This window comes from Cupriavidus sp. 2SB, assembly GCF_005503625.1.
Taxonomy (GTDB): Bacteria; Pseudomonadota; Gammaproteobacteria; order Burkholderiales; family Burkholderiaceae; genus Cupriavidus.
The window spans coordinates 1-48,541 of the sequence record NZ_SCMX01000050.1 but is presented as its reverse complement, the minus strand read 5'-3'; the positions used below and the strand labels follow the sequence as shown (position 1 = coordinate 48,541).

The following is a 48,541-nucleotide window of genomic DNA, read 5'->3' as shown; positions in this document are numbered from 1 at the left end:
GTCCCGGCCACCGAGCCGAGCGTCCCGCTCAATGCGCTGGACGTGCTGCTGGTGGAAGACGATGCCGATGCCGCCGCTGCGCTGTCAGCCATCCTCGGCAACTACGGCGCACGCATCCGCACCGCACGCGACGCCGAGGAAGCCATCGGACAGATCGAGCAAAACACCCCGGACCTGATCATCAGCGACATCGGCCTGCCCGGCCGCGACGGCAACGACTTCATGCGCGAACTCCGCGTGCGCGAAGCGGTGGACTCGCTGCCTCGGACTCCCGCCGTGGCCCTGACCGCGTTCACCCGCCAGCAGGACCGCCGCGCGTCCATCGAGGCAGGGTTCGATGCGGTGTGCGGGAAACCGCTGCGCTTGCAGGAGTTGATGGATGCGATTGATGCGGCGCTGGCGCCGGGGGGTTGATTCCCGTCTCCCTACCTGTGTTACTCCCCTCTCCCGCAGCGCGGGAGAGGGGTTGGGGGAGAGGGCAACAAAGCTCTGCTTGCCGACGGCATCAAAATTTTCACCGCAGGCCCTCTCCCCCGCCCCTCTCCCGCCGTGCGGGAGAGGGGAGAAAATCAACGGCAAACCAAAACCAAACTCACCGCCCCAGCCCAAACGTCCGCTTCGCAATATTGATCTGATGAATCTGGCTCGTCCCCTCATACAGCCGGAACAGCCTGACATCGCGATAAAACCGCTCGATGCCGTAGTCCGCGATATACCCGTACCCCCCAAACAGCTGGACGCAACGGTCCGCCACGCGGCCGCACATCTCGGACGCAAAGTATTTGCAGATCGACGCCTCCATGGTCACGTCCTTGCCGTCATCGCGTTTGCGGGCCGTCTCCAGGATCAGTGCGCGGGCTGCGTGAATATCCGTCTGGCAGTCGGCAATCATGGCCTGCACCAACTGGAAATCCGCCAGCAACTGGCCGAACTGCTTGCGCTCGGTGACAAAGCGCACAGCATCGTCGAGCATCCGGATCGCCGGCCCCGTACACAGCGCGGCCAGGTGGATGCGCTGCTTGTTGAGCACCTTCATCGCCGTGCGGAACCCCTGCCCTTCCTCGCCGCCGATCAGGTTGGCGGCCGGCACGCGGCAGTTGTCGAAATGCACTTCTGACACTGGTGAGCCGGCCTGCCCCATCTTCTGGTACGGCTGCCCCGTGGTCAGCCCCGGCGTATTGCGCGGCACAATAAACGCCGAAATGCCGCTCGCACCCGGCTTGTCAGGATCTGTGCGCGCCATCACCGTGAACATCCCGGCGATGGGCGCATTGGTGATGAAGCATTTGGTCCCGTTGAGGATGTAGTGGTCCCCCTCGCGCCGCGCGGTGGTCTGCAGCGCCGTGGCATCGGAACCGGCGTCGGGTTCGGTCAGTGCGAAGGCGCCGGTTACCTCGCCCGTGGCCAGCAGCGGCAGGTAGCGCGCCTTCTGCTCGGGCGTGCCGTCTGCCACCAGGGCCTCGGAGCCGATACCCGTGTTGGTGCCGACCCGCGCCCGAAACGCCACCGAGCACTGCGACAGTTCCATCGCGGCCAGCACCAACTCCTCGGTGGTCATGCCCGCGCCGCCGTATTCCTCGGGGATCGAGTAGCCGAACATGCCCTGCGCGGCCATGGCGTCGACGAGGTCCTGGGGCACCTCGTCACGCGCGGCCACCTCGGCTTCGCGCGGGACCAGCCTCTCGCGCACAAACCGACGCAGCATCAACAGAAACGGATCAAATACTTCGGGATCTCTAATCATTGGTGTCTCCCCATTCTTGTTTTCCATCTTTAAGGAAAAGACTACGCCGGGTTTCGGAATAGTGGGATGACTGTTTCGCTATCTGGAACATCACGGGAACTTTCCGAAGCTGGGTCGGCTAAGATTCTTTCGCATGGCACCCTCTCGTCCGCACCACCCCGATCCCGAATTTGCGACCACCCTGGCGCATGGACTCTCGCTGCTGCAATGCTTCCGAGTCGGTGAACCGCTGCTCAGCAACAAAGAACTTTCCGAACGCACCGGCCTGTCCAAGGCCACCATTAGCCGGCTGACCTACACCCTGGCCGTACGCGGCCTGCTGTTCTACGACACGCGCCTGCGGCGATACCGGCTAGGCTCCACGTCGCTGGCGCTCGGCTACCCGCTGCTGGCCAGCCTGCGTGTGCGCCAGGTGGCCCGGCCACTGATGAAGGCGCTGGCCGACCGTGTGGGCGGCTCCGTCTCGCTAGGCTTGCGCGACAGGCTGCGCATGGTCTACGTCGAATCCAGCCGCGGCCATGACCCGATCGTTTTTCGTCCAGATATTGGCGCGTCGCTGCCGATATTGCCTTCGGCAATGGGTCGGGCGTGGCTGGCGCAGGCCCCGGAAACCGCACGGGCCGAGGTGCTTGAAGCCGTCCGCCTTACGGATCTGCCGCTCTGGCAGCGCCATGCCGACAGAGTGCAGGTGGCATGCGACGATCTGGCCCAGCGCGGCTACACGCGCTCGCCGGGCGACTGGCTCATCGATATCCACGCCGTGGCAGTACCGATGCATAGGCCCATCGAAGGTGAGATCCTGGTGTTCAATTGCGGCGTGCCCACCGCGCGCATGTCGGCTGACAAGCTCGATCGCGACATGGGGCCTGCGTTGATTGCGCTGGTCAACGAAGTCGAGGCACTGCTCGCATGAATCCGAATTCCCCTTATTCCCAGCCTGATCCGGTACACCCGGCCAATCCGCCCGATCCCAATAATGGCGGCAACAAGGATCGCCAGTTCGCCACCACGCTGGCCAACGGCATCGACATCCTGCTGGCCTTCCGCCCGGGCGAATCACTGCTCGGCAACAAGGATTTCGTGCAGCGCACCGGGTTGTCGAAGTCCACGGTGGCGCGGCTGACCCATACGCTGGTGGTGCTTGGCTACCTGCGGCACGATACGGCGCAAGCCAAGTACCGGCTGGGTGCGCCGGTGCTGGCACCAGGCTACCCGCTGCTTGCCAGCATGCAGATCCGGCAAGTGGCGCGGCCCCTGATGAAAGCGTTGTCCGACGAGGTGGGTGGATCGGTGTCCCTGGGAATCCGTGAGCGCACCGGGATCATCTATGTGGAAACGGCCCGCTCCATCGCCAACTCGCTGCTGCTGCCCGATATCGGCGCCACGCTGCCGATGCTGACCACGGCGGTGGGCAAGGCGTGGCTCTCGCGCGTACCCGCCGATCTCCGCGAGCCGGTGTTGAATCGGTTGCGGCTCCAGGACCCCGACCAGTTCACCCGCGCAGTGCCCCATCTGGCGCAGGCGCGACAAGATCTGGCAACGCTCGGGTTCTGCTCGAACCGGGCCGAATGGCGCCATGACGTGTTCGGCTTCGCCGTGCCACTCTGCAAGCCGGTGGACTCCCAGTGGTTCGTTGTGAACTGCGGGCTGGTGGCGCGACCTGACGCCTTCGCGGCGCTCCAGAAACAGGTGGAGCCACGGCTGGTGACGTTGGCCCAGACTCTCGAAGCGCTGCTCGGCCTGCGCTGAACCGGAGGCTCCGCCGGGAGGCGTTCAGACCAGTTCAGACCGGTTCAGGCGGATTCAAGGTTGTATCCATCAAGTCTCATCCACGTATCCTTTCCGTGACAAATCGGCGTAACGGCATGCGTTTCTCGCCGATTCCGACGCCTTCCTTCGCGTAAAAGCGACATTCCCCGACACTCCTGCGCGTTGTGCGCACCTTCACCTTGACGGCGTTACCCGGCTTACGCATTATTCGCGCTTGAACGTTAACAGGAATCATTCCTAGTAGCGTTCGCATTTCAAGTCCGGATAAGACACCATGACCCAGAGCCAAATCGCGGCCGCCACGAGCCGCAAAAACGCCGTCCCCTCAACCATCCGCCCGCTGGCAGCGTTTGCCCGCATGGCGGTATTGGCCGGCTTCCCGCTATGCACTGCCGCCGCGTTTGCGCAGTCCGCCGACGCACCCGAACAGGCGCTGCCGTCGGTCACCGTGAGTGCAAAGCAGGAAGTCGACATCGGCCCGCAGTTGCAGAAGAAAGCCTCCAGCGGTGCCCTGGGCAGCAAGTCGCAGCTCGATACGCCGTTCTCGACGACTGTCGTGTCCGGCGAAGACCTGGCCGAGCGCCAGGTCACCAAGATCGGCGACGTGTTTTTCAACGACGCGTCGGTCTCGGACAACAGCAACGCCAACAATGCCTGGGCGTCGTACACCACGGTCCGCGGCCTGCAGCTCGACTGGCGCAATGCGTACAAGATCAACGGCATGCCGTTCATCGCCTACGGCATCACCATGCCGTATGAACAGCTCGAACAGGTAGAACTGCTCAAGGGCGCGTCCGGCTTCATGTACGGCTTTGGCAACCCGGGCGGCACGGTCAACTACGTGACCAAGAAGCCGACAGACCAGTTCACGGCCAGCGTGGACCTGGGCTACCGCTCCTCGCACGTCTGGACCGAGCACGTGGATCTGGGCGGCCGCGCCGGCCCGAACAACATGTTCGGCTACCGCCTGAACGTGACCCACGAGGAAGGCAAGCCGTCCAACGCTGTCGGCATCAACCGCAACTCGGTATCGCTGGGCCTGGACGCACGCATCACGCGCGACCTGACGTGGACGTTCGACGGGATCTATCAGGACCGCAATACGTGGGGGGCGACGCCGTCGTTCTATGCGGGCGCGCTGTCGACCACCGGCGCCCAGCTTCCGGGCGTGGTGAGCGGCCGTGGCGGCCTTTACAGCGGCAATGACGCGCACTTCTACTCGAACCTGCAGGTCTACCAGACCGGCCTGCGCTACAACCTGAATTCGGACTGGACCGTCAGCTCGATCTACAGTTTCAGCAAGCAGTCGCGCAGCCGTAACGAGACCACGCTGAACCTGTCGAATTCGGCCGGCGACTACAGCGATTTCCGCTACGACGGCGCCGAAAGCCAGCAATTCAGCAACTGGACGACGATGGTCGAGGGCAAATTCCGCACCGGCCCGTTCCGCCACGAACTGGTGGCCGGCCTGAGCTGGCAGAAGCAGATCGACCGCTACAGCAACAACTTCGTCTACACCGCACTGGATAACGGCAACATCTACGCGCCGTACACGGGCGTGTATTACAGCCAGACCGCGTTCCAGAAGTACCGTGCCGGCGACACCGAACAGAAGGCCGCATTCGTCAGCGACACGATGCACCTGACCGACAAGTGGTCCATCCTGGGTGGCCTGCGCGTGACGAACTACGAGCAGAACAGCTACACCGGCACTGGCGTGGGCGATACGAACTACAGCAAGAATGGCCTGATCACGCCGACCGCTGCGATCATGTTCAAGCCGATGCCGAGCACGACGCTGTATGCCAGCTACGTGGAATCGTTCGACGGCGGCGGCGTGGTGGCAACCAACTACGCCAACGCCGGCCAGGGCCTGACTCCAGCCAAGAGCCGCCAGTACGAAGTGGGCGCCAAGACCGACCAGGGCATCTGGACGGGTACGGCCGCACTGTTCCGTATCGAGCGCCGCAGCGAGTTCGCGCGCAACAACGGCCTCGGCGCGCTGCCGACGTTCGTGCAGGATGGCGAATCGGTCTACCAGGGCCTGGAACTGGCCGGCTCGTCGCGCATCGGCTCGCAGTGGGAAGTGGGCGGCAGCGCGATGTTCCTGGACACCGAGTACACCAAGGGCGATACCAACATCGGCAACCGCGTGGCCGGCGCACCGAACTTCATGCTGACGGGCCGCGTGTCCTACCGCATCCCGTTCGTGCCGGGCCTCAAGGTGGGCGTGGATGGCAAGTACACCGGCCCGACCAAGATCGATGCAGCCAACAACGTGAACATCGGCGGCTACACGATCTTCAACGTTGGCGCCTCGTACAACACGCGCCTGTACGGCAAGGAACTGACGCTCCGCGCGGCGCTGACGAACCTGACCAACAAACGCTACTGGGCCTTCCAGTACGAAAACTACGTCCAGCCCGCCGATCCGCGCACCATCAGCCTGAGCGCGAAGATCGCGTATTGATGGTTGCAGTACCACTGCAGGACTCCCCTCTCCCCGTTCGCGGGAGAGGGGTTGGGGGAGAGGGCAACGAGGTTCTGCTTGCCGACTTGTCGAAATTTGCACGGCCGGCCCTCTCCCCCGCCCCTCTCCCGCTTGCGGGAGAGGGGAGAAAACAAGCGGCAGATTCCGGGGTCCCGCCTTGCTACAATCGCGTCTTTTCTTCCCTGCCGCGAGCCCCCGCCATGACCACCCTTGGAACCCCCCTCTCCCCGTCTGCCACCAAAGTGATGCTCCTGGGCTCCGGCGAGCTTGGCAAGGAAGTGCTGATCGCGCTGCAGCGCCTGGGCGTGGAAACCATTGCCGTGGACCGCTACGAGAACGCCCCGGGCCAGCAGGTGGCGCACCACTCGCGCACCATCACCATGAGCGATGGCGACCAGCTCAAGGCGCTGATCGAAGCCGAGCGTCCGCATCTGGTGGTGCCTGAGATCGAAGCCATCGCCACGCCGATGCTGGAATCGCTGGAAGCTGCCGGCGTTGTCCGCGTGATTCCTACCGCCCGCGCCGCCCGTCTGACCATGGATCGCGAAGGCATCCGCCGCCTGGCCGCCGAGACGCTGGGCCTGCCCACCAGCCCATACAAATTCTGCGATTCGCTCGAAGAACTGCAAGCCGCCATCGACGGCGGTATCGGTTATCCGTGCGTGGTCAAGCCCGTGATGAGCAGTTCCGGCAAGGGCCAGAGCAAGATCGACGGCCCGGCTGACGTCAAGGCCGCATGGGACTACGCCATGGCAGGTGGCCGCGTCAGCCACGGCCGGATCATCGTCGAGGGCTTTATCGATTTCGACTACGAAATCACGCTGCTGACCGTGCGCGCGCTGGGTGCCGATGGCAAGGCGGACACCCATTTCTGCGATCCGATCGGGCACGTCCAGGTTGCCGGTGACTACGTGGAAAGCTGGCAGCCGCACCCGATGCACCCCAAGGCGCTGGAAACCGCCCAGCACATCGCCCGTGCAGTGACGGCCGACCTGGGCGGACAGGGGCTGTTCGGCGTGGAACTGTTCGTCAAGGGGGAACAGGTCTGGTTCAGCGAAGTCAGCCCGCGCCCGCATGACACCGGTATGGTGACGATGATCACGCAGTACCAGAACGAGTTTGAACTGCACGCCCGCGCCATTCTGGGCCTGCCGGTGGACACCAGCCTGCGCGCCCCGGGCGCCAGCGCGGTGATCTACGGCGGCGTGGATGCCGAAGGCATCGTCTTCGACGGTGTGGACGAGGCGCTGCGCATCCCGCAGACCGAACTGCGCCTGTTCGGCAAGCCGGAGTCGTTCACCAAACGCCGTATGGGCGTGGCGCTGGCGTATGCGGCAGATGTGGATACAGCACGGGATCGTGCGAAGGAAGCTGCGAGCAAGGTCAAGCCGCGGAAGGCTTGATTTAGTCCATTCTCCGCGCTTGTATTACTCCCCTCTCCCGCCATGCGGGAGAGGGAGCAAAAATCATCAAACCACCCGATCCGCCCGGTCCATATGCGCTTGCGCCGGTTCCCTGGCCCCCGGATCCGTCGCCGCAGCCGCCAGCGCTGCATGCGCGCCATACTGCGAATCCTGACGCAACGCGCTCAGGTCCGCGCCTGACGGCGACTGGTACAAGCGCAGCCCCAATTCCGGCAGGATCGCGAACAGGTGGTCGAAGATATCGCCCTGGATGCGTTCGTAGTCCGTCCAGCCGGTGCGATTGCTGAAGCAATAGACCTCGATCGGAATACCCTGCGAGTCCGGCTCCATCATCCGCAGGTTGAGTAGCAGGTCGTGGTGGATTTCGGGATGCGCGCGCAGGAAGGCGATGCCGTAGGCGCGGAAGGTCCCGAGGTTAGTCAACCGCCGACGGTTGACCGGGTCCGTGTTCTCGCCGAGCAGTACCCGATTGGTCTGCTCCACTTCCTGCTGCTTGACCTCCAGGTAGTCGTGCAGCAGCCGGAAGCGCATCAGCGCCGTTACCTCGTTATCGTCGAGAAACCGCACGGTCGACGCGTCGATCCGCAGCGTCCGCTTGATCCGCCGCGCGCCGGATTCGAACATGTGCCGGTAGTTGCGGTAGCTCTCCGAGAACAGCTTGTACGTGGGCACCGTGGTCACGGTGTTGTCCCAGTTCTTGACCTTCACCGTATGCAGCGCGATGTCCATCACGAAGCCATCGGCGTTGGACTGCGGCATCTCGATCCAGTCGCCGATGCGCAGCATGTCGTTGGACGTGAGCTGCGTGCTGGCCACCAGAGACAGTAGCGTGTCCTTGAACACCAGCAACAGCACCGCCGACACCGCACCGATACCGGAAAGCATCCACAGCGGCGAGCGGTCGATCAGGATCGACAGCACCAGCACGCCGCAGACCAGCCACAGCGCCAACTGGGCCACCTGCACATAGCCCTTGATCGAGCGCGTCTGCGCACGACGGCTGGCCGCGAACACGGTCTGCCAGGCGTTCAGCACGCCGGACACCATCAGGAACACGCTGACCCAGGTGCCGGCATGCGCCAGCCGTTCGATGAGGATCGAGAACTTGCCGAGATCGGGCACCTGGCTGATGCCGACCGTGATGACGGCGAGAAACACCGCATAGCCGAGGCGGCGATAGGTGCGGTGCCGCATGAGCGCGGCGGCCCACTCGCGGTTGCCGGAAAGGCTCAACACGCGGTAGACCACCCGGCCCACCACGCGTGCGACGAGCCATTGCGCGAGTCCGGCGATCAGGACGAGCGCCAGCACGTAGAGCGAAATCTGGGCCCAGGGATGGGCGGGAATGCGTCGCTGGAACAGGTCCAGCAGTGCGTCAAAAGTCATGAGGGCGAGGCTTGGTTGCTGACAGTCAAGCCACGAGTCTACTAGCGTTGCGCCGCGCTGCCGCGAATTCTGGCGCGACTGGCCGCAGAATCAGAATCGTCTCAGATCCAGAATCCGCGGCCAGCCCGCTACCATGCCGCTTCTTCCCTTCTTCCTTCTTCCCTTTGTTCCCCTAGTTCGCATGCGGCGCGTACATTGCCATCAACTGGTCGTCGGTGAAGCCCCACTGCCGCGCATCCTCGAAAGCGGTCACGGTGTCGTCGCTGTGGGTCAGGTCGATCACCTCGGGCGGCAGCGGTTTGGAATCCGTCACCGAATAGAAGGTCATCACGCGCGGGCGCAGCGTCTCGCCCTCGTTCTGGCCGCACACCACGGCCAGCCGGCCGGAGCGCAGGCGCAGCACGGTGCCCAGCGGGTAGATGCCCATGGTGCGCGTGAAAGCCTTGAACACACGCCGGTCGAAGAGCGTGTCCACGCGCACGGCGATGTACTCCATGGCCCGTGCCGGCGACCACGCCGGATGGTTCGGACGCGGCGAGGTCAGCGCATCGTAGGTGTCGCAGATGGCTGCGATCTTGGCGTGGACGCTGATTTCGTTCTCGTGCAGGCCGAACGGATAGCCGCGCCCGTCCACGCGCTCATGGTGGTGGACGCAGACGTCGAGCGGGATATTGCTGTAGAGCCGCGCCTCGTTGAGGATGCGGTAGCCCGCCGACGGGTGGCGCCGCATCTTCTCCTCGTCCGCCGGGGACAGGTCGCTGCCCTTGAGCAGCAGCGATTCGGGCAGCGTCAGCTTGCCGATATCGTGCACCAGCCCGGCCAGTCCCAATTCGCGCACCTCGCCATCGGGCAGTTTCAGGTTGCGGCCCACCGCGATCATCAGCGCGCAGACCGAGAACGAGTGCAGGTAGGTGTAGTCGTCCTTGGCTTTGAGGCGCGCCATGGCCAGCAGCGCCTGCGAATGGCGAGACAGCGAGGTGGACGCCGAATCCACCAGCAGCAGCGCGCCGTGCGTCTCCAGTGCGCGGCCCATGCGGACGTCGTTGAACAGGTTCCCGATCAGCATGCGGCCGGTCTTGATCAACTCTCGCGCGCGCTCCAGCTCGCTCTCGAAGCTGGCTTCGGGCTCGTCGACCTCCTCGGCCTCCATCATCTCCGGCGCGGCCGGCGTGGGCAGGTTGCGGCCCTTGAGGATGTCGATCCACACATCCTGCACGTTGGCTGCCTGGATCTGCTCCACCTGCTCGTCGCTGGACACCAGAAAGCGCGAGCGCCAGAACGGATGGTTCATCCATGGCCCGCCCAGCCTTGCCACGAACATGCCTATCTGCAGTTGTTCTGCCTTGATTCTTCTCAGCATGCACTTGCCCCAGTTCAAATGGGCGCGGAGAGGGACTCCGCGATCCCGGTCAAGCGGGGCTCTTTCCAGGCCCCGTTCTCTGACTTCTCTCGTTGGCCGCGTTTATCGGCAGGTCCGAGACATTCTTTAGTTTTTTCTTTGCGATGGCACTGTCATGACCCGTTCACCATCGTCATCGCCCGCATCGGCCTGCCGCGCGGCGCGAATGAGCAGCCACGAGCCGATCACCGCCGCGTAGACCACCAGCCCGGCGCCTGCCAGCCGCTGGTCGCCCAGCAGGTAGCTGGCGCACAGGCGATTGGGCGAGTCGATGAACAGCATGCCAAAAGTCAGGGCCATCCAGACCATGTTTCCGCCAAAAAACAACACCAGTGGCCACGGCGCCACACGCAGGCCGACACTCGCGGCCAGGCCCGCGAGCACCATCGACGCGTCGCGCGCCAGACCCATCGGCAGGGACATGCGCGAGAGATCCACGGCGATCGGCAGCATCCAGATGCCGTAGGCCAGCGTGCCCACCACCCCTAGCGCCAACGCATACGGACGCATCCGCGGCACCATCTCCAGCTGCCGTCGCGCGCTCAGCATGCCGGGGGCCAGCGCGCCTGCCGCAAACAGGCAAGGCATCAGGCCGAGCATCAGCCATGCCATGGATGCCTCGAAGAACGTACGCATGGGAGGTAGCGCCAGCGCCAGCAGCAAGAGCACGCCGGCCAGCCTCACGTTGGCGCGATTCATGGCCGATCCCCGCGCAAGTGGGCCAGCGCCGCCGCATAGGCCTGCTGGAAATCCTCTAGCGCATGGACGGACAGCACCCTGCCCTGAGCGTCCACCACATGCAGCCCGCCGTTGTGCTCGAAGCCGCCGAGACCATCCGGGATGGCGATCACGTCAGCCTGTCGCAGCAGTTTCGTCATCGCGTCCGGCGAGATGGCGGCCACCACCTGCCAGCCGGGGGCATTCGCCCGATAGCTGGTGGCATAGCCGAGCAGATCGTTCACGGTGTCGCGTGGATCGAAGGAAAGGGAAATCAGTTGTACCCGTGGCGCCATGCCATCGGCGGCAATCTGGCGTTGCAACTGCGCGAACTCGGCGCCCAGCGCCCGGCAGACCGTGGGACAGCGGGTGTAGATGAAATCGACGATGTAGATGGACGGTGTGACCGATGCGGCCGGCGTGTGCAACGCGGACGAACTGGAGTCCGCCGCCTCGAACAGCCGCAGGTCGTGGCCCTGCTGGTTCCACACGTCGATGGCGGGTAGCCGCAGCGCCTGGCGGGCGATGCGCGCCTCGCGTGACTGGTCGAGTGTCCAGGCGCGCAGCCCGTCGGTCACGAAGTAGACTGCCGCCGCGCCGAGCAGCAGCGCGGCGGCCAGCGCCAGCCAAGGGCCTGCCGACGCGGGGGCGACGGTCCTAACTGCCCGGGGAGCCAAGCGCCGCGTCGCCATCGAAAGGTGCCTGCATGCTGGCCGTATCGGCCCGTGCCGCCGCGACGGTCTCCGCCGTCACGGGCGGTGCGGCATTGCCCCACTGGCTGCGCACATGCGTGAGCACGGCGGCAATCTCGGCATCGCCGAGCTGCGCCGCGAACGCCGGCATCGCCCCGTTGTAGGCCGTGCCCTTGACCGTGATCTTGCCGGTGACGCCGCGCAGGACGATCCGCGCCGCCTTGGCATCGCTGCCGGTGACCCATTCGGAGCCGGCCAGCGGCGGGAACACACCCGGCAAACCCTGCCCCGTGGCCTGATGACAGGCCACGCAATGGCTCTGGAAGATGGCGGCGCCGTCCACCACGGCCCCTGCCGCCGCCTTCGGCTTGCCATGCAGGTCCGCCACGGTGCGCTGGTCGCCGAGCGCCGGAGGCTGGTCGATCGGGGCCGTGACGATGTAGTACACGCCCCACGCCACCAGCGCGGCTACCATCGCCAGCACATAGCGCGGAATCGGCATGCGGTTCTCGTGCGGGTCTTCGTGCTCGCGGGCACGCGCGGCGGCGGCCTGCCGCTGCTCCGAGCTTTCTGCCGAACCATCTGCCGCACCACGGGGATCACGGAAATCGCTCATGGCCTCATTCCTTCGTGGCCGGCAGCACGGCACCGGTCCGGTTCAGCGATTGCAGGTAGGCCACGAGGTCCAGTGCAGCGGCCGTGGGCACCACCACCTTGCCCAGCGGCGCATAGCCCGGCGGCAGCGGCACGGCCTTCTCGCCGGCGTCGGGCGCGTCCTTGGCATCGAACAGGAATGGATACGCGGGCATGATGCTGCCGCTCACGTATGCACGTGGCTGGTACAAGTGCCCCAGGTGCCAGTCCGCGCTGGGCTGGCGCACGCCGATGTTCATCAGGTCCGGGCCGGTGCGCATGGTGCCCAGCAGGTGCGGCTTGTCGTAGTAGTAGTCACCGGCTGTGGTTGCGCGGCCCCAGCCGCGCTTGGCATCGGGCGCGAACGCGGCATCGCGGGGTTGCTGCGAGTGGCAGTAGACGCAGCCATTGGCAATATAGACCTCGCGGCCGCGCAACTGGGCGGCGGTGTAGGGCTTCAACCCTTCGGTGGGCTTCACGTCGTGCAGTTGCATGTAGGGCAGCACCACCAGGGCGCTGGTGGCCAGTGCCAGCATCGTCATGCCGCCCGCCAGCAGGGCGCTCTCGTTGTTCACGTTCAGGCTCCCTGTGCGGGCTTGTTGCCCTGGTGGAACATCGCGGGACGATTGCGGTTCGGCCCCAGGCCGAATGCCACGCAGATGAAGTTGGCCACGAAACAGAGGTGGCTGGTCAGCATCATGAATCCGCCGATGGAGCGGATCTTGAGGTACGGCACGGTCACCGCCACCGAATCCATGAAGGGCTTGGCGGCGTCGAGCATCGCCTTGCCCTGTAGCCAGCCGCCGATGCTCAGGCCGATGAAATAGACGCCGATGCCGCCCACGGCCAGCCAGAAATGCGCGTAGATCAGCCAGCGGTACGGCCACTCCCGGCCCGTGATGCGCGGCACGATGAAGTAGATGGCGCCGAAGAATGCAAAGCTCACGAACGCGTACAGCCCCAGGTGGGCGTGCGCCACGGTGTAGTGCGTGAAGTGGGTCACGCGGTTGACGGCGCGCAGCGCCTCGAACGACCCTTGGATCGAACTCAACGTGTACATCATGCCGCCGAAGGTCATGAAGCGCAGCGTGGGCGAATCGATCAGCCGGTGGAAGTTGCCGCGCAGCGTCTGGTGCTGGTTGATCGAGAACGCGATCACGGGAATCAGCATCATCATGCTCTGCACGATCGACAGCGTGATCAGCCAGCCCGGCACCGGCCCGCCCACCAGGTGATGGCCGCCCACCTGCCCGTAGAAGAAGGCCAACGCCCAGAAACCCAGCAGCGACAGCCCGTACGATTTCACCGGCTGGCCGATCACCTTCGGCAGGAAGTAGTAGATCGATGCCAGCGCCAGCGGCGTATAGAACAGCCCCAGCACGTTATGGCCGAACCACCAGTTCATGGTGGCCTGCTCCACCCCGAAATGCAGGCCCGGGATGTTGGCCACCAGGAACAGCACCGGGAACCAGAACAGTGCACAGCCCATGTACCAGACCGACACGTAGAGGTGATCCACCTTGCGGTTCACCAGTGTCAGCACCAGCGGAATGCCCACGAACGCGCCGCCAGCCACGAAGAGGATGTCCACCTGCCACGGAATCTCCAGCCACTCCAGCCCGTCGGAGATGCCGGCGGCGATGCTGCCGATACCCGCGATCAGCCCAGCATTCCAGACCGCCGCGCCCAGCACCGCCCAGCGCGCCCCCACCAGCTCCGTCTTGAGCAGGCGCGGCAGCAGGAACATGGCGATGCCGAGTCCGGCCATCGGCGCCCAGCCGTAGGCCACGGCGTTCAGGTGGATGGTGCGGATGCGCCCGAAGGTCAGCCAGGGGATCGAGGCCAGCCAGTCGGGTTCATGCAGCTTGATGGACGAGGTCAGGCCGGCGGCAGATGCCACCAGCAGCCAGACCATCGCGCAGCAGATAAACAGAAAGACCACGGGTGCCGACGACTGGTCGGCGGCGGTGCGGGCGGCGTCTGCCACGCCGGTGTCGCCGCGCGCCGAGGCTGGGTCTTCGGGATGCGCCCCTTCGTCGTGGAAGATCACGCGGGCGGCGGCGCTGGACGTATCGAACAGGCCCTTCTGCATGCTCCAGATGAACGCACCCAGGGCGATCACGGACAGCAGAAAAGCCGACAGCAGGATGGCGACTGTATTCATGGGGGACTCGCAGGCGGGGGCAGGCGACGGGGAAGTTCCGACGCGCAGAGTACGAGTCCGTGTCCGAGCGGCCAATCATCCTTACGTGTAACTGGCGTTTTATGCGTGCGATTCCTAGAATTCAGCCTCGGGCGTCATTGCCCTGCCCGGCGTTCTGTTCGGCATCCCTCAGACATCACTCCCGCACCCACGCGATAATGGCGCACGGTTCGATCCGCGCGCCGTTTGTCGTGCAGCAGCTTGCCGTGCATTCCGCGCTTGAGATTCGCCACGACTTGCCGTTATCAGTTGTCGACCTCCGATATTGCGTCTTTCCCGCCTGATGCATAGCCACTACGACAACCTCAAGGTCTCACGCGACGCGCCCGCGGAAGTCATCCGGGCCGCGTACAAGTCCCTGAGCCAGAAATACCATCCCGACCGCCACGCCGACAGCGAGGAGGCCAACCGCATCATGCGGCTGCTGAACGCCGCCTATGACGTGCTGCGCGATCCGGAGAAGCGCGCCGAGCATGACCAGTGGATCGTCGCGCAGGAGAAACGCGAAGCCGACCAGAAGCAGCGCCAGGCCACGCAGCAGCGGCAGGCCTACCGTGCCGCCCAGGCCCAGCAACAACGACAGGCCGCGCAACGCCAGCAGGCCCAGCGCCCCGCTCCGCCCCCGGCCGCCAGCGAACCCGAACCGGCTGCCGAACAGCCCGCCCGCACACGCAAGCCGCGCCGCTCATGGCGCGATGCGCCGCCCAACAGTGGTCCCGCCACCCCGTTGCCGAAGCTCGGCTCGTTTGCGCTCTACCTGGGAATCGGCGCGCTGATCGTAGTGTTGTTGAGCGACTGGTCGGGGGATAACGCTGCCGGACGCGGCGTACCGGCGGCCGCCACCGCATCGACCCTGTCGTCCTCCGTGACGCCCTCTGCGTCATCGCTGACGCGCACCGTAGCGCCGGGCTCGACCCGTGACAGCAAGTACATCCGGCCAACGTTGACCCCGCGTGGCCTGCCGTGGCCGACACGGTCAGGCTACCTGCCCGGCTATCCGGTGCTCAACGACAGCGGGTTGTCGACGCTGACCGTCGACAACTCGGCCAGCCCGTCCGATGTCATGGTGAAACTGGTGTCCGTGGAGGGCAACACGCCGCTCCCGGTGCGCACAAGCTACGTGCGGGGCGGCACGTCATTCACGATGGATGAGATTTCTCCCGGCAGCTACGACCTGCGCTACCAGAGCCTGGATACGGGAGAGTTGTTCCGGTCGGAACGCTTCGAACTGGCGGAACTGAGGGAGTCCGGCGGCACCAGCGCCAACCGGAACGTGTTCCGCCTCTACGGGGTGCCGGGCGGCACCTCCCGCTCCGTACCGATCTCGGAGCGGGATTTCCCCTGAGCGGGCGCCCAGGGGAAGGATGTCTTTACTCAGTAAGGCTTGGGTTGCGGCTGGCTGTTAGGCGGCGTCCACGGCTTGGGCGCTGGCGCGGGGGCCGGCACGTTGCCATAGACCTTCTGCCAGCGCGATTTGAGGCCGGCCGCGATTTCCTTCTGGTTGTACTGCTCGGCGAAGTCGATCACCGTCATGCCCTGCTGGTTCTTGAGCCGCAGGTCGGCGCCCTCGTCCAGCAGCAGCTTCACCGTGTCGATATGGCCGCCGCGCGCCGCCATCATCAGCGGCGTGGTGCCATTCGGGCTTTCAGCGTCGATATAGGCCGCGTGATCCACCAGGTACTTGACCACGTCGTTGTGGCCATTCGTTGCCGCGTAGTGCAGCGGCGCCCAGCCCTTCTTGTTCACCTCGGCCTCTTCGCCATCGACCATCAGCTTCATGCTCTCCAGGTCGCCCTGCAGCGCCGCCATCATCAGCGCGTTCTCGCCAGCCGGGTTGGTCTTGTCGAGGTCGATGTTCTTCGCCTTGATCAGCACCTTGGCCGCCTTGGTCGATTTCTCGCGCAGGGCCAGCACCAGTAACGGATTGCCGCGGTTGTCCGTCAGGTTCGGGTCCACGCCTTTCTGCAGCAGTTTCTGCACCGTGTTGCCGTCGTCGAATTCCACGGCCTTACGCATGTCGTCCGCTGGAGCCGCCTGCACCAGCGCGCAGCCCGCCATCGCGGACAGGCCCACGAGCGCCATGGCGGAGGCCATGCGTCGCATCTTCAGATCAAACATGAGCATTCCTGTCGATGTGCTTGAAAAGACGGAAGAAATTATCCGTCGTCTGTTCGGCAATCTGTTCTACCGGCACGCCGCGCAGATGGGCGATGAATTCGCCCACGTGACGCACCCAGGCCGGTTCGTTGGTCTTGCCGCGATATGGCACCGGCGCCAGATACGGCGAATCGGTCTCGATCAGCATGCGGTCCAGCGGCACTTTCTTCGCGGTCTCCTGCAGGTCCGCCGCGCTCTTGAACGTCACGATGCCCGAGAACGAGATATAGAAATCCTCGTCGAGCGCCCGCTTGGCGATGTCCCAGGTCTCGGTGAAACAGTGCATCACGCCTCCGGCTTCCCGGGCGTTCTCTTCCTGCATCAGCCGGATCGTGTCGTCGGCTGACGAGCGCGTATGGATGATCAGCGGCTTGCCGGTTTGCCTTGCGGCACGGATGTGGGTGCGGAAACGATCGCGCTGCCACTCCATGTCTTCGACGCTGCGACCGTTGAGGCGGTAGTAGTCGAGGCCCGTCTCGCCGGTGCCGACCACGCGCGGATGGTTGGAGAGCGTCACCAGCCGTTCCAGCGTGGGCTCCTCGGCATCCTCCTCGTAGTCCGGGTGGACACCCACGGACGCGTACAGGTTCGGATGCTGTTCGGCCAGCGCCAGCACGCGCGGAAAATCTTCCAGCGTCACGGAGATGCACAGCGCATGCGTAACCTGGTTGGCCTTCATGTTCGCGAGCAGTTCAGGCAGGCGCGCGGACAGGTCGGGGAAATCGATATGGCAGTGGGAATCTACGAACATCGGCACTCTCTTGAAACTCAATCGAGCCGGCGGCCCAGGATCACGAGGTCGCGTTCCACGCCGTCGAGCACGGCGACGCGCGGCAGATCCCCCCAACGGGTAAAGCCATGCCGCTCGAACAGCGCCAGGCTCGGCGCATTGTGGCCGAAGATAAAGCCGAGCAGCGTCTTCACGCCGACCTTCGGCGCATGGGCCACGGCCTCGGCCAGCAGGAAGCGGCCAAGGCCCTTGCCGCGCTGGTCCTCGTGCAGATAGATCGAGACCTCGGCCGTGGCGCCATAGGCGGGCCGGCCATAGAAATCCGAAAAGCTCACCCACCCGGCCATGCGGCCTTCGGCATCCTCGCACACCCACAGTGGACGACGCTCTGGCAGATGGGCATCGAACCAGCCCTCGCGGGATGCCACGCTGACCGGCTCGGTATCGGCCGTCACCATGCGCGAGGCCACCGTGCTGTTGTAGATCTCGACGATGCCGGGCAGGTCCTCGCGCGTGGCAATCCGCACGGTAAATCCAGAATGACTCATAAATCCAATAACTTGCGAGGCAAACCTCGCATTTTCCTTGAGTTATATCGTCTGCGTGGGCTTGCCCGATTCGATCGTCTTGCCCAGCAGTTCTTCCACCGCACGCTTGAGCATGCGGCCATTGTCATCGTCCGGCAGATGCACGCCCACGCCGGGCGTCTTCATCGGCGTGCCAGCCGGGGTAATCCACGCCACCACGCCTTGTATCTGGTACTTCTGCGGGCGGTCCAGCAACGACAGCACCAGGAACACCGGCTCCCCCAGCCGGAACGGGCGGTTCGACGGCACGAAGATGCCGCCGCGCGCCAGGAACGGCATGTAGGCCGCGTACAGTCCGGCCTGATCCTTGATCGACAGCGACAACACATTGGGACGCTGTGGAGTCCCGGGAGCCGGACCGGCTCCCGCTGGGGGGGTGGCCGGACGGGCGGGTGCCGGATTCCTCGGCGGTATGCCTGCCGCTGTCAGCGGTGGCGTCGTGGCTGGTGCATTCATCATTGACCCCATGTTGCCCGCTTTGCGCAGGCTATTTATCGTAACTGGCCGGGCATGGAAACCCGTGGCTCGACTTTTACCACGCGCGCACCGCCGTGCCTACGGGCGGCGCGCAGTTTGAGACGCATCGCAAACTTGCGTCTCGTCTAGCGAAAAATCTGCCGGTAATCGAGAAAGACCGACTCCATGACCAGGCGTGCCGCCAGCGGATGATTCTCGCTGCGCCGATGGTTCACCAGCCGCCCGGCAAACCCCTGCAGGCGATGGGCATCGGTTGCGCCGGCGCAACGTCCCAGCGCGGCCTGTTCCTTGGGGAAATAGCGGGCCGGGCCCGTACCCAGCGAGATCGACAGCAAATCGTAGGTCCAGCGTTGCAGCGTGCCCAGTACCATCGGCACCGGCAGTTTCTGGAGTTGCTCGGCGGCGGCCAGTGCGTCGAAGGTCGGACCTGCGCCAAGCTGGCTCACCAGCAGGCGCAGCAATGGTTGCTCCTCGGCCTCGGCGGCATGCAGCGCGGTCAGCGGTGCGCCGCCGGCCTGCGCCAGTTGCGCCTCCACATCGGCCACGCCCTGGCTGCGCAGCCATTCCAGTGCCGCCGCCGCGCTCGGCGGCGCCACGGAAAACTGGCGGCAGCGCGACAAGGTAGTCGGCAGCACGCGGTCGATGCGGTCCGTGACCAGCAGGAAGACCGTCGATGGCGGTGGCTCTTCCAGCGTCTTGAGCAGTGCGTTGGCACCTTCGGTCTGGAGCGCATCGAGCGGGTACACCACCACCACGCGCAGCCCGGCCCGGTGCGTACCGACGCCCACCGCCTCGATCAACTGGCGCACCTGCTCCATGCGGATGATCTTGCTCGGCGCCTTCTTCTTGCTGCTCGATCCGGACTCGGCATCCCCCTCGCCGCCTTCACCGGCCTCCAGCGCCTCGGGCCGAACCACGGTGAAGTCAGGATGGTTGCCCTGGCCGAACCAGTGGCACGCACCACAGTGGTTGCATGGCTGACCGTCGGCGAGCGGCGCTTCGCAAAGCAGGCCCTGCGCAAAATGCAGCGCCAGGTCGCGCTTGCCGATGCCTTGCTGGCCGTGCAGCAGCAGCGCGTGGGGCAGCCGGTCGCGCAAGGCGGTCAGCCGCTGCCAGTCTTCTCGTTGCCAGGGATAAAGCATGTGAATCAATCGGTTAGCGCCATGACGTCATGTATTGTCGGAGGGACGTACGCCGACATCACCGCGCGGATATAAGCCATAAAACTCAGAGACTTGCGATGATCTCTTCGAGCGTCACGCGAATCTCGTCGATGGAGCGGGTCGAGTCGATGACCCTGAAGCGCTGCGGCGCTTGGGCGGCCCGTCGCAGGTATTCGTTGCGTGTCCGCTCGAAGAACGCGCGGGACTCCGCCTCGAACTTGTCTGGCTCGCGCGCATTGGCCAGCCGCGCGGCGGCGGTTTCCAGCGGCACGTCGAACAACAGCGTCAGGTCCGGTTGCAGGCCGCGCTGCACCCAGGCCTCCAGCGCTTCCAGCCGGTCGAGCGCCAGCCCCCTGCCCCCGCCCTGATAGGCAAACGTGGCATCGGTGAAACGATCGGAAATGACCCAGTCCCCGCGTGCGAGGGCCGGGGCAATGACTTCGGCAATATGCTCGCGTCGTGCCGCGAACATCAGCAGCGCCTCGGTTTCGAGGTCCATCTTGCGATGCAGCAGCAACTGGCGCAGATCCTCGCCCAGCGGCGTGCCGCCCGGCTCGCGCGTGGTCACGACGTTGCCACGGGCGCGCAGGCGCTCGGCCACCCATTCGATATGGGTGCTCTTGCCCGCGCCGTCGATACCTTCAAACGTGATGAATTTGCCGCCCATGTGATTACGGTTTGCCGCGCTGGTACTTGTCTACCGCGCGGTTGTGTTCGGGAAGTGATGTCGAGAAATGGCTGCTGCCGTCGCCACGCGCCACGAAGTACAGCGCGTCAGACGGCGCCGGCGTGGTAGCCGCGGCCAGCGAGGCCAGGCCCGGCAGCGCGATCGGCGTCGGCGGCAGGCCGGCACGGGTGTACGTATTGTACGGGGTGTCCGTGGTCAGATCCTTCTTGCGGATATTGCCGTCGAAAGTCGGGCCGATGCCGTAGATCACGGTCGGATCGGTCTGCAGCATCATGTTCTTGCGCAGCCGATTCACGAACACCGCCGCAATCATCGGCCGCTCCGACGCCTGCCCGGTTTCCTTCTCCACGATCGACGCCATGATCAGCGCCTCGTACGGCGTCTTGTAGGGCAAGTCCGGCGCGCGCGCGTTCCAGGCATCGTTGATGCGTTTCTGCATCGCGCGGTAGGCGTGCTTGTACAACTCGATATCGCTGCTGCCGCGGGCAAAGAGGTAGGTATCGGGGAAGAACAAGCCCTCGGGCGAGGTTTCCGCCGCGCCAATCGCCTTCATCAGGTCGGCGTCCGACATGCCCTGCGTGTCATGCTTCAGCGCCGGGCTGGCATCCACGGCCGCGCGCATCTTGCGGAACTCCCACCCCTCGATCACGGTGACCACGTAGTGCGACACGTCGCCCTTCGCGATTTTCTCGACCACTTCGAACGGCGTCACGCCGGTTTCGAACTGGTAGCCCCCGGCCTTCAGGTCGGTGGCGTGGCCCGTGATCCGGGCCAACAACTGGAACATGCGAGGGTCCATGGTCACGCCGCCGCGCTGTAGTTGGCGGCCGACGCTGGCCACGCCCGAATTGGGCTTGACGATGACTTCTATGGGCGAGGCGGACAGGCCGAGCGGCTGGTTTGCCCACCAGGCAAAGCCACCCGCAAGCGCTGCTGCGGAGACAATCAGCACCCCGACCAGGCGCAGGAACAGGCGTTTCATGTAGTGATTGGAACAATCGAGGGACTATCGGCGGAAAGCATATGGCGCTGGCAAGACGCGCGGCCGGTCGGAATGACGGCAGGCCCATATAATACCGGGAGCCTTGTGGCCTATGTGTCACCACACGTTACAGGCGACGCAGCACTACGCTGCGTATGACCTTGTACGATGGCACTGCCGCCCCCAATTTCACCACCGATCACCGTCTTCCGGGACCGTCTGCATGTCCGCCACTGAATTCCCCTCGCTCGCCGATAGCTTCGCCGCCCTGCCGCACGCCGGTATTGTCACCGTGCCCGCCGGGCTGGCCTTGATCCGCGTGGCCGGCGATGACGCCGCCACCTTCCTGCACAGCCAGTTGACCAACGCCGTGGAAGACCTGCCGGCCGATGCAGCGCGGCTGGCCGGCTACTGCTCGGCCAAGGGCCGGCTGATGGCCAGCTTCCTGGTCTGGCGCGACGCCGAAGGCATCGTGCTGCAACTGTCCGCCGACATCCAGCCGGCCATCCAGAAGCGCCTGTCGATGTTCGTGCTGCGCGCCAAGGCCAAACTGTCCGACCTCTCCGCCACACACCGCGTGCTGGGCGTGGCCGGCGCAGGTGCCGAAGCCGCGCTGAAACAAGCCGGCCTGCCCGCACCGCAAGGGCCGCTGTCCGCTGCGCATGCCGATGGCGTGAGCGTGATCCGCCTGGCCGACGCCGAGGGTGAAGCGCGCTGGCAGATCGTGGCGGAGTCCGCGCGCGCCGAGGCGCTGCAACAGGCGCTGGGCGCGACGCTGGCGCAGGCGGCACCGGCATTCTGGGACTGGCTCGACATCGGCGCCGGCATCCCGCGCATCGCCGCCGCCACGCAGGAGCAGTTCGTGCCGCAGATGATCAACTTCGAGCTGATCGGCGGCGTCAATTTCCGCAAGGGCTGCTATCCCGGCCAGGAAGTGGTGGCGCGCAGCCAGTATCGCGGCACGCTCAAGCGTCGTATGTGGCGTGTGGGCGGCGAAGGTGCGGTGCCGACCGCTGCCACCGAGATTTTCCGTCCCGAAGATCCCTCGCAGCCGTGCGGCATGGTGGTCAATGCCGCCCCGTCGCCGCTGGGTGGATGGGAAGGACTGGCCGAACTGAAGATCGACGCGGCTGTGGCCGGCGCGCTGCATCTGGGCGCGGCGGATGGCTCGCCGGTCTCCACGCGTGCGCTGCCGTACGAAGTGCCGCTGCCGAACGAGGCTGAATCCGCCAGTTGAACGACCGGGGAACCAAGACATGAGCGATCATCTCTACGTCTACTTCAAGGTGCCGGAGGACCGCGCCGCCGAGGCGTTGCCGCAGTGGCACCGCTGGATGGAAACGGTGGCCGAGGCCACCGGGATTGGTGGTACGCTCATGCGAAGGCCGGAGACCCGCGCCGGGCTGCAGACGTGGATGGAGAGCTACGCGGACATACCGCCCGCCTTCGATGCCACGCTCGATGGCCTGTGGCGCCAGAGCGGCCTCGCTCACTGGATCAGTGGCGAGCGTATGGCCGAGAAGTTCGTAGACCTGGACGTGCTGTGACGTGGTCACTGCAGTCACTGTAGTGAAGCAGCAAGAGAAGCAAAGGAAGCGACATGTGCCTGATTCTGGTGGCCTGGCAATCGCACCCGGACTATGCCCTGGTGGTGGCCGGCAACCGTGACGAGTTCTATGCCCGCCCCGCGGCGGCCGCGCACTGGTGGCAGGATGCCCCCGAGGTGCTGGCTGGCCGCGACCTGGCCGAGGTGATCGGCGATGCGGGCACCTGGATGGGCGTGGCCAACGCCGCCTCGTCCGAATGGCCCGGCGATTCGCGCGCGCGTTTCGCCGCGCTGACCAACTACCGCGCCCCCTCCGAAAAACGTACCGATGCCCGCTCGCGCGGCGAACTCGTCGCGCATTTCCTGCGCGGCGAGCAGACCCCGGACGAGTACCTCCACGAACTGGCCGGCGCCCATGGCGCCTACAACGGGTTCAACCTGCTGGCCAGCGATTTGCACGACCTCTGGTGGTACAGCAACCGCTCGAAGACACGCCAGCCGCAGAAGCTGAAACCGGGCCTCTACGGATTGTCCAACGCACTGCTCGACACGCCATGGCCCAAGGTCCGCAGCCGCGTCGGCGCGCTGTGCGAAGTCCTGGCCGCCGACCGTGGCCAGTTCGGCTCGGACGCCGAACCCTACCTGCAGATGCTCGCCGACGAGAAACAGGCGCCGGACTGGGAACTACCGAGCACCGGCGTGGCGCCGGAGTGGGAGAAGCTGCTGTCGTCATCGTTCATCCGCTCCCCGCATTACGGCACGCGCGCCAGCACCGTGCTGCGCGTACGGCATGACGGACGATTCGATTATGTCGAGCGGAGTTTCGATGCAGAGGGGAAGACCGGCGAGGTGTCGTATCAGGGCCGGCTGAATGTGACGCGGGATACAGGGACGGTGCCTGCGCCGCGCTAGAACTACCCTTGGGGTTCACTCCCCTCTCCCACAAAGTGGGAGAGGGGCTGGGGGAGAGGGCCGGCGGTCCTGCTTGCCGACCTGTCGCAATTTTCACTGCTGACCCTCTCCCCCGACCCCTCTCCCGCTGCGCGGGAGAGGGGAGCGCATAGCAACGGATAGCGGTAAACGGATAGCGGTATCGCGCAAACTTAAGTCACCCCACCTGCTTCCGCATCTCCACATGCGGAATCCCCGCTTCCTCGAATTCCGCCCCAACCTGCTCGAAACCCACGCGCGCATAAAACGGCGCCGCATGCGTCTGCGCGTTGAGGATCAGCTCCGCATAGCCGAGTTCGGCGGCCTTCGCCATCAGTGCGTCCAGAACCCGGGCGCCCATGCCGGTGCCGCGCGCCACCTTGAGCACGGCCATGCGGCCGATGTGTCCGTCGGGTAGCAGGCGGCCCGTAGCGACCGGGGTGCCGTCGGCGGCGAACGCCAGGGCGTGCCAGCTTGGCTCGTCCATGTCATCCCATTCCAGTTCCACCGGTACGCCCTGCTCTTCCACGAAGACGCTGTAGCGGATGGCGCGGGCGCGCTCGCGGGCTTCATCCCATTGGCAGACCAGGACTGGGGCAGTAGTAACGGACATGGATGACTCGTAGCGGAATGTCTGAAGAGAGGCGCAATCATACGCCCGGCAGGTCGCCAATGCGCGCGCACAGACTGCGAGCATTGGTGCGATTATCGGCCAGTCAATGCACCGTATCAGGGATAACCCCGCCTACCATCGTTGCGTGAAATTTGTATGATGACCTGACTACCTGATGATGCGATGCCATGTTCCAGAAGATTCCTGCTCGCGCGCTGACTGACAGCGTGGCCGAGCAACTGCTCGACAAGATCCAGGGCGGCACCTTTGCCCGGGGTGCCAAGCTGCCTACCGAGGCCGTGCTGTCCGAAGAGTTCGGCGTCAGCCGCACCGTGATCCGCGAGGCCATTGCCCGGCTCAAGTACGAGGGGTTGGTGGAATCTCGCCAGGGCAGCGGCGTGTTCGTGACCGATCAGGCTGGCATCCGGCCACTGCGCATTGATTACACCGATGTCGATACGCTGGAAGCGGTGCTGCAGATCGTGGAACTGCGCCGTTCGATCGAGGCCGAGGTCGCCGCCCAGGCGGCGCGCCGCCGCAGCGATGCTGCGATGGCCGGCATCGACGCCGCGCTGGCACGCATCGACACCGAAGTGGCCGAAGGCGGCGACGGCGTTGCCGCCGACGTGGCCTTCCACCGTGCCATTGCCGAAGCCACCGGCAACCCGTATTTCCTCAAGACGCTGGCCTTCCTGAGCCAGTACCTGGAAACCGCCACGCGCGTGACCCGTACCAACGAGGCGCGCCGTGCCGATTTCTCGCGTCAGGTGCGCGAGGAACACCAGGCCATTGCCGCCGCCATCCGCGCGGGCGACCCCGATGCCGCACGCAACGCGGCGCAGAACCACATGTACAACGCGGCGCGCCGGCTCTCGCAACTCGGCGACGACGAAGGCATCGACCTGCCCGTCAGCCCGTCGCACTAGTCATCCATACACATCAGGTTTAGGAGAATTTCGATGTCCAAGAACATTGGCGTCATCGGCTTGGGCGCGATGGGCAATGGCGTGGCGCAGTCGCTGCTGCGCGCAGGCTTCAAGACCCACGCCTACGATCTGCGTGCCGACGTGCTGCAGCGCTTTGCCGATGCCGGCGGCGTGCCGTGCGTGAGCCCGGCCGAGGTGGGCCGACGCTGCGATATCGTGATCACGCTCGTGGTCAACGCGGCGCAGACCGAGGCCGTGCTGTTCGGCGAACAGGGTGCGGTGCCGGCGATGTCCGAGGGCAAGCTCGTGATGGCCTGCGCCACTGTGCCGCCCGGTTTTGCCGAGACGCTCGGCAAGCGGCTGGCCGAAAAGGAACTGCTGATGATCGACGCGCCGGTGTCAGGTGGCGCCGCGCGTGCCGCCAGCGGCGAAATGACGATGATGACGTCGGGGCCCGCCGAAGCCTACGCCAAGGCCGAGGCCGTGCTGGCCGCCATCGCAGGCAAGGTGTACCGCCTGGGCGATGCCCACGGCGCGGGCTCCAAGGTCAAGATCATCAACCAGTTGCTGGCGGGCGTGCATATCGCCGCCGCCGCCGAAGCCATGGCGCTGGGCATGCGCGAGGGCGTGGACCCGGACGCGCTCTACGACGTGATCACGCACAGCGCGGGCAACTCGTGGATGTTCGAGAACCGCGTGCCCCACATCCTGTCGGGCGACTACACGCCGCTGTCGGCGGTGGACATCTTCGTCAAGGACCTGGGCATGGTGCTGGACACCGCCCGCACCAGCAAATTCCCGTTGCCGCTGTCGGCTGCCGCGCACCAGATGTTCATGATGGCGTCCACGGCCGGCCATGGTGGTGAAGACGACTCTGCCGTGATCAAGATTTTCCCGGGCATCGAGTTGCCGAAGGCGAAGGAGTAACAGCATGAGCAACCGACCTTTGCTTGGCTGCATCGCCGACGATTTCACCGGCGCCACCGACCTCGCCAACACGCTGGTCCGCAACGGCATGCGCACCGTGCAGACCATCGGCGTGCCGGTGGGCACTGTCGAGGCCGATGCCGTGGTCGTGGCGCTGAAATCGCGCACGATTTCCGCCGATGACGCCGTGGCCCAGTCGCTGGCCGCGCTCGAATGGCTGCGCGCCCAAGGCTGCCGCCAGTTCGTGTTCAAGTACTGCTCGACGTTCGACTCCACCGACGCCGGCAATATCGGACCCGTGGCCGAGGCGCTGCTGGGTGCGCTGGGCAGCGACTTCACCATCGCCTGCCCCGCCTTCCCCGAGAACGGCCGCACGATCTTCCGCGGCCATCTGTTCGTGGGCGATGCACTGCTCAACGAATCGGGCATGGAACATCATCCGCTGACGCCGATGACCGATGCCAACCTCGTGCGCGTACTGCAGCGCCAGAGCCAGTCCAAGGTGGGACTGCTGCGTCACGACACCGTTGGCAAGGGACCGGAAGCCGTGCGCGCACGCATCGACGCCCTGCGCGCCGAAGGCGTGAAGCTCGCGATTGCCGATGCGGTCTCCGATGCCGATCTGTTCGCGCTGGGCGAAGGCTGCGCCGCGCTGCCGCTGATCACGGGCGGCTCGGGCATTGCGCTGGGCCTCCCCGAGAACTTCCGTCGCGCCGGACTGCTGCCGCAACGCGACAACGCTGCCGAGGTGCCGGCGGTCGATGGTCCTGGCGTGGTGCTGGCAGGTAGCGCGTCGCGCGCCACCAATGGACAGGTTGCGCACTGGATCGCGCAAAACCGCCCCGCCCTGCGTATCGATCCGCTGCGTCTGGCACGCGGCGAAGCCGTGGCCGACGAGGCGCTGGCCTTTGCTGCATCCCACAACGAACCCGTGCTGATCTACGCCACCGCACAGCCCGAGGAAGTGAAAGCCGTGCAGGCCGAACTGGGCGTAGCGCGTGCCGGTGAACTGGTTGAGCACGCGCTGGCTGCGGTAGCGGCGGGCCTGAAGGCACGCGGCACGCGGCGCTTCGTGGTGGCCGGTGGCGAGACCTCGGGCGCAGTGGTGCAGGCGCTCGGCGTGCAGTCGCTGCGCATCGGCCGCCAGATCGCGCCCGGTGTGCCGGCCACAGTGACGCTGGGCGATGACCCGCTGGCGCTGGCGCTGAAATCCGGCAACTTCGGCGGCGAGAACTTCTTCGACGAAGCCCTTAATGCGCTGGGAGCAGCACGATGAGCCAGGAAAGCGCACTGCGCGAAGAGATCTGCCGCGTCGGCGCGAGCCTGTACCAGCGCGGCTACACGGTGGGCTCGGCAGGCAATATCAGCGCGCGGCTCGACGACGGCTGGTTGATCACGCCGACCGACGCCTGCCTTGGCACGCTCGATCCGGCGGCTGTGGCCAAGGTGGCGACCGATGGAAGCTGGGTGTCCGGCGACAAGCCATCGAAGACGCTGACGCTGCATCGCTGCGTGTACGACAACAACCCCGATGCGCATGGCGTGGTCCATACGCACTCCACCAACCTCGTCGCGCTGACGCTGGCCGGTGTCTGGCAGCCGGACGACGTGCTGCCGCCTATCACGCCGTACTACGTGATGAAGGTGGGCCATATCCCGCTGATCCCCTACCACCGCCCCGGCGACCCCGCCGTGGCCGCCCGTGTGGCGCAGCTTGCCCGCGAGGTGCGCGGCGTGCTGCTGGCGCGCCTGGGCCCGGTGGTGTGGGAGGGCAGCGTGTCCCGCGCGGCCTACGCGCTCGAAGAGCTCGAAGAAACCGCCAAGCTGTGGATGATGCTGCGCGACAAGCCGGCGCCGCTCGATGAGCAGGCGCTGGTGGAGCTAAGGGATACGTTCAAGGTGAAGTGGTGAAGGTGAAATCCCACGCCTAGTTTTGCTCCCCTCTCCCGCTTTGGCGGGAGAGGGGCTGGGGGAGAGGGCAAGCGCCCGGTCTGGCGACATCGAATAACAACGCCCTGCCCTCTCCCCGACCCTCTCCCGCCCTGCGGGAGAGGGAGAACACCGACCGGTTCAAATCCAAGGAGACTTCCAATGACCGCATCCAACCCCGCGGCGGGGACTGCCGACGCTCGGCTAGACGCCGACAGCACCGTCGAGAAACGCGCCTACAACAAGGTGTTCTGGCGCATCATGCCGTTCCTGATGCTCTGCTACGTGATCGCTTATCTCGATCGCGTAAACGTGGGCTTTGCCAAGTTGCAGATGGCGCAGGACCTGCAATTCTCCGAGACCGTGTTCGGCCTGGGCGCCGGCCTGTTCTTCATCGGCTACTTTCTGTTCGAGGTGCCCAGCAACCTGCTGATGCACCGCATCGGCGCGCGTATCTGGATTGCGCGGATCATGATCACGTGGGGCATCATCTCGGCGGCGTTCGTGTTCGTGCAGACGCCGACGCAGTTCTACGTCATGCGCTTCCTGCTCGGCCTGGCCGAAGCGGGCTTCTACCCGGGCGTGATCCTGTACCTGACGTACTGGTATCCGTCGCACCGCCGCGCCAAGATGATCGCGCTGTTCATGTCGGGCATCCCGGTGGCTGGCATGTTCGGCAACCCGTTGTCCGGCTGGATCATGGACGCGTTCAACGGCACGCACGGCTGGGCCGGCTGGCAGTGGATGTTCTTCATCGAGGCACTGCCTGCGCTGGCCATCGGCATCGTGACCGTGTTCGTACTGCGTGACGGTATCGACAAGGCGCCCTGGCTCGACAACGACGAGAAGCGTGTGCTCAAGCGCAATATCGAGGAAGACGAGCGCGCCGCCAAGGCCGCTGCCGCAACGGCTGGTGGCCGCGACGTGCATTCGCTGGGTGCCGTGTTCAGCGACCGTCGCGTGTGGTGGATGTGCCTGATCTACTTCTGCTTTGTGACCGGCCAGTACGCGCTGACGTTCTGGATGCCGACACTGGTCAAGGCCAGCGGCGTCACCGGCAACCTCAACATCGGTTTGCTGTCCGCGATTCCGTTCCTCTGCGCCATCGTGGTGATGAACATCCTGGGCCACAGTGCCGATGCACGCCGCGAACGTCGCTGGCACCTGATCGTGCCTGCGCTGATGGGCGCCACGGGCTTTGCCATCGCCGCCTCGTTCACCCACAATACGACGGTGGCCATCGCGGCGCTGTCGCTGGCCGCCGCTGGCGTACTGACCTGCGCACCGCTGTTCTGGTCGCTGCCTACCGCCTTCATGAGCGGCATTGCCGCCGCATCGGGCATCGCCGTGGTCAACTCGGTGGGTAACCTGGCCGGATTCGTGTCGCCGTACATGGTGGGTGCACTCAAGGACATGACCCAGAGCACGCAACTGCCGATGTATGTGCTTTCCGCGATCCTGATGGTAGGCGCCCTGCTGGTCTGGCTGACGCCGGCCAAGATGGTCAATCGCTGATCCCGATCTTCCGATACAAGGAGCCGACATGCCGCGCTTTGCCGCGAACCTCTCGATGATGTACACGGAGCACGACTTCCTGGACCGCTTCGGCGCTGCCGCGAAGGATGGCTTCCAGGCCGTCGAGTACCTGTTCCCGTACGATCATCCCGCCGCCGAGATCCGCAAGCGGCTCGACGACCATGGCCTGACCCAGGCGCTGTTCAACGCGCCGCCCGGAGACTGGGCCGCTGGCGAACGCGGCACGGCCGCCCTGCCGGGCCGCGAGGCCGAGTTCCGCACGGGCTTTGCCAAGGCGCTGGAATACGCCTCGGTGATCGGCAACGACCGCATCCACGTCATGGCAGGACTGGTGCCCGCCGATGCGGATCGCGCCCGTTGCCGCGCGGTCTATCTCGAAAACCTGGCCTACGCCGCAGCCTCGGCTGCCGCGCACGGCGTGACTGTGCTGATCGAGCCGATCAACACACGTGACATGCCGGGTTACTTCCTGAACCTGCAGGGCGACGGCCAGACCATCTGCCAGCAAGTGGGCGCCGCGAATCTCAAGGTGCAGTTCGACTGCTACCACTGCCAGATCATGGAAGGCGATATCGCCAAGAAGCTGCAGCGCGACTTTGCCGGCATCGGTCATATCCAGATCGCGGGCGTGCCCGAGCGGCACGAGCCGAGCCTCGGCGAACTGAACTACCCCTACCTGTTTGACGTGATCGACCAGCTTGGCTACACGGGCTGGATCGGCTGCGAGTACCGGCCCCGCGCTGGCACGTCGGAAGGCCTGGGCTGGTTGAAGCCTTACCTGAATCGATAAGACCTGGACGTTGCAATGAAAGTACTGATTACCGGCGGCGCCGGCTTCCTGGGCCTGCAGTTGGCCCGCCTGCTGCTCAAGCGCGGCACGCTGAACCTCGGCGGCAAGGCCGTCACCATCGACCAGCTCACGCTGCTGGACGTGGTGGCGCCGCAGATCGACGATGCGCGCGTGCGCGTGGTCACCGGCGACCTGTCGGATCCGGCCGTGCTGGCGCAAGCCATCGACCGCGAGACTGGTGCGATCTTCCACCTGGCCGCCGTGGTCAGCGGGCAAGCCGAGGCCGATTTCGACCTGGGCATGCGCGTGAACCTGGACGCCTCGCGCGCCCTGCTCGAAACCTGCCGCACGCTGGGCCATGCGCCGCGCGTGGTGTTCACGAGTTCGGTGGCCGTCTATGGCGGCAAGCTGCCGGCCGTAGTGCAGGACGATACCGCGCTGAATCCGCAATCGTCGTATGGCGTGCAGAAGGCGATTGGCGAGCTGCTGCTGACGGACTACAGCCGGCGCGGTTTTGTTGATGGCCGCGTGCTGCGGTTGCCGACCATCAGCGTGCGCCCGGGCAAGCCCAATGCGGCGGCGTCGTCGTTCGCCAGTGGCATCATCCGCGAACCGCTCTCGGGCGAGGCAGCGAACTGCCCGGTGGACCCGGCCACGTCACTGTGGCTGCTGTCGCCGCGCGGTGCCATTCAGGCGCTAGTCAACGGTATCGAACTCGACGGCGAACGCTTCGGCAATCGTCGTGTGGTGAACCTGCCGGGGTTGTCGGTGACGGCTGCGCAAATGGTGGAGGCACTGCGTCGCGTGGCGGGCGATGCCGTGGCGGATCGGGTCACGTGGAACCGTGAAGAACGTGTCGAGAAGATCGTCGGGACCTGGCCGGCCGCGTGGGATGTGTCACGCGCGGTGGCGCTGGGGTTCGAAAGCGATGCGAGCTTTGATGATGTGATTCGGGGGTATGCGGAGGATGTGGGGGTGTCTATCTAGACCCCTTGGTGTTCTCCCCTCTGGTGGTTTGCTCCCCTCTCCCGCTTGCGGGAGAGGGGAGAAAACCAACAGGGGTCGGGGTCTTTCAAGAAGCCGGCACCACCACCTCCCACCCCCCGATCTTCTCCCTCACCTCTCCCGGAATCGGTGCCGATTTCTGCGTCGTCGGATCGGCGCAGACGTACACGATCTCGCCGGTGATCAGGTGCTCGTCACCGCGGTACATCTCCACGCGGAACAGCATGCTCGACCGGCCCAGCCGCGCCATGCGTCCACGGATCTCCAACTCATCGTCGAAGCGTGCCGAGGCGTGATACTCCAGCGTGGACTTGACCACAAAGATGTCCACCCCATGCGCGTGCAGCACGTCTTCCGGATAACGGATGCCCACCGCGCGCCAATACTCGGTCACGCAGATATCGCAATACGTCAGGTAATGGGCGTTGAAGACGATTGATTGTGGATCGACTTCTGACCAGCGCACGCGCAGCGGCACGCTGTGGCGAAAATCCTCTTTGGCCATCGGTTTGGCGCTCCCCATGAAAAACGGGGCGCCCTGTTCTCGTCAGGAGCGCCCCGTGATCGGCTTGGCTTACTGCGGCTTGGCCAGGCCCAGTTTCTCGATGATCGCGCGCTCGCGCTTGACCGTGTCCGCGGCAAACGCGGCGTACTGGCTGGTGCTCATGTAGTACGGCTCCATATCGAACTTGGCAAGCGATTCGCGGTAGTTCGGCATCTCCATGGCTTGCTTGAAGGCGTCATGCAGCTTCTTGACGATGGCCGGGTCGGTGCCCTTGGGCGCCACGAGGCCGAACGGCGAAGTCTGCACGATGCCCATGCCCAGTTCCTTGAGCGTCGGCACGTTCGGGAAACGCGCCGAGCGCTTGTCGCCCCAGGTCGACAGCAGACGCAGCTTGCCGGTCTCCACGTACTGCGCCCAGGCCGGGGTGTCCGCCACGGACATCACGTGGCCGCCCAGCAGAGCCTGCATCGATTCCGAGTTGCCCTTGTACGGAATGTGCGAGAACTGCACGCCCTGGCGCAGTGCCAGGTCTTCCATGGTCAGGTGCAGCGTGGTCATCGAGCCCGGCGAGCCATACGTCAGCTTGCCCGGGTTGGCCTTGGCGTAGGCGATGTAATCCTGCATCGTCTTGATCGGCGAATCGGCCGGCACGACCAGGCCGAACGAGTAGCCAGCCAGGTTGATCACGTAGCTGAGGTCCTTGACCGGGTCCCAGTTGATCTTTTGCGTGTACGGCAGACGGTAGACAGGCATGGCGACCTGCGCCAGCGTGTAGCCGTCGGGCGGCGTGGCCTGCATCATCTGGGCGGGCAGCACGCCACCAGCGCCGGGCTTGTTCTCGACGATCACGGGCTGGCCCAGGATCTTCGAGGCGTTTTCAGCCAGCACGCGGAACGGAATGTCGGTGGAACCGCCCGCGGTGTAGCCGATCACGAGGCGGATCGGCTTGGTCGGGAACTTGTCCGCCTGGGCGTATGCCGGCACGGCGGCGGTTGCGATCGCGGCGGTGGCGGCGATCAGGCCCATCTGGGCCATGAATTGGCGGCGTTGCATGAGTCTTTGTCTCCTTCTGCTGCAAAAATGCACTGTTGCGACTTCGATCAAACCGATAAAGCGATAAACAGTTGCAGGCTCGCCCCGGTGTTGTTGTGTGGGGTCGGGCGCGTTGTGCTGGACTGCGTGGTCGTTAGCTGTCGAACGCCTCCCGCAATGCGGCAACGGCATCGGCATGCGCACCCGCAACAGCGTGAATGAAACGTCCGAGCTTGAAAAAATCGTGAATCATGGTCGGGTAGTCGGCCAGCGTGGCCTTGACTCCGGCTGCCTGGAGCTTGGCCGCATAGGCCACGCCCTCGTCGTGCAGCGGGTCGTAGCCGGCCACGGCGATCCAGGCCGGACACACGCCACGCACATCGGCGCCCTGCCCGCCACCGTCGAGCGGCGCAAAGCGCCAGTCGTCGCGGCTCTCATCGCGGTCGAGGTACTGGCCGAAAAACCACTGGATCATGTCCGCCGTCAGCAGGTAGCCATCGGCCAATGCACGATTCGATGGGGTGTCCTGCCTCGCACTGGTGCCGGGATAGATCAGCAGTTGCAGCACGGGTTCCAGGCCGGTGTTGCGCGCCTCGATGGCGCAGGCTGCCGCGAGCGTGCCACCCGCGCTATCTCCACCGAGTGCGATGCGCGCCGGATCGGCACCCAGCTTGGCTGCTTCGGCAAAGACCCAGTGGAGGACGTCGAACGCGTCCTGGGCCGCCGTCGGAAACTTCCAGTCGGGCCCGAGCCGGTAGTCCACCGACAGCACCAGGCAGTCGGCATCGTTGCAGAGCATGCGGCACAGCGGATCGTGCGAATTGATGCTGCCGACCGTGAAGCCGCCACCGTGGAAATACACCAGCAGCGGCAGCGGATCGGCCCAACTGGCTTCGCGCGGCGCATAAAGCCGCACCGGGATGCCGTAGCCGTCGCGCGCGGGAATCGTGAAATTCTCCACGCCATGCACGGCGGCCGGCGGGATATCCAGAATCAGCGCGCTCTTCTCGTAGCCGATCTTCGCGTCAGCGGGCTCCATCGTATGGATGGCCGGGCGTTTGGCGCGCGCGACCAATTCCAGCAACTGCGCAACTTGCGGGTCGAGCGGCTGGTCGGGCAAGCCGGGAACGGACGGAGAGGGCTGAGCGGACATCGGAAGCAATCGAAGTCGGGGCACGCGGGCATGTTAGACCCGAATGCCGACCGGGGGCGCACCAGTACGGCGTTCAAAATGTGAACGACCATTTGTGAACGGTCGTTCGATTTCCATATCATGCCAGCGTTTCCGCTACGCAGCATTACGAAATAACCCTTGGCGAGCCGGTTGCTCCACCTTTTGCGCGATCATCGGCCATGTCATAAGCGGCGTTTGCCGCCTATGCTTGGAACACAATCCCATGACCCAGGAGACACCATGACGGGCGAACACTTGCAGGTTGTGCACGGCGATATCACGCGGATGGAAGTCGATGCCATTGTCAACGCGGCCAACAATGGCTTGCTGGGCGGAGGCGGTGTGGACGGCGCGATCCATGGTGCGGGCGGCCCGTCGATCATGGCGGCGTGCCGTGCGCTGCGCGACAAGCAAGGCGGATGTCCCACCGGGGAGGCGGTGATCACCACGGGTGGCCTGTTGCCGGCACCCTATGTCATTCATGCCGTGGGTCCGGTGTGGCACGGGGGCGGACAGAACGAGGATGCACAACTGGCGAGTGCCTACCGGAGCAGCATCCGGCTGGCCGCCGAACACAACCTGCGCACGGTGGCCTTCCCGAACATCAGCACCGGTGTCTATGGATTCCCGCGCGAGCGGGCCGTGGACATCGCCATTGCTGCGGTCCGGGAGGCACTGGCCAAGGCGCCCACCATCGAACAGGTCACGTTCGTCTGCTTCGACGACGAGAACTTCAAGCTCTACCGCGATCGGCTGCGGTAGAACGGAAGTCTTCGTTCAGGGCAGCGCGCTGCGGATCAGCAGGTTGATCCGCTCGGGCTGCTCATGGATGACCCAGTGCGTGCCTTCGGGAATGCGTTCGAGCCGCATGTCGGGCACGAACGCGTCCAGACCATCCACCAGCGTCTTCGGCAGCGCGCGGTCGTTCTCGCCCCAGATCACCAGCGTTGGCACCCGGACGACGAACATGGCCGGGTCCAGCCGCGAGATATCGGGCGCGGTCTCGCCCTTGGCGGGCGGATGCATCGGCGTGGCGCGGTAATAGTTCACTCCGCCGGTCAGCGAATGCGAGCCGTTGTCGCCGGGTTCGGACCACGCCCCGTGATAGCGCACGCGCGTATCGCCCGAGAACCACGCGGGCAGCGCGCCAGCCTCGCCAGTCAGCATTTTCTCCAGCAATGCAAACTCGTTGGCGGCCAGCGCCTGCTCTGAACCGGGCTTGCGCAGCCAGTTCATATAGGCCGATGCCTGCTGCTGCGCCGGATCAGCCGACAACGCGCGCGCGAACAGATACGGATGTGGCGAATTGATGATGACGAAGCGCTCGATCAGCTCGGGATGCTGCGCCGCAAGATTCCAGCACACCGCGCCGCCCCAGTCATGCGCCACGATTACGCATGTCTCGTAACCCAGCACGCGGATGAACTGCACGAGGTCTTCGACGAGCAGCTTGGGCCGATAGGCCTCAGGCTCGGCCGGCTTGCTCGACAGGTTGAAGCCGCGCAGGTCAGGCGCCACCGCAAAATGTGTCTGACCGAACTCGGCAAGCTGGCGCTCCCAGGCGTACCAGAATTCGGGAAAACCATGCACGAACAGGATCAGCGGCTTGCCCGGCTCGCCTGCGCTACCGTAATGCAGCCGCGTGCCATTGGGCAGGTTGGCGAACTGCAGGTGATGAATCACGGCAGGCGCGGTCATCATGGTCTCCCTCTTCGCTTCCGTCATCGCGGATCTCCCGAAAGGCTATGCAAGAACGTGACCAGGTCAGCCGCGCAGCGCGGCAACCAGGCTGGCGCGAACTTCTGACTTGTCACCGAACGGATCGCCCGGATTGCGCTGGTTGACGATGTCCTCCATGCGCTGGCGAACCGTGGCAAGGGCCTGCGGGTGGGAATAAATATAGAAGCTTTCGTTGCGGATGGCGTCGAACGTGAGCTGCGCCACATCGGCCGCGGAGACCTTGCCCGAACCCACTGCCTTGTCCGACAGCGCTTGCGACACCATCTGCGAACGCGTGGGCGGTGCGTCGTTGGCAAGCCCCGCGGGACGATTGCGGTGCGACTGGCTGATGCCGGTCGGCACGAAGTACGGGCACAGCACCGAGCAGCGCACCTGTTCGGTGACCAGGCTCAGGTCTTGATAAAGCGTTTCCGTCAGCGCCACCACGGCATGCTTCGACACGTTGTAGACGCCCATCGCTGGCGGGTTCAGCAGTCCGGCCATCGATGCCGTGTTGACGATATGGCCCTGGAACGAGGGGTCCTTCTTCGCGGCCTCCAGCATCAACGGCGTGAAAATCCGCACGCCGTGCACCACGCCATACAGGTTCACGCCGAGCACCCACTCCCAATCTTTCTCGGTGTTCTCCCAGACCAGTCCGCCCGCACCGACGCCAGCATTGTTGAAAACGAGGTTGACCTCGCCAAAGGCTGTCATCGCCGCATCGGCCAACGCTTGCACCTCGGCAGCCTTCGACACATCAGCACGCAGTCCGATCACCTGCGCGCCCTGGGCCTTGAACTCGGCCACGGTGGAATCGAGCGCGTCTTCCTGAACATCGGCCAGCACAAGCTTCATGCCACGTTGCGCACCGATCTTCGCGAACTCCTTGCCAAACCCCGATGCTCCACCGGTGATCACTGCAACCTTGCCTTCGAACTGGTTCATGGTGTCTCCGTCGATGTGTTTTGTTTTGTGTTTGTTTGCTCCCCTCTCCCGCGCGCGGGAGAGGGGTTGGGGGAGAGGGCCAGCGGCTCTGCTTGCCGACTTATCGGAATTTGAACCGCTTGCCCTCTCCCCTGCCCCTCTCCCATAGGGAGAGGGAAAAACCAACGGGGTCGGTGATGCTCAGACTGCCGCCTGCACCCAATACCCCTGCCTAGGAAAATGAACATTCACCGCCCCGGCCCGGGAATCCTGGCGGCGGATCGTCACCACGTGTTCCGTCAGCGTCAGCAGCACGCCAGCGACGGGGTCCTTCGCGTAGTCGGTGGGCGTCACGGTCACGGCGTCGCCTGCGGAGAAGCCGCTGCCGGGCAGGATCGTCGTGTCATGCGGCAGTGGATCGTGGTCATACGCATCGGCCAGCGCGGATTCGGACGGAATCACGCGCAGCTTGCCGTGTCCGTATGCCTGCATCCGCGTGAACCACGTCTTGACCAGCGGATAGCCATCGAGCACTGCCGCCAGCGGCGTAGCCCGCCGGATAAACCAGATGCAGTGGAACAGCGAGAAATCCGCAATCGACAACTCCGGGCCAGCCACGTGCTGCACGCCAGCCGCAAACTGGGTCTGCAGCCGGGCAAAGGTCTCGTGGAGCATCGCAGCGGCTTCGGGCAGCGGCATGCGCAGCGCATTGGTGTCGCCACGCATCGCCTTGCGGTCGGCCATGAACGCCTGGATCTGCCCGGGGCTCAAGTGGGCCAGCATCACCTGCACGCCAGCCGGTTGCATCGTGTACGTGACCGATGCCGTGAACAGCGCGCTGTCGATCCACGCTGCCGTCATGCGCGCCTGCGCGGCCTGGAAGGCCGGATACAGCGGCGGCTGGGGCGCCAACCGGTCGAGCACATCGCAAATCAGTGCGGTATCGCAGTAGATGTCTGCCCCGATCTGCATGACCGGGGTACGCCGATAACCGCCAGTCAGCGCCGTCACGTCGGGCTTGGGCATGATCGGCGGAATCTCCACCGCGCACCATGACAAGCCCTTGGCGCCCAGCACCAGGCGGACTTTCTCGGAAAACGGCGAAGTTGCGTATTGATGCAGGATGATGTCAGGCATCCATTCCTCTCCAGGGAGTGATTAAAAGGGTCTACCCCTGTTAATCGAGCAAATCCGGCTGTTCCTTAACAATACGTGCGTATAACGGCTGGAACTGGAACCATCCGGCCTGCGCTGTGCCGACGATGGAATACGACTGGCGCGCCGCTGCGTCACTGATCGTCTTCGGCGCCTGACCAGTGCGTGCAGCAGCCGATTCGGCCAGGATCTGCACCTGGCAGGAGCGCTCCATCGTGATGAACCACCAAGCGGCTTCGTCCACTGTCTTGCCCACTGTCAGCAGGCCATGGTTCTGCAGGATGGCTGCCTTGTTGGAACCAAGGGCGTTCGCAATGCGCTGGCCTTCGTCCAGTTCCACCACCACGCCGCCGAAATCGTCATAGAGCGCGTGGTCGTCGTAGAACGCGCAGACATCCTGCGTCAGCGGGTCGAGCTTGCGACCGAGCGTGGACCATGCCCGCCCATAGGTGCTGTGGGAGTGCGCCGCCGCCACGGCATCTTCGCGTGTCTGATGGATGCGCGAATGAATCGCGAAGGCCGCTGCGTTAACGGGGTAGTCGCCCTCCACCACATTGCCGTGGTGATCGCAGCGAATCAGGTTCGAAACATTGACCTGACTGAAATGCACACCGAACGGATTGACCCAGAAGGTATCCGTGAACTCGGGGTCGCGAGCCGTGATATGACCGGCCACCCCTTCGTCGAAACCAAACTTGGAGAACAGCCGGAACGACGCCGCCAGCCGCTGCTTGCGATGCAGCCGCTCTTCCGCCGCCGTCTCGAACCTGGGCGGGCGTGGCAGCATGCGATAACGGGCCTTGACCTCTTCGGACAGACCGGACGCGATCTCGTCACGGTCTGCGGGCGCTTGCGGTGCGTTCATGGGCTGTCTCCTGTGAGTGGGGTGCGCCCCTTTGCGAGGCGTCTTTCCCGGATGGCTTTGTGGCTTTGCGATTTACGACAGTTTCACAAGCTGCTTGCCGAAGTTCTTGCCCTTGAGCAGGCCGATAAAGGCTTCCGGCGCACTGGCCAGCCCTTCGGCCACGCTCTCGCGGAATTTGATCTTGCCTTGGGCCACATAGCCGCCCAGTTCCTTCAGCGCCTGCGGCCACACTTCCATGTGCTCGGACACGATGAAGCCTTCGATCTTGCAGCGCGAGACCAGAATGGCGCGCGGGTTGCGGATCGGCATGTCCTGGCCGTCATAGCCAGCGATCAGGCCGCATACCGCGATGCGTGCGAACGGGTTCAGGCGAGCCAGCACCACATCGAGGATGTCGCCGCCGACGTTCTCGAAGTAGCCATCCACACCCTTCGGCGTCACCGCCTTGAGCATGCCGTACAGTTCCTTGGCATCCTTGGCGGCCTTGTAGTCGATGCAGGCATCGAAGCCCAGCTCCTTCGTCACGTAGTCGCACTTGTCCTTGCCGCCGGCCACACCCACCACATAGCAGCCTGCCAGCTTGGCGAGCTGACCCACCACGCTACCCACGGCACCCGATGCGGCGCTGACCACGATGGTCTCGCCAGCCTTCGGCGCGATGATCTTGTTCAGGCCGTACCATGCCGTCACGCCGGGCATACCGACCGAACCGAGATAGGCCGACAGCGGAATATGCGTGGTATCCACCTTCTGCATGCCACCGCCATCGGTGACGCCGATCTCCTGCCAACCGAACATGCCGACGACCTTGTCGCCCACGTTCCACTTCGGATTCTTGCTGGCAATGACTTCACCCACGGTGCCACCGATCATCACTTCATCAAGCGGCTGCGGGTCGGCGTAGGACTTGCCTTCACCCATGCGGCCGCGCATATACGGGTCCAGCGACAGGAAATGGTTGCGCACCAGCACCTGACCATCGGCCAGTTCGGGCACGGGCACGTCTTCCAGGCGGAAGTTGTCGGGGGTGACGGCTGCGGTGGGGCGCGAGGCCAGGACGATACGCTTGTAGGTTTGGTTCGACATATTCGTTTCCTTCACTCGGTGGGAGGTCGGTCTAAGTTTGAACAGGGCGCGCCGGAATCAACCGTCCGCGCCCGAATCGGCCGCCCCGCTCTCGCGTTTGGGCGGCATACGCTTGATGAACTTGAACGTACCGGATGCCTTGGAAACGATCTTTCCATCGGCATCGACAATCTCGCCTTCGCAGAACACCATCGTCGAAGTGCGATGCACGACTTGCCCGCGCGCGGTCATCTTGCCGCGTCCCGGCGCCATAAAGCTCGTTTTCATTTCGATGGTGACCACGCCGCGTCCATCCGGATCGGACGAGCGGCCAGCAATGGCCATGGCGACATCCAGCAGCGTCATGAGCACGCCGCCGTGGGCCATGTCCCAGCTGTTCTGGTGCCGTTGCTGCACCTCGAGTTCGATCTCGCTGCGGCCATCCTCCATGTAGTTACAGAGGACGCCCATATCGGCGAGGAATGGGATGGTGAGGGGGCATTGGGTCATTTGGGGCTGAACTGAAAATTGGCTTGCATTATGCCTCTGGTTGGCTCCCCTCTCCCGCCTGCGGGAGAGGGGTTGGGGGAGAGGGCCAGCGGTTCTAACACCACAAGTCGTGGCTTGAACCTCCGACCCTCTCCCCCTGCCCCTCTCCCGTTTTACGGGAGAGGGGAGCAAACCAAGGGCAACGGTTACACAGCGCTCACGCCTCCATCCACCGCCAGCACCTGCCCCGTAATGTGCTTGCCTGCATCCGAAGCAAACAGCAGCGCCGCACCCTTTAGATCTTCGTCATCGCCCAGGCGGCGCAGTGGCACGCCTTCGCACATCTTGTCCACGCCGATGCGTTCCAGCGAGCCGCGCGTCATCTTCGACGGGAAGAAGCCCGGCGCCAACGCGTTGACGGTGATGTTGTGCTCGCCCCATTCCGCCGCCAGCGTGCGCGTGAAGTTGATCACGGCGCCCTTCGACGTGTTGTAGGCAATCGTTTCCATCGTGCCCGGCGGGTTGCCGGCCAGCCCTGCAATCGACGCCACGTTGATGATGCGGCCGTGGCGGCGCGGGATCATCGACTGCTTGCCGATTGTCTGCGACAGCAGGAACAGCCCGCGGATATTCAGGTTCATCACCTTGTCCCAGGCTTCGACCGGATGGTCTTCGGCCGGGGCGCCCCACGTGGCACCGGCATTGTTGACGAGGATGTCCACGTGGCCGAGCCGGGCCAGTGCTTCATCGGCCAGCCGGGCGATCTCGTCATCGCGTGCAGCATCGGCAGCGATGAACGAGGCATCGATGCCTCGCGACTTTAAATGCGCCTGCGCCGATTCCAGTTCGTCAGCCTTGCGCGCCGACAGCACCACGCGCGCGCCCTGCTCGCCGAGCGCCTCGGCAATCTGAAGCCCCAGGCCGCGCGAACCGCCGGTGATCAGCGCGGTGCGGCCCTTGAGGTCAAACAGTTGCTGGATGGTTCTCATGGTTGTCTCCCGTTCTAGTTTTTTAGAACCAGCTGTCCTGCATATCCAGCGTGGTCCGGTCCAGCGAGGCGAGCAGGTCGAACTGCGGATACACCTTCGGCAGTTCGAAGCGGAAGAAGTACGCCGCTGCCGCCAACTTGCCGCGATAGAAATCGATATCGTCGCCCTGCGCCGACGCCAGCGCGGCCTGTGCGACCAGCGCCTGTTCCAGCCAGATCCACGACACGACCACGTGCCCGAAGGCTTCGAGGTACACGGAAGCATTGGCCAGCGTCACGTTCGGATCGCCCGCCGCCCATAGTTCGCGCGTGACCTCGGCCAACCGACTGGCCGCCGCACCCAGCGCCTTCGCCTGTTCGGCCAGCGTGGCATCGCCCGTACCGAGCGCTCGCGCGCAGGTGTCTTGCACCCGTTGGCCCAGCAACTGGAACGCTGCTCCGTCCTGCATCACGACCTTGCGGCCCAGCAGGTCCAGGCCCTGGATACCATGCGTGCCTTCGTGGATCGGATTCAGGCGGTTGTCGCGATAGAACTGTTCGACGTTGTATTCGCGCGTGTAGCCATACCCGCCATGTACCTGGATGGCGAGGTTGTTGGCTTCAAGGCACCACTGCGACGGCCAGCTCTTGGCAATCGGCGTCAGGATGTCGAGCAGCAGCGACATTTCGCGATGCTTTGCTGCATCGCCCGCCGCCTTGGCCGCGTGCTCGTCGTCCACGAGCCGGGCGCAATACAGGTTCAGCGCGAGGCCGCCTTCGACATAGCTCTTCTGCGCCAGCAGCATACGGCGAACGTCGGCGTGCTCGACCAATCGGACTTGCGGCGAAGCCGGGTCCTTGCCTTGCGGGCCGACCGGCCGCCCTTGCGGACGGTTGCGCGCGTAGTCGAGCGAATGGAGGTAGCCGGTGTAGCCAAGCGCCACGGCGCCCAGGCCCACGCCGATGCGCGCCTCGTTCATCATGTGGAACATGCAGGCCAGGCCCTTGTGCGGCTCGCCTACGAGGTAGCCAATCGCACCGGCCTTGCCGCCCGGCTGATACTTCATGCCCTCGCCGAAGTTCAGCAGGCAGTTGGTGGTGCCGCGATAGCCCATCTTGTGGTTCAGGCCAGCCAGCACCACGTCGTTGTGCTCGCCCAGCGAACCATCGGCATTGACCAGATACTTCGGCACGATAAAGAGCGAGATGCCCTTCACGCCCGGAATCAGCTTGCCATCGGGGCCGGGGATCTTTGCCAGTACCAGATGGACGATGTTCTCCGACAGTTCGTGCTCGCCGGCCGAGATCCACATCTTGTTGCCGCGCAGGCGGTATTGCTGGCCCAGTGGCGATTCGCCTTCATAGTCGGCGCGCGTCGCGACATCGGACAGCGACGAACCCGCCTGCGGCTCCGACAGGCACATCGTGCCGAAGAAGCGGCCTTCCAGTTCGGGACGCACAAAGGTGTCGATCTGCGCCGGAGTGCCGTGCGTCAACAACAGGTTCGAGTTGCCGATCGTCAGGAACGGATACGAGCTGGTGCCAACGTTGGCGGCCTTGAAATAGGCAAACGCCGCCTTTTCCAGGGTGACCGGCAACTGCATGCCGCCGTAGTCGTAATCCTGGCCGGCGGCCATGAGGCCAGCCTCGCAGAACGCCTTCAGCGCGACCTTGACCTCAGGAATGATCGTAACGGTCTCGCCATCGAAATGCGGTTCGTGCGCATCGCTTTTCTTGTTGTGCGGCGCGAACAGGTCGGTGGCGATTTTTTCGCAGGTATCGAGCGCGGCATCGAAGGTCTCGCGCGAATGGTCTGCAAAACGGGGAATCTGCGTCAGTGACTCGGCATCGAGCCATTCGTACAGCACGAAATTGAGATCACGACGGGAAAGGATCAGCGACATGGAATGCGAAGCTCCGGGCTGAAACGAGAAGGAAGTGTATAGCTGGCTTAGCTCCCCTCTCCCGCCCAGCGGGAGAGGGGTTGGGGGAGAGGGGCAGCGGTTCAAATTGCCACAAACCGGCAAGCAGAACCTCGTTCCCTCTCCCCTGCCCCTCTCCCGGAGGGAGAGGGGAAACAACAACGACAACAAGAAGCAGTCGAAATGCCTTACAGCACCTCGAACAGCCCAGCCGCACCTTGGCCGCCGCCGATGCACATCGTCACCACGACGTACTTGACGCCGCGACGCTTGCCTTCGATCAGCGCGTGGCCAACCAGACGCGCGCCCGACACACCGTACGGGTGGCCCACGGCGATGGCGCCGCCGTTGACGTTCAGGCGGTCCATCGGAATGCCCAGCTTGTCGGCGCAGTACAGCACCTGCACGGCAAAGGCTTCGTTCAGTTCCCACAGGCCGATATCGTCGACCTTGAGGCCAGCCTTCTTGAGCAGCTTTGGCACCGCGAACACCGGGCCGATACCCATTTCGTCCGGCTCGCAGCCTGCCACGGCAAAGCCGCGGAACACGCCCAGCGGTTGCAGACCCTTGGCAGCGGCCACGCGTGCATTCATCACCACGGCTGCCGAAGCGCCGTCCGAGAATTGCGATGCGTTGCCGGCCGTGATCACGCCACCCGGCATGGCCGTGCGGATCTTCGAGACGCCTTCCAGGGTGGTGTCGGCGCGAATGCCTTCATCGGCGTCGATCGTGACTTCCTTCGTCAGCAGTTGACCGGTGGCCTTGTCAGCCACGCCAGCCAGCACCGTCATCGGCACGATCTCGTCCTTGAACTTGCCGGCTTCCAGGGCGGCTGCGGCACGCAGCTGGCTCTGCACGCCGTACTCGTCCTGGCGATCCTTCGAGATGTTGTAGCGCTTGGCTACGTTCTCGGCGGTTTGCAGCATGCTCCAGTAGATTTCCGGCTTGTTCTTGTTGAGCCAGCTTTCCTGAATCATGTGGCGGTTCATTTCCTGCTGCACGCACGAGATGGATTCCACACCGCCTGCCACGAAGATGTCGCCTTCATCGGCGATCACGCGCTGCGCGGCCATGGCGATGGTCTGCAGGCCGGACGAGCAGAAGCGGTTGACGGTGGCGCCAGGCACGGTGACCGGGCAGCCGGCGCGCAGGGCAATCTGGCGCGCGATGTTGGCGCCGGTGGCGCCTTCGGGGTTGGCACAGCCCATCAGCACGTCTTCCACTTCGCCGCCGTCGATCTTGGCGCGGGAAATGGCGTGCTGCACCGCATGGCCGCCCAGCGTGGCGCCGTGCGTCATGTTGAAAGCGCCCTTCCAGCTCTTGGCCAGCGCGGTGCGCGCGGTGGATACGATGACTGCCTCGTTCATGTGTTGCTCCTCGGATTCTTTGTGTCTCTGCGTCTAGCGGAGGGATGTTCGGTGTCTGCGAAGGGATGGCATCGTTGCCCTCCCTTCGCGTATCGGCCAGTCAGCTTTTCAGCTTGTCAGCCGTTGAAGCCCTTGCCTTCGTCGGCCAGCTTCTGCAGCAGCGGCGCAACGGTCCAGGCTTCGCCGTGGTAACCCTTGGCGTAGCGCTTCATCGACTGGGCCACGTTGAACAGGCCAACCTGGTCTGCGTAGAGCATCGGGCCACCGCGGAACAGCGGGAAGCCGTAGCCGGTCAGGTAGACCATGTCGATGTCCGACGCCTTCGAGGCAATGCCCTCCTCCAGGATCTTGGCGCCTTCGTTCACCAGGGCAAACACCAGGCGCTCGACGATTTCCTCGTCCGAGATCTTGCGGCGCGTGATACCGAGCGACTTCGAATGCTCGACGATCATGTCGTTGACCTGCTGGTTCGGGTACGGCTTGCGGTCGCCCGCCTTGTAGTCGTACCAGCCCGCGCCGGTCTTCTGGCCGAAGCGGCCCATTTCGCACAGCAGGTCGGCGGTCTTCGAATACTGGATGTCCGGCTTGTCCACGGCGCGGCGCTTGCGGATGGCCCAGCCGATGTCGTTACCAGCGAGGTCGCCCATGCGGAACGGGCCCATGGCAAAGCCAAACTTCTCGACCGCCTTGTCCACTTGCTCCGGCAGCGCGCCTTCGTCCAGCAGATAGCCGGCCTGGCGGCTGTACTGCTCGATCATGCGGTTGCCGATAAAGCCGTCGCAGACGCCCGAGACCACGGCCGTCTTCTTGATCTTCTTGCCGATCTGCATGACGGTGGCCAGCACGTCCTTGCCGGTCTTCTCGCCGCGCACCACTTCCAGCAGCTTCATCACGTTGGCCGGGCTGAAGAAGTGCATGCCGACCACGTCCTGCGGACGACGCGTGAACGAGGCAATCTTGTTCACGTCGAGCGTGGAGGTGTTGGAGGCCAGGATCGCGCCGTCCTTCATCACTTCGTCCAGCTTCTTGAAGACGATTTCCTTGACGCCCATTTCTTCGAACACGGCCTCGATCACGAGGTCGGCATCCTTGATGTCGTCATAGGACAGCGTGGTGCTCAGCAGGCCCATGCGCTGCTCGACCTTCTCGGCCGTCAGCTTGCCCTTCTTGGCGCTGTTGTCGTAGTTCTTGCGGATGATGCCGACGCCACGGTCGAGCGCTTCCTGCTTGGTTTCCAGCATGATCACGGGGATGCCGGCGTTCAGGAAGTTCATCGTGATGCCACCGCCCATCGTGCCGGCGCCGATCACGGCAACCTTCTCGATCTTGCGGACCGGCGTGCCTTCCGGCACATCGGGGATCTTGCTTGCGGCGCGCTCGCCGAAGAACGCATGGCGCAGCGCGCGCGATTCCGGCGTACCGACCAGGTACATGAAGCCTTCGCGCTCTTCCTTCAGACCTTGCTCGAACGGCTTCAGCGATGCGGCCACGGCGTCCACGCACTTCGACGGCGCCGGGAAGTTCTTTGCCACGGCTGCCACGGTGTTGCGAGCGAAAGCGATGAAGCCTTCGGCGTTTTCATGGCGCACCTTCAGGTCACGCACCTTCGGATGCGGGCCGCTTGCAGCGCCCACGTTCTGTGCGAACTTGACGGCGGCAGGCAGCACGTCGCCGTCAACGACTTCGTCGAACAGCTTCGAACCTGCGAACTTTTCGGAAGGAATGGCCGTGCCGGACACGATCATGTTCAGCGCGTGCTCGAGCCCGATCAGGCGCGGCAAGCGTTGCGTGCCACCGGCGCCCGGCAGCAGGCCCAGCTTGACTTCGGGCAGCGCAATCTGCGCGCCCTTGGCGGCCACACGGTAGTTGCAGCCCAGTGCCAGTTCCAGGCCACCGCCCATGGCCACGGAGTGGATCGCAGCGACGACCGGCTTGGTCGAGGCTTCCAGCACACGGATCACCGAGTGGAGCGTCGGCTCCTGGGTGGCCTTGAGCGTATTGAATTCGCGGATATCGGCGCCGCCCGAGAATGCCTTGCCGGCGCCGGTGATGACGATGGCCTTGACGGCTGCATCGTCCAGCGCACGGGTCATGCCTTCGACGATGCCGAGGCGGGTGCTGTGACCCAGGCCATTGACGGGGGGATTGTCGAGCGTGATGACGGCGACGCCGTCCTGAACCTGATACTGCGCTGTCATACAAGTTCCTTTGGTGTGTGCGAGTCCTTGGGCCTTGCCTCTGGGGACTCCAGTTGTCTCGGGATTCGAATTCTCGAATAAAGGTGTTGCCGTACTGCGGTCTTGCCAGGATCGCGGCGGCTATGTTTTTGTGTCCGCAATCCCTTGCTCCACAAGCCCCTCCGGCTTGAAAGCGGGTCAAGCATACACAAAATAGCACGGTCGTTCAATTTCATTTTTCGACCATGAAAGTCCCGTCATGCGCAGGCTTCATGCCGGGATTTGCCGGCGTTCATGGTGAGCCGCCCGACCCGGCAAATCCCTCAGGGGGAACCCGTAGAGAATTGGTTTCGGTGCTGGACTTTGTTACTTTTGCGCCACTTTGTTTGCCTGGCGACTTTGCGAACATTTTTCATTGGAGGGCGGCCTCCAATCGTTGAAGAAGTCTGGGGTTGATGGTCCGCAAAGACAACGCTGACTGGCCTTGTCTATCGTCGAGGGTTCTTGTCGTCTGCAAAGGCCCTCACCATGTCAGTCGTTACGCACTCCCTAGTCTGGGCAATAGAAAGGGATCCTCGTCTAAAGAAAACGGTAATGGAGGCGCATCTCGCGAAGTTCGGCCCGGTCGCGCGGACGACCGATGTCCGGCTCATGGTCGAGATGTTGGGCCTCGATGAGACGGCTCGGCGCATGGAGGCCCGACGTGCCAAGCTCGAATTCAACGGCAGGATTCTCCGATGGATCGAGAACGGCATGGCGTCTCGAACTTGGTTTGCGGTGTCTGGAGCGCGGGGATTTCAGGACAAGCGGTATCAGGATGTTTGGAGTAAAGGGCCGATTCCGCAGGGGTACTACACGGCTAGACAGTCTGAGTTGCAGCGCAGAGAAGATTACCCGGCGTGGAACGTGGTGGCGTGCTACTTCGGCAAGGTTCCCCATCTGAAAAAAATCTCTGGTGCGTGGCCCGGATGTGAAATTGCCTGGGGCAACCGTCGCATCTGGCTAGAACCATTTGCCGGAACCTCGACGTTCGGTCGTAGCAACTTCTCCATCCACGGCGGACGTTACGCCGGATCGGCAGGATGCATCGACCTGACGTCAAGCATGCCCGACTTCGTTGATACCTTTCTCAAGTATGGCAAAGACCTCCAACTTCGCGTTTGCTATTGAAGTCGCCGCCCGGATCGTCATCTGCATCGTATCGGGCTTGGACGCACTTGGCATGATCGAGCATCTAATGTCGGACCTTTACCCAGAATTCGCGGGTGCTATGGTGGCCAATCTGGGCAGCGCGCTGCTGACTTTCGGATCCATGGCGTGGCCGTCTCGTCTGAACGCTACACGATGGTATCTATGCGGACCGTATTTCGCGCTGACGATTTTGGGGATATACCTTGCCAACTGCCTCGAGTGCTGGACGTGGCTGGACAAGGTCAACGGATTGCTGGGGTTGAACCCATTCTCCGCATGACGAAAGCCGCCCGCTTCGCGTTAGCTATCGGGCCTGTCAGGAATTTTGTGTGTAGGGCATAACATGTCGTTAAGGAGCATGTATGCCACGCAAACCGAAAGCCCCATTGCGGGAATTGCCCGCCATCCCGAAGGAATTAATTGATCAATTCGTCAAAGGCCCGATGACCGCCGAGGCGGTGCAGGATGCGGCCATGGCGTTCAAGAAGGCGCTGATCGAGCGTGCGCTGGGTGCCGAACTGGGCCATCACCTGGGCTATCC

48 protein-coding genes and 1 pseudogene are annotated in these 48,541 nt (G+C 64.4%); 20 read left to right on the top strand and 29 right to left on the bottom strand.

Annotation, left to right across the window (positions count from 1 at the left end; translation table 11 throughout):
- Positions 1-414, top strand: a 414-nt coding sequence (locus tag FFS21_RS21490; protein ID WP_137926747.1) for a response regulator, incomplete at its 5' end; no start/stop codon positions are given.
- A gap of 178 nt (positions 415-592) precedes the next feature.
- On the opposite strand, the gene FFS21_RS21485 is transcribed toward FFS21_RS21490, so the two are convergent.
- Complete coding sequence (locus tag FFS21_RS21485; RefSeq protein ID WP_137926746.1) at positions 593-1,744, bottom strand: acyl-CoA dehydrogenase family protein; 1,152 nt, start codon at positions 1,742-1,744, stop codon at positions 593-595.
- A 133-nt stretch (positions 1,745-1,877) separates the two neighbouring features.
- Between FFS21_RS21485 and FFS21_RS21480 the strand changes: the two genes are divergently transcribed.
- The 4 genes from FFS21_RS21480 (at position 1,878) to purT (ending at position 7,408) form a co-directional block, all read left to right on the top strand.
- A complete protein-coding gene (locus FFS21_RS21480; RefSeq protein ID WP_137926745.1) occupies positions 1,878-2,657 on the top strand; it encodes an IclR family transcriptional regulator in 780 nt (259 codons plus the stop codon).
- Complete coding sequence (locus tag FFS21_RS21475; protein ID WP_137926744.1) at positions 2,654-3,493, top strand: IclR family transcriptional regulator; 840 nt, start codon at positions 2,654-2,656, stop codon at positions 3,491-3,493. The genes FFS21_RS21480 and FFS21_RS21475 overlap by 4 nt, the downstream gene beginning before the upstream one ends.
- 295 nt (positions 3,494-3,788) lie before the next feature.
- Positions 3,789-5,984, top strand: a complete 2,196-nt coding sequence (locus FFS21_RS21470; RefSeq protein WP_137926743.1) for a TonB-dependent siderophore receptor — start codon at positions 3,789-3,791, stop codon at positions 5,982-5,984.
- Between the two features lie 221 nt (positions 5,985-6,205).
- Complete coding sequence (gene purT / locus FFS21_RS21465; protein ID WP_137926742.1) at positions 6,206-7,408, top strand: formate-dependent phosphoribosylglycinamide formyltransferase; 1,203 nt, start codon at positions 6,206-6,208, stop codon at positions 7,406-7,408.
- 66 nt (positions 7,409-7,474) lie between these two features.
- On the opposite strand, the gene FFS21_RS21460 is transcribed toward purT, so the two are convergent.
- The 7 genes from FFS21_RS21460 to FFS21_RS21430 all read right to left on the bottom strand — a co-directional run bounded on the left by FFS21_RS21460 (position 7,475) and on the right by FFS21_RS21430 (position 14,420).
- The gene (locus tag FFS21_RS21460) at positions 7,475-8,815 is read right to left on the bottom strand and encodes a mechanosensitive ion channel family protein (protein WP_137926741.1); all 1,341 of its coding nucleotides are present in this window, start codon (positions 8,813-8,815) and stop codon (positions 7,475-7,477) included.
- A 172-nt stretch (positions 8,816-8,987) separates the two neighbouring features.
- Positions 8,988-10,175 (bottom strand): cyclic di-GMP phosphodiesterase, encoded by a 1,188-nt coding sequence (locus tag FFS21_RS21455; protein ID WP_137926740.1) that lies wholly within the window; start codon positions 10,173-10,175, stop codon positions 8,988-8,990.
- Positions 10,176-10,301: 126 nt separating this feature from the next.
- Positions 10,302-10,913: a hypothetical protein gene (locus FFS21_RS21450; protein WP_212745262.1), complete on the bottom strand. Its 612-nt coding sequence runs from the start codon at positions 10,911-10,913 to the stop codon at positions 10,302-10,304.
- Positions 10,910-11,608: an SCO family protein gene (locus tag FFS21_RS21445; protein WP_249359535.1), complete on the bottom strand. Its 699-nt coding sequence runs from the start codon at positions 11,606-11,608 to the stop codon at positions 10,910-10,912. Before FFS21_RS21445 ends, FFS21_RS21450 begins: the two co-directional genes overlap by 4 nt.
- Complete coding sequence (locus tag FFS21_RS21440; RefSeq protein ID WP_137926738.1) at positions 11,589-12,239, bottom strand: c-type cytochrome; 651 nt, start codon at positions 12,237-12,239, stop codon at positions 11,589-11,591. The genes FFS21_RS21445 and FFS21_RS21440 overlap by 20 nt, the downstream gene beginning before the upstream one ends.
- 4 nt (positions 12,240-12,243) lie before the next feature.
- Positions 12,244-12,831, bottom strand: a complete 588-nt coding sequence (locus tag FFS21_RS21435) for a cbb3-type cytochrome c oxidase subunit II (protein WP_171020464.1) — start codon at positions 12,829-12,831, stop codon at positions 12,244-12,246.
- Positions 12,832-12,833: 2 nt separating this feature from the next.
- Positions 12,834-14,420, bottom strand: coding sequence for a cbb3-type cytochrome c oxidase subunit I (locus FFS21_RS21430; protein ID WP_137926737.1), 1,587 nt, complete (start codon positions 14,418-14,420; stop codon positions 12,834-12,836).
- 304 nt (positions 14,421-14,724) lie between these two features.
- Here FFS21_RS21430 and FFS21_RS21425 point away from each other — a divergent pair, with 304 nt between their 5' ends.
- Positions 14,725-15,804 (top strand): J domain-containing protein, encoded by a 1,080-nt coding sequence (locus FFS21_RS21425; RefSeq protein WP_249359533.1) that lies wholly within the window; start codon positions 14,725-14,727, stop codon positions 15,802-15,804.
- 29 nt (positions 15,805-15,833) lie between these two features.
- Here the strand turns inward: FFS21_RS21425 and FFS21_RS21420 are convergent, their stop codons facing one another.
- The 7 genes from FFS21_RS21420 to mltG form a co-directional block, all read right to left on the bottom strand.
- Positions 15,834-16,577, bottom strand: a complete 744-nt coding sequence (locus FFS21_RS21420; protein WP_137926736.1) for an ankyrin repeat domain-containing protein — start codon at positions 16,575-16,577, stop codon at positions 15,834-15,836.
- The gene (locus tag FFS21_RS21415; RefSeq protein ID WP_137926735.1) at positions 16,570-17,367 is read right to left on the bottom strand and encodes a TatD family hydrolase; all 798 of its coding nucleotides are present in this window, start codon (positions 17,365-17,367) and stop codon (positions 16,570-16,572) included. Before FFS21_RS21415 ends, FFS21_RS21420 begins: the two co-directional genes overlap by 8 nt.
- Positions 17,368-17,384: 17 nt before the next feature.
- Positions 17,385-17,894 (bottom strand): GNAT family N-acetyltransferase, encoded by a 510-nt coding sequence (locus tag FFS21_RS21410; RefSeq protein ID WP_137926734.1) that lies wholly within the window; start codon positions 17,892-17,894, stop codon positions 17,385-17,387.
- A 42-nt stretch (positions 17,895-17,936) separates the two neighbouring features.
- Entirely contained in the window at positions 17,937-18,392 is a 456-nt protein-coding gene (locus FFS21_RS21405; RefSeq protein ID WP_502705189.1) for a PilZ domain-containing protein, read from the bottom strand.
- A 143-nt stretch (positions 18,393-18,535) separates the two neighbouring features.
- Positions 18,536-19,552 (bottom strand): DNA polymerase III subunit delta', encoded by a 1,017-nt coding sequence (locus FFS21_RS21400; RefSeq protein WP_137926733.1) that lies wholly within the window; start codon positions 19,550-19,552, stop codon positions 18,536-18,538.
- 85 nt (positions 19,553-19,637) lie between these two features.
- Positions 19,638-20,240 carry a dTMP kinase gene (tmk, locus tag FFS21_RS21395; protein WP_137926732.1) on the bottom strand — a complete coding sequence of 201 codons (603 nt, stop codon included), beginning with the start codon at positions 20,238-20,240 and terminating at the stop codon, positions 19,638-19,640.
- Positions 20,241-20,244: 4 nt separating this feature from the next.
- Positions 20,245-21,243, bottom strand: coding sequence for an endolytic transglycosylase MltG (gene mltG, locus FFS21_RS21390; protein WP_137926731.1), 999 nt, complete (start codon positions 21,241-21,243; stop codon positions 20,245-20,247).
- Between the two features lie 223 nt (positions 21,244-21,466).
- Here mltG and ygfZ point away from each other — a divergent pair, with 223 nt between their 5' ends.
- The 3 genes from ygfZ to FFS21_RS21375 are packed head-to-tail and all read left to right on the top strand — an operon-like array spanning position 21,467 to position 23,701.
- The gene (gene ygfZ, locus FFS21_RS21385; RefSeq protein WP_137926730.1) at positions 21,467-22,480 is read left to right on the top strand and encodes a CAF17-like 4Fe-4S cluster assembly/insertion protein YgfZ; all 1,014 of its coding nucleotides are present in this window, start codon (positions 21,467-21,469) and stop codon (positions 22,478-22,480) included.
- 19 nt (positions 22,481-22,499) lie between these two features.
- The gene (locus FFS21_RS21380; RefSeq protein ID WP_137926729.1) at positions 22,500-22,790 is read left to right on the top strand and encodes a DUF4936 family protein; all 291 of its coding nucleotides are present in this window, start codon (positions 22,500-22,502) and stop codon (positions 22,788-22,790) included.
- A 53-nt stretch (positions 22,791-22,843) separates the two neighbouring features.
- Positions 22,844-23,701: an NRDE family protein gene (locus FFS21_RS21375; RefSeq protein ID WP_137926728.1), complete on the top strand. Its 858-nt coding sequence runs from the start codon at positions 22,844-22,846 to the stop codon at positions 23,699-23,701.
- A gap of 196 nt (positions 23,702-23,897) precedes the next feature.
- On the opposite strand, the gene FFS21_RS21370 is transcribed toward FFS21_RS21375, so the two are convergent.
- Positions 23,898-24,332 (bottom strand): GNAT family N-acetyltransferase, encoded by a 435-nt coding sequence (locus FFS21_RS21370; RefSeq protein ID WP_137926727.1) that lies wholly within the window; start codon positions 24,330-24,332, stop codon positions 23,898-23,900.
- Positions 24,333-24,520: 188 nt separating this feature from the next.
- On the opposite strand from FFS21_RS21370, the gene FFS21_RS21365 reads away from it, so the two are divergent.
- The 7 genes from FFS21_RS21365 to denD all read left to right on the top strand — a co-directional run bounded on the left by FFS21_RS21365 (position 24,521) and on the right by denD (position 31,427).
- A complete protein-coding gene (locus FFS21_RS21365) occupies positions 24,521-25,258 on the top strand; it encodes a FadR/GntR family transcriptional regulator (RefSeq protein WP_137926726.1) in 738 nt (245 codons plus the stop codon).
- Between the two features lie 33 nt (positions 25,259-25,291).
- On the top strand, positions 25,292-26,185 hold the full coding sequence (gene ltnD / locus FFS21_RS21360) for an L-threonate dehydrogenase (protein ID WP_137926725.1): 894 nt from the start codon (positions 25,292-25,294) through the stop codon (positions 26,183-26,185).
- Positions 26,186-26,189: 4 nt separating this feature from the next.
- Entirely contained in the window at positions 26,190-27,461 is a 1,272-nt protein-coding gene (gene otnK / locus FFS21_RS21355; RefSeq protein ID WP_137926724.1) for a 3-oxo-tetronate kinase, read from the top strand.
- Complete coding sequence (otnC, locus tag FFS21_RS21350) at positions 27,458-28,096, top strand: 3-oxo-tetronate 4-phosphate decarboxylase (RefSeq protein WP_137926723.1); 639 nt, start codon at positions 27,458-27,460, stop codon at positions 28,094-28,096. Before otnK ends, otnC begins: the two co-directional genes overlap by 4 nt.
- A gap of 180 nt (positions 28,097-28,276) precedes the next feature.
- Positions 28,277-29,629 carry an MFS transporter gene (locus FFS21_RS21345; RefSeq protein WP_137926722.1) on the top strand — a complete coding sequence of 451 codons (1,353 nt, stop codon included), beginning with the start codon at positions 28,277-28,279 and terminating at the stop codon, positions 29,627-29,629.
- Between the two features lie 28 nt (positions 29,630-29,657).
- The gene (gene otnI / locus FFS21_RS21340) at positions 29,658-30,440 is read left to right on the top strand and encodes a 2-oxo-tetronate isomerase (protein WP_137926721.1); all 783 of its coding nucleotides are present in this window, start codon (positions 29,658-29,660) and stop codon (positions 30,438-30,440) included.
- 15 nt (positions 30,441-30,455) lie between these two features.
- A complete protein-coding gene (gene denD, locus FFS21_RS21335; protein ID WP_137926720.1) occupies positions 30,456-31,427 on the top strand; it encodes a D-erythronate dehydrogenase in 972 nt (323 codons plus the stop codon).
- Positions 31,428-31,512: 85 nt separating this feature from the next.
- Here denD and FFS21_RS21330 read toward each other — a convergent pair whose 3' ends face one another.
- The 3 genes from FFS21_RS21330 to FFS21_RS21320 form a co-directional block, all read right to left on the bottom strand.
- Entirely contained in the window at positions 31,513-31,950 is a 438-nt protein-coding gene (locus FFS21_RS21330; protein ID WP_137926719.1) for a YbgC/FadM family acyl-CoA thioesterase, read from the bottom strand.
- A 69-nt stretch (positions 31,951-32,019) separates the two neighbouring features.
- Complete coding sequence (locus FFS21_RS21325; protein ID WP_137926718.1) at positions 32,020-33,003, bottom strand: tripartite tricarboxylate transporter substrate binding protein; 984 nt, start codon at positions 33,001-33,003, stop codon at positions 32,020-32,022.
- A gap of 133 nt (positions 33,004-33,136) precedes the next feature.
- Positions 33,137-34,135 (bottom strand): alpha/beta hydrolase, encoded by a 999-nt coding sequence (locus FFS21_RS21320; RefSeq protein ID WP_137926717.1) that lies wholly within the window; start codon positions 34,133-34,135, stop codon positions 33,137-33,139.
- A 261-nt stretch (positions 34,136-34,396) separates the two neighbouring features.
- On the opposite strand from FFS21_RS21320, the gene FFS21_RS21315 reads away from it, so the two are divergent.
- Positions 34,397-34,918, top strand: coding sequence for an O-acetyl-ADP-ribose deacetylase (locus FFS21_RS21315; protein WP_137926716.1), 522 nt, complete (start codon positions 34,397-34,399; stop codon positions 34,916-34,918).
- A 15-nt stretch (positions 34,919-34,933) separates the two neighbouring features.
- Here the strand turns inward: FFS21_RS21315 and FFS21_RS21310 are convergent, their stop codons facing one another.
- The 10 genes from FFS21_RS21310 to FFS21_RS21265 all read right to left on the bottom strand — a co-directional run bounded on the left by FFS21_RS21310 (position 34,934) and on the right by FFS21_RS21265 (position 46,830).
- A complete protein-coding gene (locus FFS21_RS21310; RefSeq protein ID WP_137926748.1) occupies positions 34,934-35,854 on the bottom strand; it encodes an alpha/beta fold hydrolase in 921 nt (306 codons plus the stop codon).
- A gap of 66 nt (positions 35,855-35,920) precedes the next feature.
- Entirely contained in the window at positions 35,921-36,823 is a 903-nt protein-coding gene (locus FFS21_RS21305; protein ID WP_137926715.1) for an SDR family oxidoreductase, read from the bottom strand.
- A gap of 180 nt (positions 36,824-37,003) precedes the next feature.
- The gene (locus tag FFS21_RS21300; protein ID WP_137926714.1) at positions 37,004-37,939 is read right to left on the bottom strand and encodes a glutathione S-transferase family protein; all 936 of its coding nucleotides are present in this window, start codon (positions 37,937-37,939) and stop codon (positions 37,004-37,006) included.
- Positions 37,940-37,979: 40 nt separating this feature from the next.
- A complete protein-coding gene (locus tag FFS21_RS21295; protein ID WP_137926713.1) occupies positions 37,980-38,822 on the bottom strand; it encodes a class II aldolase/adducin family protein in 843 nt (280 codons plus the stop codon).
- Between the two features lie 72 nt (positions 38,823-38,894).
- On the bottom strand, positions 38,895-39,908 hold the full coding sequence (locus tag FFS21_RS21290; RefSeq protein ID WP_137926712.1) for an NADP-dependent oxidoreductase: 1,014 nt from the start codon (positions 39,906-39,908) through the stop codon (positions 38,895-38,897).
- 57 nt (positions 39,909-39,965) lie between these two features.
- On the bottom strand, positions 39,966-40,397 hold the full coding sequence (locus FFS21_RS21285; protein ID WP_137926711.1) for a PaaI family thioesterase: 432 nt from the start codon (positions 40,395-40,397) through the stop codon (positions 39,966-39,968).
- A 185-nt stretch (positions 40,398-40,582) separates the two neighbouring features.
- Positions 40,583-41,365, bottom strand: coding sequence for an SDR family oxidoreductase (locus FFS21_RS21280; RefSeq protein ID WP_137926710.1), 783 nt, complete (start codon positions 41,363-41,365; stop codon positions 40,583-40,585).
- A 22-nt stretch (positions 41,366-41,387) separates the two neighbouring features.
- Positions 41,388-43,247, bottom strand: coding sequence for an acyl-CoA dehydrogenase (locus tag FFS21_RS21275; protein WP_137926709.1), 1,860 nt, complete (start codon positions 43,245-43,247; stop codon positions 41,388-41,390).
- A gap of 206 nt (positions 43,248-43,453) precedes the next feature.
- A complete protein-coding gene (locus FFS21_RS21270; RefSeq protein ID WP_137926708.1) occupies positions 43,454-44,632 on the bottom strand; it encodes an acetyl-CoA C-acyltransferase in 1,179 nt (392 codons plus the stop codon).
- A gap of 116 nt (positions 44,633-44,748) precedes the next feature.
- Positions 44,749-46,830, bottom strand: a complete 2,082-nt coding sequence (locus FFS21_RS21265; protein WP_137926707.1) for a 3-hydroxyacyl-CoA dehydrogenase NAD-binding domain-containing protein — start codon at positions 46,828-46,830, stop codon at positions 44,749-44,751.
- A gap of 573 nt (positions 46,831-47,403) precedes the next feature.
- Here FFS21_RS21265 and FFS21_RS21260 point away from each other — a divergent pair.
- From FFS21_RS21260 to FFS21_RS21250, 3 genes and pseudogenes are all read left to right on the top strand, one after another.
- The gene (locus FFS21_RS21260; protein ID WP_171020463.1) at positions 47,404-47,979 is read left to right on the top strand and encodes a hypothetical protein; all 576 of its coding nucleotides are present in this window, start codon (positions 47,404-47,406) and stop codon (positions 47,977-47,979) included.
- Positions 47,945-48,280, top strand: coding sequence for a hypothetical protein (locus tag FFS21_RS21255; RefSeq protein WP_137926705.1), 336 nt, complete (start codon positions 47,945-47,947; stop codon positions 48,278-48,280). The genes FFS21_RS21260 and FFS21_RS21255 overlap by 35 nt, the downstream gene beginning before the upstream one ends.
- A gap of 82 nt (positions 48,281-48,362) precedes the next feature.
- Positions 48,363-48,541: pseudogene (locus FFS21_RS21250) on the top strand (IS256 family transposase); the annotation flags it as partial.

Excerpts from the sequence above, each read along its gene's own strand:
- FFS21_RS21485 (WP_137926746.1), bottom strand. The coding sequence starts at position 1,744 with ATGATTAGAGATCCCGAAGTATTTGATCCGTTTCTGTTGATGCTGCGT.
- FFS21_RS21480 (WP_137926745.1), top strand. The coding sequence starts at position 1,878 with ATGGCACCCTCTCGTCCGCACCACCCCGATCCCGAATTTGCGACCACC.
- FFS21_RS21475 (WP_137926744.1), top strand. The coding sequence starts at position 2,654 with ATGAATCCGAATTCCCCTTATTCCCAGCCTGATCCGGTACACCCGGCC.
- FFS21_RS21470 (WP_137926743.1), top strand. The coding sequence starts at position 3,789 with ATGACCCAGAGCCAAATCGCGGCCGCCACGAGCCGCAAAAACGCCGTC.
- purT (WP_137926742.1), top strand. The coding sequence starts at position 6,206 with ATGACCACCCTTGGAACCCCCCTCTCCCCGTCTGCCACCAAAGTGATG.
- FFS21_RS21460 (WP_137926741.1), bottom strand. The coding sequence starts at position 8,815 with ATGACTTTTGACGCACTGCTGGACCTGTTCCAGCGACGCATTCCCGCC.
- FFS21_RS21455 (WP_137926740.1), bottom strand. The coding sequence starts at position 10,175 with ATGCTGAGAAGAATCAAGGCAGAACAACTGCAGATAGGCATGTTCGTG.
- FFS21_RS21450 (WP_212745262.1), bottom strand. The coding sequence starts at position 10,913 with ATGAATCGCGCCAACGTGAGGCTGGCCGGCGTGCTCTTGCTGCTGGCG.
- FFS21_RS21440 (WP_137926738.1), bottom strand. The coding sequence starts at position 12,239 with ATGAGCGATTTCCGTGATCCCCGTGGTGCGGCAGATGGTTCGGCAGAA.
- FFS21_RS21430 (WP_137926737.1), bottom strand. The coding sequence starts at position 14,420 with ATGAATACAGTCGCCATCCTGCTGTCGGCTTTTCTGCTGTCCGTGATC.
- FFS21_RS21420 (WP_137926736.1), bottom strand. The coding sequence starts at position 16,577 with ATGTTTGATCTGAAGATGCGACGCATGGCCTCCGCCATGGCGCTCGTG.
- FFS21_RS21415 (WP_137926735.1), bottom strand. The coding sequence starts at position 17,367 with ATGTTCGTAGATTCCCACTGCCATATCGATTTCCCCGACCTGTCCGCG.
- FFS21_RS21410 (WP_137926734.1), bottom strand. The coding sequence starts at position 17,894 with ATGAGTCATTCTGGATTTACCGTGCGGATTGCCACGCGCGAGGACCTG.
- FFS21_RS21405 (WP_502705189.1), bottom strand. The coding sequence starts at position 18,392 with ATGATGAATGCACCAGCCACGACGCCACCGCTGACAGCGGCAGGCATA.
- FFS21_RS21400 (WP_137926733.1), bottom strand. The coding sequence starts at position 19,552 with ATGCTTTATCCCTGGCAACGAGAAGACTGGCAGCGGCTGACCGCCTTG.
- tmk (WP_137926732.1), bottom strand. The coding sequence starts at position 20,240 with ATGGGCGGCAAATTCATCACGTTTGAAGGTATCGACGGCGCGGGCAAG.
- mltG (WP_137926731.1), bottom strand. The coding sequence starts at position 21,243 with ATGAAACGCCTGTTCCTGCGCCTGGTCGGGGTGCTGATTGTCTCCGCA.
- ygfZ (WP_137926730.1), top strand. The coding sequence starts at position 21,467 with ATGTCCGCCACTGAATTCCCCTCGCTCGCCGATAGCTTCGCCGCCCTG.
- FFS21_RS21380 (WP_137926729.1), top strand. The coding sequence starts at position 22,500 with ATGAGCGATCATCTCTACGTCTACTTCAAGGTGCCGGAGGACCGCGCC.
- FFS21_RS21375 (WP_137926728.1), top strand. The coding sequence starts at position 22,844 with ATGTGCCTGATTCTGGTGGCCTGGCAATCGCACCCGGACTATGCCCTG.
- FFS21_RS21370 (WP_137926727.1), bottom strand. The coding sequence starts at position 24,332 with ATGTCCGTTACTACTGCCCCAGTCCTGGTCTGCCAATGGGATGAAGCC.
- FFS21_RS21365 (WP_137926726.1), top strand. The coding sequence starts at position 24,521 with ATGTTCCAGAAGATTCCTGCTCGCGCGCTGACTGACAGCGTGGCCGAG.
- ltnD (WP_137926725.1), top strand. The coding sequence starts at position 25,292 with ATGTCCAAGAACATTGGCGTCATCGGCTTGGGCGCGATGGGCAATGGC.
- otnK (WP_137926724.1), top strand. The coding sequence starts at position 26,190 with ATGAGCAACCGACCTTTGCTTGGCTGCATCGCCGACGATTTCACCGGC.
- otnC (WP_137926723.1), top strand. The coding sequence starts at position 27,458 with ATGAGCCAGGAAAGCGCACTGCGCGAAGAGATCTGCCGCGTCGGCGCG.
- FFS21_RS21345 (WP_137926722.1), top strand. The coding sequence starts at position 28,277 with ATGACCGCATCCAACCCCGCGGCGGGGACTGCCGACGCTCGGCTAGAC.
- otnI (WP_137926721.1), top strand. The coding sequence starts at position 29,658 with ATGCCGCGCTTTGCCGCGAACCTCTCGATGATGTACACGGAGCACGAC.
- denD (WP_137926720.1), top strand. The coding sequence starts at position 30,456 with ATGAAAGTACTGATTACCGGCGGCGCCGGCTTCCTGGGCCTGCAGTTG.
- FFS21_RS21330 (WP_137926719.1), bottom strand. The coding sequence starts at position 31,950 with ATGGCCAAAGAGGATTTTCGCCACAGCGTGCCGCTGCGCGTGCGCTGG.
- FFS21_RS21325 (WP_137926718.1), bottom strand. The coding sequence starts at position 33,003 with ATGCAACGCCGCCAATTCATGGCCCAGATGGGCCTGATCGCCGCCACC.
- FFS21_RS21320 (WP_137926717.1), bottom strand. The coding sequence starts at position 34,135 with ATGTCCGCTCAGCCCTCTCCGTCCGTTCCCGGCTTGCCCGACCAGCCG.
- FFS21_RS21315 (WP_137926716.1), top strand. The coding sequence starts at position 34,397 with ATGACGGGCGAACACTTGCAGGTTGTGCACGGCGATATCACGCGGATG.
- FFS21_RS21310 (WP_137926748.1), bottom strand. The coding sequence starts at position 35,854 with ATGACCGCGCCTGCCGTGATTCATCACCTGCAGTTCGCCAACCTGCCC.
- FFS21_RS21305 (WP_137926715.1), bottom strand. The coding sequence starts at position 36,823 with ATGAACCAGTTCGAAGGCAAGGTTGCAGTGATCACCGGTGGAGCATCG.
- FFS21_RS21300 (WP_137926714.1), bottom strand. The coding sequence starts at position 37,939 with ATGCCTGACATCATCCTGCATCAATACGCAACTTCGCCGTTTTCCGAG.
- FFS21_RS21295 (WP_137926713.1), bottom strand. The coding sequence starts at position 38,822 with ATGAACGCACCGCAAGCGCCCGCAGACCGTGACGAGATCGCGTCCGGT.
- FFS21_RS21290 (WP_137926712.1), bottom strand. The coding sequence starts at position 39,908 with ATGTCGAACCAAACCTACAAGCGTATCGTCCTGGCCTCGCGCCCCACC.
- FFS21_RS21285 (WP_137926711.1), bottom strand. The coding sequence starts at position 40,397 with ATGACCCAATGCCCCCTCACCATCCCATTCCTCGCCGATATGGGCGTC.
- FFS21_RS21280 (WP_137926710.1), bottom strand. The coding sequence starts at position 41,365 with ATGAGAACCATCCAGCAACTGTTTGACCTCAAGGGCCGCACCGCGCTG.
- FFS21_RS21275 (WP_137926709.1), bottom strand. The coding sequence starts at position 43,247 with ATGTCGCTGATCCTTTCCCGTCGTGATCTCAATTTCGTGCTGTACGAA.
- FFS21_RS21270 (WP_137926708.1), bottom strand. The coding sequence starts at position 44,632 with ATGAACGAGGCAGTCATCGTATCCACCGCGCGCACCGCGCTGGCCAAG.
- FFS21_RS21265 (WP_137926707.1), bottom strand. The coding sequence starts at position 46,830 with ATGACAGCGCAGTATCAGGTTCAGGACGGCGTCGCCGTCATCACGCTC.
- FFS21_RS21260 (WP_171020463.1), top strand. The coding sequence starts at position 47,404 with ATGGAGGCGCATCTCGCGAAGTTCGGCCCGGTCGCGCGGACGACCGAT.
- FFS21_RS21255 (WP_137926705.1), top strand. The coding sequence starts at position 47,945 with ATGGCAAAGACCTCCAACTTCGCGTTTGCTATTGAAGTCGCCGCCCGG.